This window comes from Mesorhizobium sp. L48C026A00 (genome assembly GCF_000502375.1).
Taxonomy (GTDB): domain Bacteria; phylum Pseudomonadota; class Alphaproteobacteria; order Rhizobiales; family Rhizobiaceae; genus Mesorhizobium; species Mesorhizobium muleiense.
The window spans coordinates 1-57671 of sequence record NZ_AYWU01000029.1 but is presented as its reverse complement, the minus strand read 5'-3'; the positions used below and the strand labels follow the sequence as shown (position 1 = coordinate 57671).

Genomic DNA, 57671 nt, shown 5'->3' with positions numbered 1-57671 from the left:
CGTCAGCTGCTTGCAGGGCCCGCACCATGGCGCCCAGAAATCGACCAGCACCGGCTGACGGCGCGATTCCTGGATGACGTCGGCGGCAAATGCTGCCGTCGTCGTCTCCTTGATGACGTCGACGGCGACAGGCGGGTCGCCAAGCGCGACTTTCGCGGGGCTGGCGTCAGTGCCGCCATACTGCACAGTGGTGGCATACTGTCCGCCATTGCCGCCAAATGGGCCGCCAAATTGATTGTTGTCGCTCATCTCGTGCCCTTTCGGTCGCCGCCCGGCCGCCAGCCCGGCGCAACATCCTTAATTCTCACTCAGAAGTCGGTTTATCGTCATCCATGTGGCGATCATGCCGTGACTTTCAAGATAACAGCATCATGCCCGGTTGCCTCGACGAATTTGACCAGGTCGGCGGCGGCGATCGATGTCGTCGCCTCGTTGGTTAGCGGATGGGCGTTGATGACGGCATGGCGCATCAACTCGTGGTCGAGAACGACCTTGACCCGTAACTGCGTATCGTTGATCAAGCCGAACACGGTGACCGCCCCCGGAACGACGCCGAGAAGCTCCATCAGCATCTCCGGCTTGCCGAAGGACACGCGCCCGGCGGCGCCGATGATTTGGTGGATCTGCTTGAGATCGACCACCGCCTCCTCATCGACGCTGACCAGGAAGAAATTGTCCTTCCTGTCCTTGAGGAACAGGTTCTTGGTGTGCCCGCCGGCGATTTCCCCGCGCAGCGCCTGCGAATCGGCGACCGTGAACAGCGGCGGATGGCGCAGGGTCGAGACCTCGATCCCGAGATCGGCAAGAAAGGCGAAAAGCTCGGCTTCGGTTTTCGGCATGTCGTTTCTGTCGGACTTTCTTGTTGTCGCGGTTTGGATCATGCCGTTTACGGCCAATGACGCCGCCGAGACAAGACCGTTGCGCAGCAAGGCTGCCGATTGCGTTGCTGTCCGGGCCAGGGAAGGCTCGTTTACGTCGCCGGGTGCGGCCCAAAAAACCTGCGATTTCCCTGTTGCAATCGCCGCGCCCTTCAGCCATATAGGCTCGGCTTGCGGCCCAAAAGCCGCGCGAGCGGGTGTAGCTCAGGGGTAGAGCACAACCTTGCCAAGGTTGGGGTCGAGCGTTCGAATCGCTTCACCCGCTCCAGTTTCCCAAACGGGAAACAAGCATCGAAAAGCCGCGGTTCGCCGCGGCTTTTTCGCGTTTGGGCTGCGCGGCATCAGCCGGCAGACGCCGAATAAAATTGCAAATCATGTGTGCGCGGCGGCGCATCGTAGCATCGAGATTCTTGGTCAGTTGGCGGGCTCCTTCATCTGTTCGGCCGATGCTGTGGGTCAAGAAAAGGCCGACATTCGAGTCCGATCCTAAGGGATCCCCTGGAACGGTCCTGCCCCTACAGACGGTCCAGAGAGCACCACCGGCCTCAGGGCCGGTGGTGCATTGTTGCGTGGGCGCCAAACCAAACCGTGACCGCCTTGGTGTTCGGCGCCGGGTCCCAGCCATATCCTGTGCATCGACTATCGGGCGCCCGCGCCTCTGCGAAAATCCGACGGCGACATGCCGGCCAGCTTGCGGAACGACTTGTTGAAGGCGCTGAGCGAGCCGAAGCCGGAGTCCATGGCGACGCGCAGCACGTTGGCGTCCTGGTGCATCAGCAGCGCCTGGGCGTAGCTGAGCCGCAACAAATTGACATACTCGTTGAGCGTCATGCCGGTCGACTTCTTGAAAACGCTCATGGCGTATTTGGGATGGATGTCGGCCGCCGCCGCGATGTCGACGCAGTCGATGTCGTAAAGGAAATTCTCGGCGATGAAGTCGCACATGCGCCCGACATTGCGCAGCGATTGCTGGTCGAAGGGGCTGCCTGCTTCCTGCTCGATCGGCGTTTCGGGTACCAGCCGGTAGGGTTCGAAGCGCACCCGCTCCAGCCGCAGCAAGAGTTCGTTGACGGCGTGCTCGGCCTTGCCCGCATCGCCCGAGCGGACGTAGCGGTTCCAGCGCTCGAAATTGTCGCTGTCGGACCGGTCGGTGGCATTGGTCACCAATGTCGCGCCGGTCATCAGCCGGTTGCGGACGTCGGCGGGCAGGTGCAGCCGGAAGAAGTGCACCAGCGGCAGATGCGCGCCGGCATAGACGGCATCGTCCGACGCATCGTCCATCTGGTGCGGCAGGCCGCCCCAGAACAGGCACATGTCGCCGGCCGAAAGCGCGATCTCGTGCTCGTCCATGCGGTAGTGCACGGCGCCGCGGACGATGAAATTCACCTCGACCTGGGCATGCCAATGCGGCTTCAGCATCACCAGGGGCTGGGTGTGAAACATCTGCAGCAGCAGCGGCAGACCCTCCACGCTGCTGGCGCCGGGCTGGTAAAACGGCCTTTCCAGCATCTTACTTTCCGCCCATTCTTTATTCCCTTTGTCGCGGACAAGCCTTCGCCAGCGCCTAGTCTAGCCATGCTCGCGAAGAGAGAGCAAATGAAATGGGAGGATTTCAATGCGCATCACACTGACCTGCGCCGCGTTCGCGCTTGCCCTGGGCTCAGCCCCGGCCTTTGCGCAATCCGGCGAAATCACGATCTGGAGCTGGAACGTCGCCGCTTCGTCGCTGAAGGCCACCATAGAAGGTTTTAACAAGCAGTTCCCCGACATCAAGGTCACGGTCCAGGATCTCGGCAACCAGCCGACCTATGACAAGTCGATCGCCGGCTGCGCCGCCGGCGGAGAGGGGCTGCCGGACATCGTGACGATCGAGAACGGTGAGGCCGAGAACTACTGGAGCCAGTTCCCGGACTGCTTCGTCGACCTCCATACGCTCGGCTATACCGCCGAAGACCAGGCAAAATTCCCCGATTTCAAGCGCACCGAGCTCGAAGTGGAAGACAAGGCCTATGCGATGCCGTGGGATTCCGGCCCGGTGGCGATGTACTATCGCCGCGACTTCTATGAGAAGGCCGGCGTCGACCCGACCTCGATCAAGACCTGGGACGATTTCATTGCCGCCGGCAAGAAGATCCAGGAGGCCAATCCCGGCGTGACCATGACCAACGCCGATTTCAACGGCGACTCCGAATTCTTCCGCATGATCGCCAACGAGCAGGGCTGCGCCTATTTCGCCGCCGACGGGCAGTCGATCACCGTCAACCAGCCGGGCTGCGTGGCGTCGATGACCAAGATCAAGGAGATGAAGGACGCCGGCATCATCACCTCGGCCGATTGGGGCACCAAGATCACCAACAACACCGCCGACAAGGTCGCCAGCCAGATGTATGGCGGCTGGTACGAGGGCACCATACGCACCGAGTCGCCCGACGGCAGCGGCAAATGGGGCGTCTACCTGATGCCGAGCCTCACCGCCGACGGCCCGCGCGCCGCCAATCTCGGCGGTTCCTCGCTCGCCATCACCTCGGTGTCGAACAACAAGGAAGCCGCCTACGCCTACCTGAAATATTCGCTCGCGAGCAATGAGGGCCAGATAGCGATGCTGAAGGGTTTTGGCCTGGTGCCGTCGCTGATCTCGGCGCTCGACGACCCCTATGTCTCCGAAGGCCAGCCCTATTGGGGCGGCCAGGCGGTGTGGAAGGACATTCTTGGCACCTTGCCGAAAGTCGTCCCCAGCCGCGGCACGCCGTTCCAGAGCGACGCGGAAATCATCGTCCGCGCAGTGCAGACCAAATATCTCGGCGGCGGCTACCCCGACGCCAAGGCGGCGCTCGACGATGCCGCAAGCCAGATCGCCTCGGCGACCGGCCTGCCGGTCGAAGAGTGATCTGAACGCGACTCCCCTTCTCCCCTTGTAGGAGAAGGTGGCCTCGCGAAGCGAGGTCGGATGAGGGGTGTTCCAGGGAACACCAACGTCTCATTCCGTCCAGCACCCCTCATCCGTCTTGGCGCTGCGCGCCAATCCACCTTCTCCCACAAGGGGAGAAGGCAAGGCAGGCCGGTAAACCTAGAAACGGGAAGCGAAGGAGGCAACGATGCGCTATCAGAACGCCACGGCGTACCGCTTCCTCGCGCCCTATCTGCTGATCTTCTCGATCTTCTGGCTGTGGCCGATCATCAACTCCTTCCTGATCTCCTTCCAGGCGACGCGCACCGTGCCGTGGCGGTTCGCGCCGACCTTCAACTGGGGCCGGCTGATCGGCGACCCGGCCTTTTTCAACGCCTTGAAGAACACGCTGCTCATCCTCGTCATCCAGGTGCCGGTGATGATCACTTTGGCGATCGTCATGGCGGTGCTGCTCAATTCGCCGCTGCTCAAGGCCCGTGGCCTGTTCCGCTTCGCCTTTTTCGCCCCGGTCGTGGTCGGCGAAGTCGCCTATTCGGCGGTGTTCCGGCTGATGTTCAATCTCGACTACGGCATCATCAACAAGCTGCTGAACAGCGTCGGCCTGCCGCGTATCGACTGGTTTTCCAACGTCACCCCGGCGATGGCGGTGATCATGATCGCGGTGACCTGGCGCTGGGCCGGCTACAACGCCATCATCCTGCTCGCCGGCTTGCAGTCCATCCCCCAGGATGTCTATGAGGCGGCGACGCTGGACCGCGTCAGCAAGCTCAAGCAGTTCTTCTACATCACCCTGCCGCTGCTCAAGCCGATCATCGTGTTCTGCGCCGTGCTGTCGATCATCGGCACCATGCAGCTGTTCACCGAACCCTTCCTGATCACCGAGCGCGGCGGGCCGGGCGGCGGCACCGAAACGCTCGGGCTGCTGCTTTACCGCCAGGGTTTCAGGTCGCTCAATTTCGGCTACGCCTCGGCCATCGCCTACACCATGGCCGGGCTGGCGATCGCCATCTCGCTGGTGCAACTGTGGCTGACGAGGGAGCCGAAATGAGCTCACGTTCCGCTTCGAGCCGTTCCTCCTCCAGCCGCTCCTCCTCCAGATTGGGACGCAGCATCGCGCTGCATCTCTTCCTGACGCCGCTGGCGCTGATCTGGCTGTTTCCGCTGTGGATGATGGTGATCTTCTCGACCATGCCCGACAGGGGCATTTTCAGCCCCAGCATCGAGCTTTTGCCGCACGGCAGCTTCCTCGACAACGTCAACAACCTGCAGCGCGACACCAATTTCATCGGCGCCATCGGCATCTCGGTCTCGGTGGCGGTGACCTATACGTTCCTGTCGGTGCTGCTCACCTCGATGGCCGGCTGGGCGCTGGCGCGCTACCAGTTCTTCGGCAAGGGCGTTGTCGTCGCCATCATCCTCGGCACCATCACGCTGCCCTATGCTGTCGTGCTGATCCCGCAATTCATCATGGTGGCGCGCGATTTCAAGCTCGCCAACACCTGGGTGGCGCTGATCGTGCCGCCGCTGTTCAATTCGCTCGGCGTGCTGTTCATGCGGCAGAGCTTCTCGATGATGCCGGGCGATCTGTTCGATGCCGCTCGCGTCGAGGGGGTCAAGGAATGGCGGATCTTCCTGTTCGTAGCGCTGCCGCTGGCGCGGCCGATGCTGGCGGCGCTCGCCATCATCCTGTTCCTTGCCTCCTGGAACAATTATCTCTGGCCGCTGCTGATCAATTCCAAGCCCGGCGCGATGACGGCGCCGGTGGCGCTCGGCACGCTGATCGGCCTCACCAAAGTGTCGTGGGGCGGCATCATGGCGGGCGCCGTGATGCTCACCGTGCCGATGCTCGTCGTGTTCGTGCTCTTGCAGCGCCATTTCGTCGCCGGCATTGCCGCCGGCGCCATCAAATAGGATCAGCATGGCAGCGGTCACACTCAAAAATGTCGTCAAGCGCTTCGGCGTCTTCGAGATCGTTCACGGCGCGAACATCGACGTCGAGGACGGCGAATTCGTCGTCTTCGTCGGCCCCTCCGGCTGCGGCAAGTCCACGCTGCTCAGGATGATCGCCGGGCTCGAGGACATCAGCGGCGGCGAGATCGCCATCGGCGGCAAGGTAGTGAACAATGTCGAGCCGGCCGACCGCGGCATCGCCATGGTGTTCCAGTCCTACGCGCTCTATCCGCACATGAGCGTCGAGCAGAATCTGAGTTTTGGGCTCAGGATGAACGGCAACCCGAAAGCTGACACCGAGCGGCGGGTGAAGCGGGCCGCCGAGATCCTGCGCATCGCCGAGCTGATGAAGCGGCGCCCGCGGCAATTGTCGGGCGGCCAGCGCCAGCGCGTCGCCATCGGCCGCGCCATCGTGCGCGAGCCGCAAGTGTTCCTGTTCGACGAGCCGCTGAGCAATCTCGACGCCGAGCTCAGGGTGCAGATGCGGGTCGAGATCTCGCGCCTGCACAAGGAGCTCGGCGTCACCATGATCTATGTGACGCATGACCAGACCGAAGCGATGACGCTGGCCGACAGGATTGTCGTGCTCAACGCCGGCAATATCGAGCAGATCGGCGCGCCGCTCGATCTCTATGACGACCCCGCCAACCGCTTCGTCGCCGGTTTCGTCGGCTCGCCGAAGATGAATTTTCTGGCGGCACAAGTGGTCGGCAACGACGGCAATGCAACGCTCCTCGAACTCGCCAACCATGGCGGCGCTCGGCTGCAGAAACCGCTGTCGGGCGCCCCGCCTGCGGTCGGCGCCGAGGTCGTGCTCGGTGTGCGGCCGGAGCATTTCTTCGAGGCCGGCGAAGGCGATTGCGACATCGCCGTCAAGGCCGATGTCGCCGAGCACCTCGGATCGGTGAGCTACATTTATGCCAATGCCGGACCAGAGGAACTGATCATGGAGCGCGAGGCGTCGCGGCAGCGGGCGACTGGCGACCACATGGTGGTGTCGATCAAGGCTGGCCAATCGCTTCTCTTCGACAAGTCAGGTGCTCGCATTCGCTAGTGCCCAAAAGCATGCCCTCGGGCGTGAACCGCGCAGCGGTTTGGGACAACGCCATGCACACCAAGACACGCAATTTTTCTTTCACCAACTCGCGACGCCGAGGCGACCCCAAGGAGATCCAGGAATGACGTCCGAACCACAAAAAATCCGCTGGGGCATTCTCGGGCCCGGCACCATCGCCAAGGCCTTTGCCGGCGGCGTCGCCCATTCGCGCACCGGCACATTGGTCGCCATTGGTGCGCGCAATCCCGGCAAATCAGGCCTCGCTGAAAACTTCCCCGGTGCCCGCATCCTCGACGGCTACGAGGCTCTGCTCACCGATCCGGACGTCGACGCAGTCTACATTTCGACGCCGCATCCCAGCCATGCCGAATGGGCGATCAAGGCGGCCGAGGCCGGAAAACATGTGCTTTGCGAAAAGCCGATGGGGCTCACCGCTTTCGAGGCCGACGCGATGATCCATGCAGCGCGCAGGGCCGGCACCTTTCTCGGCGAGGCCTTCATGTACCGGCTGCATCCGCAGACGGCAAAGCTGGTCGACCTCGTCAGGTCCGGCGCAATCGGCGAGGTACGCATGGTGAAATCGAGCTTCGGCTTCGCCATGCCTGGCTTCATGCCGGAGCACCGGCTTTATGCCAACGATCTCGCCGGCGGCGGCATTCTCGACGTCGGCGGCTACCCCGTTTCGATGGCGCGGCTGATTGCCGGGGCCGCATCGGGAAAGCCTTTCGCCGAGCCGGACAAGGTGGCGGGTGCGGCGCATCTCGGCCAGTCCGGCGTCGACGAATGGGCGTCGGCGCTGCTGCATTTTCCCAACGGCATCGTCGCCGAAGTCTCCTGCGGGATTTCGCTCGCCCAGGACAATGTCCTGCGCATCCTTGGTACCAAAGGCCGCATCGAGGTCGCGGATTTCTGGTATGCGAGCGGCAGGGAAGGCGGCACCGGCGAGATCCGCATCATCCGTTCAGGCGGTGAGGAGGTGGTCGAGGTCAGGGAAGACCGCTGGCTCTACGCTTTCGAGGTCGACGCCGCCGGCGAGGCGATCCTGGCCGGAAAGCAGGAGTTTGCCTGGCCGGGCATGGGCTGGGCCGACAGTCTCGGCAATCTGCGTGTGCTCGACAAATGGCGTGCCGCCATCGGGCTCGAATACGAGATCGAAAAACCCGAAAAACGCGTCGACACCATTTCTGGCCGGCGGCTGCGCTCCGGCGGCACCATCATTGCGAAGCGCGAAATTCCGGGCCTGCCGCGGCGGGCCTCGTGCCTGGCGCTCGGCTTCGAGGATTTTCGCACCTTCTCCTCCGGCATGATCCTGCTCGATGCCTATTTCGAAGCCGGCGGCAACGTCTTCGACACGGCCTTCATCTATGGCAGCGGCTACACCGAAACGCTGCTCGGCCAATGGTTGAAGAACCGCGGCGTGCGTGAGCACTCGGTGGTCATCGGCAAGGGCGCGCACACCCCGCTCTGCTATCCCGATGTGATCGGCAAGCAGCTCACCCAGTCGCTCGACCGGCTGCAGACCGATCATGTCGATGTCTATTTCATGCACCGCGACGATCCCGACGTGCCGGTCGACGAATTCGTCGACGCGATGGATCAAGAGGTCAGGACTGGCCGCATTCGCGGTCCGTTCGGCGGCTCGAACTGGACGAAGGAACGCATGGACGAGGCGATTGCCTATGCCGAACGGACCGGCAAGCAGAAGCCTGGCGCGCTTTCGAACAATTTTTCGCTGGCCGAGATGCTGGTGCCGATCTGGCCGGGTTGCGTCACCTCGTCCAGCGACGAATGGAAGGCCTGGCTGACCGCCCGGCAGATGCCCAATTTCGCCTGGTCGAGCCAGGGAAGGGGTTTCTTCACCGGCCGCGCCGGGCGCGACCAGCGTGACAATGAAGAGCTGGTCCGGGTCTGGTACTCGGAGAAAAATTTCGGCCGTCGCGACCGGGCGATCGAGCTCGCCAACAGGCTGGGCAAGAGCCCGATCCATGTCGCGCTCGCCTACGTCCTGGCCCAGCCGTTCCCGTCCGTCCCGCTGATCGGACCGCGCACGCTCGACGAACTGGAGGACAGTCTGCAGGCCCTCGACATTGCGCTTTCGCCCGACGACATCGCGTGGCTGGATGGCGGTTCGGATCAGCATCGACGCACGGGCTGAGGGGGCATCGCTGCCCTTTCCTTCTCCCACAGGGGGAGAAGGGGAGTCGCGCGTCCCGTAACTCTCCGACTTGCGGTCGAACGGCGACCACGGCTCTAATCATCGGGATCGTTCGCACTGCGCTTACATTGTTGTTTAAATTTGCTTTTCTATTTCTTGAAAAGCTTGTTGCTTTCCTACATACTTCGCAAACCGACCGCGCAAACATGGTAGAGATCGAGCTCCACAAACGGTGGGGATGAGTCATGACCGAAGCTGAAGGCCATGTACGATTGACCTCGGGCGACGACCCGGATGGACGCGATCATATCAGGCGCATCCCCGACATCATTTCGCTGGTGAAGGACTCTTACGGTGAATTGCGCCCGGCGGAGCGGCGCGTCGCCGATGTCGTGCTCGACGATGTCAAATTCGCGGTCGACGCTTCCAACGCTGCACTTGCCCAGCGCGCCCAGGTCAGCGAACCCACCGTGACCCGGTTCTGCCGCGCCATCGGCTGCGAGGGGGTGCGCGATTTCAAGCTGAAGCTGGCGCAGAGCCTGGTCGTCGGCGCGCTCTATCTGAGCAAGCCGCCGCCGGTGAGCAGCGACAATGGCATGCCGTTCTGGAATGCCGTGTTCGGCGAGGCCCGCCGGGCACTGCAGGAAGCCGAACGGCAGCTTGATCCGGCGCAGCTGGTGAAGGCCGCCGAGCTCATCGCCAAGGCGCGCCAGGTCACGGTGTTCGGCCTCGGCGGCAGCTCGTCGGCGCTGGCGCAGGAGACCCAGTGCCGGCTGTTCCGCTACGGCATCACCGTCGGCGCCCAATGCGACCCCTATCTGATGCGGATGACCGCCTCGACCCTGAAGCCCGGCGACCTGGTGATCGCCATTTCGGCGACCGGACGCACCCGCGAAGTGATCGAGGCCGTCGAACTGGCCAGGCATTACCGCGCCAACGCGATCTGCGTGACGGCGCCCGACACCGAGCTTGCCCGCGCCTGCGACGTCAGGCTGACGGTGGCGGTGCCCGAATATCCCGACACGCTGAAGCCGACCGCCTCGCGCTTCGCCTTTTTGGCCGCGATCGACCTGATGGCGGTGGCGGCAGCCTACAAGCTCGACGGCTCGGCCCGCGAAACGGTGCGCCGCATCAAATACAACGCCCAGATCCACAGGACGGGCAAGGATATGGAGCCGCTGGGGGATTGAGCAGCGCGGCTTCTTGCCTTCTCCCCTTGTGGGAGAAGGTGGCCGCGAAGCGGCCGGATGAGGGGTGCTCCAGCTTGGCACCAACGGCACTCCGGCCAACACCCCTCAACCGTCTCGGCGCTGCGCGCCAATCCACCTTCTCCCACAAGGGGAGAAGGACAGACCGGCGCCGACTCGAAGGAGAAAAAAATGCTCGACATGGCACCCTCAAAACAGGCGGCCAGCTGGCTTTCCTCTCTCTCCCGCGCCCTCGAGGCGGGCGACGCCGCGGCCGCGACCGATCTGTTCGTCGAGGATTGCTACTGGCGTGACCTGCTGACCTTCACCTGGAACATCAAGACGATGGAAGGCCGCGCGGCGATCCGCAACATGCTGGACGCCACTCCGGCGGCGACCAGGCCGACTGCCTGGCAGCTCACTGGCGAAGCAAGCTCGCACGAAGGCACGATAGAAGCCTGGTTCAGCTTCGAGACGTCATCAGCCTGGGGCCATGGCAACATGCGCCTGCAGGACGGCAGATGCCGGACGCTGTTCACGGCGATGAGCGACCTCAAGGGTTTTGAGGAGCGCAAGGGACCGGCGCGGCCGCTGGGTGTCCGCCACCAGGCCGATCCGGACCGCGAGACTTGGGCCGAGGCGAGGGCGCGCGAGGCGCGTGATCTTGGTGCCATTGAGCAGCCCTATTGCCTGGTCATCGGCGGCGGCCAGGGCGGCATCATGCTGGGCGCGCGGCTGCGGCAACTCGGCGTGCCGGCCATCGTCATCGAGAAGAATGCGCAGGCCGGCGATTCCTGGCGCAACCGCTATCGCTCGCTCGTGCTGCACGATCCGGTCTGGTACGACCATCTCCCCTACATCCCGTTTCCGGAAAACTGGCCGGTGTTCACGCCCAAGGACAAGATGGGCGACTGGCTGGAAATGTACACGCGCGTCATGGAGCTCAATTACTGGACCTCCACAGAATGCATCAGCGCGTCCTACGGCGAAGCCAAAAAAATCTGGACGGTCGAGGTCGACCGCGCCGGCGAGCGCATCACGCTGATGCCAAAGCACATCGTCTTCGCAACCGGCGCCTATGGCCCGCCGCGGCAGATCGACCTGCCCGGCGCCGCTGCGTTCCAGGGCGAGATCCTGCATTCCAGCCAGTATTTTAGCGGCGAGAAATTCCGCGGCAGGCGCGTCGCGGTCATAGGCGCGGCAAGCTCGGGGCACGATGTCGCCGTCGACCTCTGGGAGAGCGGCGCTGCGGTGACGATGATCCAGCGCTCGCCGACGACGGTGGTGAAGTCAGACACGCTGATGGAGGTCGGCTTCGAGATCTTTTCGGAAAAGGCGCTGGCCCGCGGCATCACCACCGAAAAGGCCGACATGATCGTCGCCTCGACGCCGTTCGCGCTGCTGCCGCAAAGCCAGCGGGCGCTGTACGACATCATCAAGGCGCGTGACGCGGCCTTCTACGACCGCTTGCGCGGTGCCGGCTTCGCCATCGATTTCGGCGACGACGAGACCGGGCTGCTGATGAAGGCCTACCGCACCGGCTCGGGCTACTATATCGACGTCGGCGCGTCCGATCTGATCATCGACGGCGAGATCGGCGTCCGCAGCGGCGTCGAGATCAAGTCGCTGACGCCAACCGGAATCCTGTTCGACGACGGCAGCGAACTGGCGGCCGACGCGATCATCTCCTGCACCGGCTAGCAGTCGATGAACGAGACCGTGGCGGCGATCGTCTCGCGCGACGTCGCCGACGAGGTCGGGCCGTGCTGGGGGATTGGCTCGGGCGTGAAAGGCGACCCGGGACCATGGCAAGGCGAATTGCGCAACATGTGGAAGCCGACGGCGCAGGAAGCGCTGTGGTTCCACGGCGGCAATCTGGCGCTGTCGCGCTTTTACTCGAAATATGTGGCGCTTCAGATCAAGGCGCGGATGGAAGGGATAGCGACGCCGGTCTATGGGTAGCAGCGCTCCTCTCCTTCTCCCTTTGTGGGAGAAGGTGGATTGGCGCGCAGCGCCAAGACGGATGAGGGGTGTTGGACGGAGTGAGGCGTTGGTGTTCTCTGGAGCACCCCTCATCCGACCGAGCTTCGCTCGGCCACCTTCTCCCACAAGGGGAGAAGGAAGAGCTGCCCAGCCTTCACCCACGCCCGAAATGCCGGCTCACCACATCGACATGCGTCTCATGCGCATGCGCTTCGTAGCGGTCGGTATCGCCAAAATCGTTAGCCGCTTCGTTCGGCCACCAGGTGCCGCCGATCACGATGCCGTCCGAGACCAGCCGCTGCTCGGCGACCAGCGACGCGCCGACCGCGTCGACAAAGGTAAAACAGCCCGGACGCAGCCGCAGCACTGCGATGTCGCCGACTGCACCGACCTTAAGCGTGCCAAGCTCGGGCCTTGCGATCGCCTCGGCCGGCCGTTGGGTCGCCGCGCGCAGCACCTCGACCAGCGGCATGCCGAGCGCCATCAATTTCGACATGCACACCAGAATGTCGAAGGCCGGACCGTCGACGCAGTAGAGATGCACGTCGCTGCTGATCACGTCAGGCGCCAGCCCTTCGCTGAGCATCGCCCTGGCAACCGAGAAATCAAACGAGCCCATGCCGTGGCCGATGTCGAAGATGACGCCGCGCTCGCGCGCCAGCCGCATGTCGGGCCGGACCGCGCCCGAGGCGAAGACCGGCGCGTTGGGAAACGGCCGGAAGCAGTGGGTGAGGATGTCGCCCTTGCGCAGCCGCGGCAGGACTTCCGAACGGCCTGGCGGCGGCTCGTCGATATGCGCCATCAGCGGCAGGCCGGCCTGGTCGGCAGCCTCGAGCGCCAGATCGACCGGCGCGATGCCGCTGCTGCCGCCGGCATGGCGACCCGAGCGTACTTTTACGCCGACGACCACGTCTGCGTGCTCGCGCACCGCCGCCACCGTCTCGCGCGGTTCGCAGAGCCGCAGATCGCTGCACTCGCCAACCGAAACGGTCTGCGAGAAGCCAAAAATGCCGGCAAAGGAAATGTTGACATAGGCCAGGATGCGGAGCTTCGAGCGCTCGATGACGTGGCGGCGAAAGCCGAGGAGGTTGCCGGCGCCAGCGCTTCCGGCGTCAATGAAGGTTGTGGTGCCGCTTTTTGCAGCGAGGCGGTCGGCATCGACGCCAAGCGAGGTGCCGCCCCAATAGACGTGGCTGTGCAGGTCGATGAGGCCGGGCGCGACGATGGACCCCGTCCCATCGATGACGCGCGCGGCGCGCTCGAAGGGAATGTCGGGATCGATCGCGGCGATGCGGCCGTTGGCGATGGCCAGATCGCGTTGCGCATCGAGGCCGGATGCCGGATCGATGAGGCGGCCGCCCTTCAGCAGGAGATCAAATTGCATCGGCGTCCGGCTCCTGTCTGTTCTCGTTCAACCGGCCTGTCCGCGCAATTCTCATACAGGCCATGTCGGAAAGCAACATTTTTTCGGACTTCATGTTGCTTTATTACAGGAGCGTCGCAAGTTAAGCGTAGCGCCAAAAATTGCCGATCCCCCCAAGTGGGGGAGATGCCAAGTTTTGGCAAAGAGGGCAGGACAGAGGGGGGCGCTGTCCCGCCGACTTCCGCAAGGTTCTGCCCGGCAGCAGCATTTTGGAAGGAGGGAAGCGGTGCCACGCTCCGCCAAGGCACTCACCGATCAATCCGCGTCGACAGGATGATCGACGACGATGTCCGCTCGACCCCGTCCATCGCGCCAATCTCATCAAGCAGCGTGTCGAGATCCTTGATCGAGGGCGCGTCGACGACGACGATCATGTCGAAATTGCCGCTCACCGAATGCAGCGTCCGCACCGGCGGCAACGCCTGCAGGCTGCGCACCACCTTGTCGGCAAGCTTGGGCGTGACGGTGAGCAGGACATGCGCCCGCACCAGTCCCTGTTCGTAGTCGGGTGAAAGCCTGACGCCATAGCCGGTGATGATGCCGCGCTGTTCCAGCCGCTCGATCCGGCTCTGCACCGTCGTCCGCGACACGGCGAGCCGCCGCGCCAGTTCGGCCGTAGAGGCGCGCGCATTCGCGCGCAGCAGGGAGAGCAGGGCCTGTTCGGCGTTGCTAAGCACTTTCGACGAACCTCATCAGCATACTGTCCAATTTGGCACTTCGTTTTGAACAGTTCAACACTTCCTTTCGACAGGCAAGCTGCGATTCTGTCCGCTCTGTGAAAGGCAAGGCGAGGGAACTGTCATGAAGGACATCATAATTGTCGGCGCCGGCAAGATCGGCTCGACCATCGCCGAGATGCTGGCTTCCACCGGCGACTATCACATAACCCTCGTCGACCGCTTGGCCGCACAGCTCGGCGCGGCCGAACTGCCTGAAACGGTCGAGACGCTGCAGCTCGACATCGAAGCCGCCGGCACACTCGAAGCGGCTCTGGCCGGCAAGTTCGCGGTGCTCAGCGCCGCGCCCTTCCACCTGACCACGCGCATCGCCGAAGCGGCGGCCAGCGCCGGTGTGCATTATCTCGACCTGACCGAGGACGTCGTCGCGACCCGGCGCGTCAGGCAATTGGCGCGTACAGCCAACAGCGCCTTCATCCCGCAATGCGGGCTGGCGCCGGGCTTCATCTCGATCGTCGCCAATGATCTCGCCAGCCGCTTCGACACGCTGGAGAGCGTGCGCATGCGGGTCGGCGCACTGCCGCAATACCCGTCGAATGCGCTGAACTACAATCTGACATGGAGCACGGACGGCGTCATCAACGAATATTGCGAGCCTTGCGAGGCGATCGTCGAAGGCGAGCTGATCGAGGTGCCGCCGCTGGAGGAGCGCGAGGAATTCTCGCTCGACGGCGTCACCTACGAGGCGTTCAACACCTCGGGTGGGCTCGGCACGCTGGCCGAAACGCTGAAGGGCAAGGTGCGCACGCTGAACTATCGCACCATCCGCTACCCCGGCCACGCCGCGATCATGAAGGCGCTGCTCAACGATCTTGGCCTGCGCCACCGCCGCGACGTGCTGAAGGACATTTTTGAGAGCGCCCTGCCGGCGACGCTGCAGGACGTGGTCATCGTCTTCGTCACCGTCAGCGGCCGCAAGAGCGGCCGCCTGCTGCAGGAGACCTACGCCAACAAGATCTACGCCAGGCGCGTCGGCGACAAGGTGCGCAGCGCCATCCAGATCACCACCGCCTCCGCCATCTGCGCGGTGCTCGACATGCTGGCCGACGGCAGCTTGCCGGCGAAGGGTTTTGTCAAGCAGGAAGACATCGCGCTCGACGCCTTCCTCGTCAACCGCTTCGGCCGCGCCCATGCGCAGCACGAGATGGTTAGCCGGCTTGCGGGTTAGGTGCTCGCTGACCAGAGATCGGTGGGACAGCGCCCCCCCTGCCCTACCGGGCATCTCCCCCACTTGGGGGGAGATTGGCCGGCATCTCCGCTTTCGCCAATCTCCAACGCTTAAAGTAGGGCGGGACGGCGAGGCTGCCGATCTCCCCCCAAGTGGGGGAGATGTCCGGCAGGACAGAGGGGGGCGCGAAGGAACTCGACCGAACGAGGTTCGAATCCGCCGTGAGGCCAGCCAGCCCTCAAACATGCAAGGCATGCCCCATCGCCTTCAGCGCCGCCTCCTGAAAACCCTCGCCTTGTGTCGGATGGGCATGGATGGTGCCGGCGATATCCTCCAGCCGCGCGCCCATTTCCAGCGCCAGGCCAAACGCCGTCGACAGTTCCGACACGCCCTGGCCGACCGCCTGGATGCCGAGCACCAAATGGTTGTCGGCGCGGGCGACAACTCGGACGAAGCCATACTCACTCATCTTGGTCATCGCGCGGCCGTTGGCGGCGAACGGAAACAGCCCGACCTTGATCTCGCCGCCGAGCCTCTTGGCCTCCTCCGGCGACAGGCCGGCGGTGATCAGCTCCGGATCGGTGAAGCAGATGGCGGGAATTGAGCGCTTGTCCCAGCTGCGCTTGTGGCCGGCGACGATCTCGGCGACCATTTCGCCTTGCGCCATCGCCCGGTGCGCCAGCATCGGCTCGCCGGTGACGTCGCCAATGGCAAAGATGCCGCGCATCGAGGTGCGGCACTGGTCGTCGATGCGGATGAATTTGCCCGCGATGTCGAGGTCGATCTGCTCCAGCCCCCAGTCTTCGACCACCGGCTTGCGCCCGACGGTGACCAGGATCCTGTCGGCGGCGATTTTGGCATTCTTGCCGGTCGTCGTTTCGACCAGCAAGGCATCGCCCTTGCCCGACAGGCCCTTGGCCTTAGCGTTCACGAGCACCTCGATGCCGAGCTCGGTGAGCCGCTTCACCACCGGCCGGGTCAGCTCGGCATCATATTGCGCCAGCACGCGCGGCAAGGACTCGACCACGCTCACCTTGGCGCCCAGCTTGGCGAAGGCGATGCCGAGCTCGAGCCCGATATAGCCGCCACCGACGACGGCAAGCCTTTCCGGCACTTCGCTCAGCTCCAGCGCTTCGGTGGACGAGATTACCGGCCCACCGAACGGCAGTGACGGCAGCTCGACCGCCGCCGAGCCGGTCGCGATCACCACCATCTCGGCGCGGACGACCTGCATGCCAGTCTCGGTCTGGACCTCGACGGTCTTGCCGTCACGGAATTTCGCCCAGCCATGCACGGTCTTGACCCCGGCCTTCTTGAGCAGGCCGGCAACGCCGCTGTTAAGCCGGCTAACAATACCGTCCTTCCAGGCGATGGTCGCTTCGAGATCAATCGACGGCGTGGCGATTGAAATGCCGAGCGGGCTCTTGCCGCTCGCCATGTGCGAGATTTTCTCGAACTCCTCGGCCGCATGGATCAGCGCCTTGGACGGAATGCAGCCGACATTGAGGCAGGTGCCGCCCGGCTTGCCGAACTCGACGATAACCGTGTCGATGCCGAGCTGGCCGGCGCGGATGGCGCAGACATAGCCGCCCGGACCGGCGCCGATGACGAGCAGCTTGCAGGATATTTCCTTCATCATGGCACCCTGGTTGGTCGAGCCGGCGGGAGATGTCCGGCAGGACAGAGGGGGGCGCGAAGGATCGCTACTGCTCTCATTCTGCGCCCCTGCGATCCCCTGTTCATCATCTCAATCCACAAAAATCAGCGCCGGGGTCTCCAGCAGCGTCTTGATCCGTTGAATAAACACCGCCGCGTCCCAGCCGTCGATGACGCGGTGGTCGAAGCTGGAGGACAGGTTCATCATCTTGCGCGGCATGAACTGGGTGCCGTCCCACACCGGCCGCACCATCATCTTGTTGACGCCGAGGATCGCCACTTCCGGATGATTGATCACCGGCGTCGTCGCCACCCCGCCCATGGCGCCGAGCGAGGTGATGGTGATCGTCGATCCCGACAGTTCGTCGCGCGCCGCCGTGCCTGACCTGGCCGCCTCGGCGAGCCTGAAAACCTCGGCGGCGCAGTCCCAGATGTCGCGTGCCTCGGCGTGCTTGACCACCGGCACCACCAGCCCCGAAGGCGTCTGCGCGGCAATGCCGATATGGACGCCGCCATGCTGGTGGACGATGCCGGCCTCGTCGTCGAACAGCGCGTTGATTTTGGGCTGGTCGGCGATCGCCTTGACCATCGCCCGCATCAGGAACGGCAGCAGCGTCAGCTTCGGCCGCTCCACGCCGCCGCGCTTCTCCTTGTTGAGCGCCGCGCGCAAATCCTCCAATGCCGTAACGTCGATCTCCTCGACATAGGTGATGTGCGGGATGCGCGACTTGGCCAGCGCCATCTTCTCGGCGATCTTGCGCCTGAGCCCGATGATCTTGATGTCCTCGACGGCCTCGTTGCGGGCGAGGCCGGAGACCTTCGCAAGCTGCGGTCCGCGCGCCAGGAAGGCGTCGATGTCCTCGTGGAGAATGCGGCCGGCCGGGCCGCTTCCCCTGACCTGTCGGAGATCGACGCCGGCCTCTTTTGCCCTGAGGCGGACGGCCGGCGACGCCAGCGGCCTTTCACCTTCGGGACGCGGCGCGGCGACGAGCGCAGCACCCCCACCCCTAACCCCTCCCCGCAAGGGGGAGGGGGATTCCGTCGCCGATGCAACCTCACGCTCAGTGATTTTTCCGGGCGGGGACGGGTGCGGTGCCGCTTTGGCACTGGCTTCGGCGGCCGAAGCGCGTCCCCCTCCCCCTTGTGCGGAGGGGCCAGGGGTGGGGGTACTGCGGTCGGTAATCTTGGCGCCCGCCTCGCCGCCCGGCTCCGCAGCTGCCTTCACATTGCCCTCGCCGGCCACCTTCAAGCGTACAATGGGCGAGCCGATCGCCACCGTGTCGCCGATCTCCGCACCCAGCCAGACGATCTCGCCGTCGACTGGCGAAGGAATCTCGACCGTCGCCTTGTCGGTCATGACGGCGGCAAGCACCGCGTCCTCGCGCACGAGATCGCCGACCTTGACCTGCCACTCGACCAGCTCGGCCTCGGCGACGCCTTCGCCGACATCGGGCAGCTTGATCACATACTCGCCCATCGTCAGGTCCCCCTTACCGAGGCGTTTGCGCTGCCCCTCACCCTTGCCCATTCCAGGGCGAGCCGCTTGTCTCGCCCGTCCTTCGGACCCCCGTGAACAACGGGGAGAGGGAGATCGCCGGCGTGGCGGCCAGTCCCTTCTCCCCGTTCTTCACGGGGAGAAGGTGCCGGCAGGCGGATGAGGGGCGGTGCCACCACTGGCAATTGGTCCGAGGCTCTACCTGCCATCGTCAAGCCTCCATCGTTTCGACGAGCGCGCGGCCGAGCCTGGCCGGACCGGGAAAATAGTCCCATTCCTGCGCATGCGGATAGGGGGTGTCCCAGCCGGCGACCCGCACCACGGGCGCTTCCAGATGGTAGAAGCAGTTTTCCTGCACCAGCGCCGACAGTTCGGCGCCGAAGCCGGATGTCAGCGTCGCCTCGTGCACGATCACGCAGCGGCCTGTCCTGTTGACCGAGTCGACGATCGTCTCGAGATCGAGCGGCAGCAGCGTCCTCAGATCGATGATCTCGGCGTCGATACCGGTCTCCTCGGCCGCCGCTTGCGCGACATAGACCATCGTGCCGTAGGCCAGCACGGTGACAGCAGCGCCCGGCCGACGGATCACCGCCTTGCCGAGCGGGACCGTGTAATGCCCGTCGGCGACCTCGCCGAGCTCATGCTTCGACCACGGCGTCACCGGGCGCTCGTGATGGCCATCGAACGGGCCGTTGTAGAGCCGCTTCGGCTCCAGGAAGATCACCGGATCGGGATCCTCTATCGCCGCGATAAGAAGACCCTTGGCGTCATGCGGATTGGACGGCACGACGACCTTCAGGCCGGAGACATGCGTGAACAGCGCCTCCGGGCTCTGGCTGTGGGTCTGGCCGCCAAAAATGCCGCCGCCGGTCGGCATCCTGACCACGATCGGGCAGGTGAAATCGCCGTTCGAGCGGTAGCGTAGCCGCGCCGCCTCCGAGACGATCTGGTCATAGGCCGGATAAACATAGTCGGCAAATTGCACCTCGACGCAGGGTTTCAGGCCGTAGGCGGCCATGCCGATGGCCGAGCCGACGATGCCGGCTTCGCTGATTGGCGTGTCGAAGCAGCGGCTCTTGCCGTATTTCGCCTGCAGGCCTTGCGTGCAGCGAAAGACGCCGCCGAAAAAGCCGACATCCTCGCCGAACACGATGACACGTTCGTCGCGCCCCATCGAGACGTCCATGGCGTCGCGGATCGCCTCGATCATGGTCCGTCTTGGCATGGTCAGACCCCCGCCTGCTGGCGCTGGCGTCTGAGATGCGGCGGCATCTCACCATAGACGCCTTCGAACATGTCGCGCGTCGAAGGCTTGCCGCCGGCATGCAGCGTGCCGTGGCGCTCGGCCTCCCTTTGCGCCGCGATCACCGTTTCGAGGATTTCCGCCTCGGCCTGGGTGTGGCGCTCGTCCGACCAGACGCCGCGCTGGATGAGATGGTTCTTCAGCCTGACGATCGGGTCGCCGAGCGGCCAGGCGTCCGATTCGGCCTTCGGCCGGTAGGCCGACGGATCGTCGGAGCTTGAATGCGCGCCGACGCGATAGGTGACATATTCGACCAGCGTCGGCCCAAGATTTTTCCGCGCCCGCTCCGCCGCCCATTTGGCCACCGCGTGGACGGCGAGATAATCGTTGCCGTCGACCCGAAGCGACGGAATGCCAAAGCCGAGGCCGCGGGCGGCAAATGTGCCGGAGCCGCCGCGGGCGATGCCCTGGAAGGTCGAGATCGCCCACTGGTTGTTGACGACGTTGAGCACGACCGGCGCCTTGTAGGTCGAGGCGAACACCAGCGCCGAATGGAAGTCGGACTCGGCCGTCGAGCCGTCGCCGATCCAGGCGGCGGCGATCTTCGAATCATTGCTGATCGCCGAAGCCATCGCCCAGCCGACCGCCTGGATATATTGCGTCGCCAGATTACCGGAGATCGAGAAGAAGCCGTGCTCCTTCGACGAATACATGATCGGCAGTTGCCGGCCCTTCAGCGGATCGGCCTGGTTCGAATAGATCTGGTTCATCATCGTGACCATCGGATAGCCGTCGGCGATGAGCAGGCCGGCCTGCCGATAGGTCGGGAAATTCATGTCGCCCGGCGCCAGCGCCTTGCGGAAGGCGCAGCTCACCGCCTCTTCGCCCAGATGCTGCATGTAGAACGAGGTCTTGCCCTGGCGCTGCGCCATCTGCATGCGCGCGTCGAAGCTGCGCAGCGTCATCATATGGCGCAGGCCTTCCAGCAACTCGTCGTCGGAAAGCAGGCCGGCCCACGGCCCGACGGCTTCGCCGGCGCGGTTGAGCACGCGGATGATCGAAAACGCCAGATCACGGATATCACGCGGATCGACATCGATCTCGGGACGCGGCACCGAGCCGGCCTTGGGGATGGTCACATCAGAAAAATCCGGCGTCCCGCCCGGTCGCACCTCGGGCTCCGGCACATGGAAGCGCAACATTCCCGCATCGGCCATGACCTTCGTCCTCCCATGTTGCCCGGCCAAGATACTTGCACACCGGCAGACCAGTGCCAATTCGTCGGGCAAGGCTTCCGGCCAACCACCGCGCCGCCAGCAGCACCTGTCAGGATGAAGATATGTCAGCGAAATTTCTTGTCGATCTTCCGGCTCTGCGCGCAATTTGGCGCATGATTGCGCCTGGTTTCCCGCCAGATTGGACAAGGCGACGGATCGAGCGGCTAGCGCTGCGGCCTTTCCTTCTCCCCTTGTGGGAGAAGGTGGCCGCGAAGCGGTCGGATGAGGGGTGTTCCAGCCTGGCACCGACGGCACTCCGTCCAACACCCCTCTTCCGTCTTGGCGCTGCGCGCCAATCCACCGCCCGGGGCGAGTCACGGGCCTCGCCCGCCCTTCGGGCCCCACAAGGGGAGAAGGNCGCTGCGCGCCAATCCACCGCCCGGGGCGAGTCACGGGCCTCGCCCGCCCTTCGGGCCCCACAAGGGGAGAAGGAAAGGGGCGACCGCCGTTCACCCCGCGCCCGCATCATGCTAACCCATAACCCATGGCACAGAAGAAAGGTTACGAGGTCGATTCGTGGTTGGCGCGGCCGGACCCGCGTGTCTCGATCGTCCTGCTCTACGGGCCCGACCGCGGGCTGGTCGCCGAGCGCGCCCGTGCCTTTGCCGGCAAGACCGGCCTGCCGCTCGACGATCCGTTCTCTGTGGTCAGGCTGGACGGTTCGGAAGTCGATCGCGACGAGGGCCGCCTGCTCGACGAGGCCCGCACCGTGCCGATGTTTTCGGCCCGGCGCCTGCTGTGGGTGCGCAATGCGTCCGGCCAGAAGGCGCTTGCCGACGACGTCAAGGCGCTGACCGCGGAGCCGCCGCGTGACGCCATCATCCTGATCGAGGCCGGCGACCTGAAGAAGGGCGTCGGGCTGCGCGCCATTGTCGAGGCGGCGGACATTGCCATGGCGCTGCCGTGCTACGCCGACGAGGCGCGGGACATCGATACGGTCATCGACGACGAATTGCGCAAGGCCGGCATGTCGATGACGCTGGAAGCCCGCCAGGCGCTGCGCCGCAACCTCGGTGGTGACCGGCTGGCCTCGCGCGGCGAGATCGAAAAGCTGGTGCTCTATGCCCACGGCCAGAGCGAAATCGGCCTCGATGACGTCAAGGCGACGTCGGGCGACGTCTCTGGCCTGTCCTTCGATGACGCCGTCGATGCCTTGCTCGACGGCAAGGTCGGCGACTTCGACATCGCCTTCACCCGTCACTGCCAGTCCGGCGGCCAGGCATTTCTGGTGCTGTCGTCGGCGATGCGGCAGCTGCAGGCGATCCAGGCAATGCGCGGCCTGATGGACGCCGGCGGCCGCAACGCGGCTTCGGTCGTCGCCGCGGCGCGCCCGCCGGTTTTTTTCGCGCGGCGCAAGCTGGTCGAAAGAGCCCTCGAACGCTGGAGCAGCGAGGCGCTCGCCCGCGCGCTCAACCGCCTGCAGACGGCGGTGCTGCAGACCCGGCGCCGGCCGGACCTCGCGGTCGCGCTGGCCCGACAGGCGCTGCTCGGCATCGCCGTGGAGAGCGCAAGAATGGCGCGCACCTGATCTCCCCCCTTGAGGGGGATGTCGCCGAAGGCGACAGGGCAGCGCGTGGAGCGCAGACATCTTCTTCGCTTCAGCAAGGTGCCGGCGCTTGATGTGAGACGACCCCTTCTGGCCTGCCGGCCATCTCCCCCTCAGGGAGGGAGATCAGCAGCCTCGACGATTTCGCCAATCACCGGCGCTAGAAAAGGGGAGGGCTGCCAATCGCCGCCCCTCCTTGCCCTGCCGGCCTCTTATCTGCAACGTTGGTGATTGGCGAAGCCGTCGATGACAGCCCCCTCTCCCCGTCACTATACGGGGAGAGGATGCCGGCAGGCAGGTGAGGGGCGGCGCAAACGCTGGAGCAGGTAGCCTATAAGGTCGCCGATCCTCGTCTAAAACAAGCGGGACCTGAGGCTCTTTGCCGGCTAACTACTACTCCTGCTTCAGCCGCCGGCAAAGCTCGTCGAGTTGCTCCAGCGTCCGATAGGCGACGCTGATCACGCCGCCGCGCTCGTTGTGCTCGATCGTGACGAACATGCCGAGCGTGTCGGTCATGAACTTTTCCAGCGCCCGCGTATCAGCATCCTTTTGCACCGGTGCTGCAGGCTGTCGCTTCACCGTCGGCGCACCCGCCGGCATCTGCGCCAGCGCTTCGGCCTGGCGCACCGAAAGCCCGTCCTCGACGATGCGCTTGGCCAGGCCCGCCGGATCCTGCGCCGTCACCAATGTACGGGCATGGCCGGCCGACAGCGCGCCGTCGACCAGCATGTCGCGGATCACGTCCGGCAGCTTCAACAGCCGCAGCGTGTTGGCGACATGGCTGCGGCTCTTGCCGATCACCTGGCCGAGATCGGCCTGGGTGTAGCCGTGATCGTCGATCAGCTGCTGGTAGCCCATCGCCTCCTCGACCGGATTGAGGTCGGTGCGCTGGACGTTTTCGATGATCGCCAGCTCGAGCGCGGTGCGATCGTTGACATCGCGCACGATGATCGGGATCTCGCTCAGCCCGGCGCGCTGCGCGGCGCGCCAGCGCCGCTCGCCGGCGATGATCTCGTAGCGGCCAGCTTGCGTCGGCGATGGCCGCGCCACCACCGGCTGCACCACGCCATGTTCGCGGATCGACTGGGCAAGATCGGTTAGGTCGGCGTCGCCGAAATGCCGGCGTGGATTCTTTGGGTTCGGGCTCAGGAACTCGATCGGCACCTTGCCGTCGGCATTCATGCCCGGCTTTTCCACTGCTGCCGGACGATCGATTTCGCCGATCAGCGCCGCCAGTCCCCGGCCCAGTCTTTTTCTCGAAAGGTCTTCGCTCATCGTCTGTCCAGATCGTTTTGGTATCAATTCGGCTTCTAAGCGGCGCGCAGTTTGCGCTCGCGGCGGATCACCTCGGAGGCAAGCTGCAGATAGGCCTGGCTGCCGGAGCATTTAAGGTCGTAGAGGATCGCCGGCTTGCCGTAGGACGGCGCCTCGGAGACGCGCACATTGCGCGGGATGACGGTTTCATAGACCTTGTCGCCCATATGCGCCCGCACGTCCTGCACCACCTGGTTGGCGAGGTTGTTGCGCCCGTCGAACATGGTCAGCACGATGCCCTGGATGGTCAGCTCGGGATTGATCGAGCGGCGGACCTGCTCGACCGTTTCCAGCAGCTGGCTCAGACCTTCGAGCGCGAAGAATTCGCATTGCAGCGGCACCAGCACCGAATCGGCTGCCGCCATCGAGTTGAGCGTCAGCAGATTGAGCGACGGCGGGCAATCGATCAGCACATAGCCAAAATTCGCCGAGCGCTCGGCCGAGGCACGCAAGGCGTTGCGCAGCCGCAGCACCCGGTCTGGCGCCGAGGCGATCTCCATTTCGATGCCGAGCAGGTCGAGCGTCGACGGCACGATCGACAGTCCCGGCACCGCCGTCGGGATCGCCGCCGCCTCCAGATCGAGCTCGCCGGTCAGCACGTCATAGGAGGAAACGGTGCGGTCGCGCCGGTCGATGCCGAGACCGGTGCTGGCGTTGCCTTGCGGGTCGAGATCGACGATCAGCACCCGCTCGCCGATCGCCGCCAGCGCCGTCGCCAGATTGATGGCCGTCGTCGTCTTGCCGACGCCGCCCTTCTGGTTGGCTACGGTGATGATTCGGGGGCCATTCTTCATCATGGGTCTATGCCAGAAATTCATGCCGAGGTCGCCGATCTAAGTCAGTTGGCGCAAATCAGACAGTTCGAGGATGACGCCATGAGCGTCGGTCGCGCTGGCATGTTCTACCAGATCGAATGACCATCGTTGAGCGCTTTCTGCCACCTCGCTGCGGTAATCCCGGCCTTTGTGGAACAGGCCATAGGCGCCAGCCGTCAGCCACGGCGCCGACAGTTCGAGCAACACAGGAAGCGACGCCAGCGCCCTGGCAGTGACGATTTGCGGTGTTGAAACAAACGCATAGGCGTCGTCGATGCGCCGCGCGAAGACCCTGGCGGGCAGGTTGAATTGGCCGACGACCGCTTGCAGGAACGATGCCTTTTTCCGATTGCTTTCAACCAGGTCGATGCTAGCGCCGTCGCGCTCGGCAAGCAGGAACGCCAGCACCAGGCCGGGAAAACCGCCACCGGAGCCGAGATCGAGCCAGCGCTTCGCCTCTGGTTTGATTCGCGCCAGCTGCGCGCTGTCGAGGATGTGGCGGCGCCAGACGTCGCCCTGCGTCGACTGCGCCGCCAGGTTTATCCGGCGGTTCCATTTCTGAAAGACCGTCTCGAACTCTACCAGGCGTTCGAATGTTTCACGTGAAACCGGACCGGCAGCCGATTGCAGGTCCGCCCATGAGGCAGCGCTCACGCAACATTCCTTCGCGTGGCAGCCTCGGCGTTGCGGACATGCGCGACAATGATTGCCAGTGCCGCCGGCGTCATGCCTTCCATACGCTGAGCGTCGGCGATCGAGCGCGGCTGGCGTGCCAGCATCTTTTGCTTCAATTCGTTGGACAGCCCCGGAACGGAAGCAAAATCGAGCGACGCCGGGATCAATCGGCTCTCTTCATGCCTGATCTGCGTGACGTCAGCTTGCTGGCGATTGAGATAGACCGAATATTTCGCTGCCGTTTCAAGGCGTTCAGCCGTTTTGCTGTCAATTCCCGCAAACTGCGGGGCGATTCTGGCCAGCCAGGCGACGTCGACTCCGGGATAGGCCAGCAACTCATAGGCCGAGCGGCGTACCCCGTCCCGGTTGATCACCAGCCCATGACGCGCCGCTTCATTCGGGGTCATGGTGAAGCCAAGCGCAAGGTCCCTCGCATTTTCAAGGTTCTGCACGATATCGCTAAACCGTTGCATCCGCTCCTGCGAGGCAATCCCGAGCTTCATCGCCAGCGGCGTCAGCCGCTCATCGGCATTGTCGGCGCGCAGCGACAGCCGGAACTCGGCCCGCGAAGTGAACATCCGATACGGTTCGGCGATGCCACGGCTGGTCAGGTCGTCGACCATCACCCCGATATAGGCCTCGGTGCGGCTGAGCACGATCTGGTCGCTTGCCGACGTTTTGCGCGCGGCGTTGAGGCCGGCCAACAACCCCTGCGCCCCGGCCTCCTCGTAACCGGTGGTGCCGTTGATCTGCCCGGCCAGAAAAAGACCGGCGATCCGCTTGGTTTCCAGCGTCGGCTTGAGCTCGCGCGGATCGACATGATCGTACTCGATGGCATAGCCGGGCTGCAGCATCGTTGCACGTTCCAGACCCGGGATGGTCTTCAAAATGTCGAGTTGCACGTCCTCGGGCACCGAGGTCGAAATGCCGTTCGGGTAGACGGTATCGTCGTCCAGCCCTTCCGGCTCGAGGAAAATCTGGTGGCCTTCGCGGTCGCCGAACTTGACGATCTTGTCCTCGATCGACGGGCAGTAACGCGGTCCCACCCCTTCGATCGAGCCGGAATACATCGCCGACCGGCCCAGATTGGCGCGGATCAGCTCATGTGTAGCCGCCGTCGTGCGCGTGATGCCGCAATGGATCTGCGGATTGTCGATGCGGTCGGTCATCAGCGAGAACGGCACCGGGTCGTCATCCGCCGCCTGGCTCTCCAGCGACGCCCAATCGATCGTGCGCCCGTCCAGCCGCGGCGGCGTGCCGGTCTTCAGCCGTCCGAGCTTGAAGCCGGCGCGGCTCATCGTCGCCGACAGGCCGAGGCTGGCCTGCTCGTTCATGCGGCCGGCAACGATCTTCTTCTCGCCGATATGGATCAACCCGCGCAGGAAAGTGCCGGTGGTCAGCACCACGGCGCCGCAGCCAAGCCGGCGGCCATCCGCCAGCAGCACCGCCCCCAGGCGCCCATTGGCGATTTCGAAATCCAGGACCTCGCCCTCGACCACGTCGAGACCCGCCTGTTCGCGAATCGCCGCTTGCATGGCAAGCCGATACAGTTTTCTGTCGGCTTGCGTGCGCGGCCCGCGCACCGCCGGGCCCTTGCGGCGATTGAGCAAACGGAACTGGATGCCGGCCGCATCGGCGACACGTCCCATCAGCCCGTCCATGGCGTCGATCTCGCGAACCAGATGGCCCTTGCCGAGCCCGCCGATCGCCGGATTGCACGACATGACGCCGATCGTCTCGAAGCGCAGCGTCACCAGGGCAGTCTTGGCGCCAGCGCGCGCGGCAGCACTGGCCGCCTCGCAACCAGCATGGCCGCCGCCCACCACAACCACATCATAGTGATCGGTCATTTTTAGTGTTCCAGATTCAGGTTGACCGACACATGTCCCCGTCAGGACGTGGTGTCAAGCCGGCACCTTCTCCCCGTAAAGTGACGGGAGAAGCGGGCTAGCCGCAGCAACGACGGGTCTTTTGCAACGCTGGTGATTGGGGAAACCGTCGACGGTTGTGTCTTTCTCCCCGTCACTATACGGGGAGAAATGCCGGCAGGGCAATGAGGGGCAGCGCTAAGTCTCAAATTCGATCCCGTCTCGGGGACCGTGGATCGTTTCACGTGAAACAATGCCTTCGAGCTAATCGCGTAGTGTTTCACGTGAATCACCCAGAGCTGGCCGGCCCGCAATGTTTCACGTGAGTCATTTGCCGATGCAGAACTGCGCAAAGATGACGTCGAGCATGTCCTCGACATCGACCGCCCCAACGATGCGGCCAAGCCGATCCGCCGCCAGCCGCAATTCCTCTGCCCGCAGTTCCTGCCCGCGTCCATCCTCTGCCGCTGCCGCCAGCAGGAAGCGCTTCGTCTCGTTGAGCAGTTCGACGTGCCGCAGCCGCGACGGCAGGATATCGCCGGCCTGGCCGACCTGCGCTGCGGCGCGACGGCCGATCTCGGCCAGCAATTCCGCCAGCCCGGTGCCGTCCTTGATCGAGATAACCGCGTCGTAGCGCGCCACAAGCGATTCATCCCGCAGCAAATCGGCCTTCGTCCCGATCCTCAAGGCCGCGACATCAGGTGGTATTGCGCCGATCGCCACCGGCTCCACCATATCCTCGAGCACCAGCAACAGATCGGCAGTGCCGGCCTTGCTCCTCGCCCTTTCGATACCGATCGCCTCAATCCTGCCGGGCGTTTCACGCAAGCCGGCGGTATCCGTCACTCTTACCCGCATCCCCTCCAGATCCAGCACCACTTCGAGCAGATCGCGGGTGGTGCCGGGCTCTTCAGTGACGATTGCCGCCTCGCGCCGGGCCAGAGCGTTGAACAGGCTCGATTTGCCGGCATTCGGCGCACCAAGAATGACGACCTCGAACCCGTCACGGATGATTTCTGCCGCCCGGAAGCCTTGGACATGGCGCTCGATCTCACCGATCATCGCGCGGACGTCCGACCAGACCGTCTCTGCAACGGAACCGGGCACATCGTCTTCGTCGGCAAAATCGATTTCTGCCTCGATCATCGCGCGCGCATGAATCAGCCGACGGCGCCAGGCGAGGTAGAGCTCGCTCTGCACGCCTTCGGCATTCTGGACGGCAAAGCGCCGCTGCGCCTCGGTCTCGGCATTGACGAGATCGGCCAGCGCCTCGGTCTCGACCAGATCGACCTTGCCATTGAGAAAGGCGCGGCGGGTGAACTCGCCCGGCTCGGCATGTCTGACGCCGTCGAAGCCGGCGATCACCTCCAGCATCTTCGCCACCACGGCCCGCCCGCCATGGACGTGGAATTCGGCGACATCCTCGCCGGTAAAGCTGTTTGGGCCGGCAAAGAAAACGGCCAGCCCGTTGTCGAGCACCGATCCGTCCGGCGCCCTGAACTGGCGATAGGCGGCAACACGGTTCTTGACCTTGGGGCCAGCAATCGTTTCTACGACGAATCGACTTTGCGGGCCGGAAATGCGGATCACGGCAACCCCGGCGGGCAGGCGGCCGCTCGACAGGGCAACAATGGAATTACCTGAAATCATTTGCCGACCCAGCACAACCGCCCTAGCTTCGCTTGTTCACCAACAGATTGCCGAGTTATCAACAGTGACGTTGCCCGCGAAAAACCTGCTTGCCGAAGAGGCCAGCCCCTATCTGCAGCAGCACAGCGACAACCCCGTGCATTGGCGGGCGTGGTCGCCGGCGTCGCTCGCCGAAGCAAGGGCGCTTGAGCGGCCGATCCTGCTCTCGGTCGGCTACGCCGCCTGCCACTGGTGCCATGTCATGGCGCACGAGAGTTTTGAGAACGCCGACGTCGCCGCCGTCATGAACCGTCTGTTCGTCAATATCAAGGTCGATCGCGAAGAGCGGCCGGACATCGACCAGATCTATATGGCGGCATTGTCGGCGATGGGCGAGCAGGGCGGATGGCCGCTGACAATGTTTTTGACACCGGACGGAAAACCTTTCTGGGGCGGCACCTATTTTCCGCGCGAAGCCCGTTACGGCCGCCCAGGCTTCGTACAGGTGCTGGAGGCGGTCGACAAGGCGTGGCGGGAGAAGAAAGAAAGCGTTAACCAAAGCGCCGCCGGCCTGACCACGCATGTCGAGGCGCGGCTGGCCGGCAGCCATGCCAAGGCGGTGCTCGACCGCGACACGCTCGCGACGCTCGCCAACGGCATCGACGGCATGATCGACAGGGATCTGGGCGGCCTGCGCGGCGCGCCCAAATTCCCCAATGCGCCGTTCATGCAGACGCTGTGGCTGTCCTGGCTGCGCGACGGCGCCACAGCCCATCGCGACGCTGTCCTGCTCAGCCTCGAAAAGATGCTGGCAGGCGGCATCTATGACCATGTCGGCGGCGGCCTCAGCCGCTATTCGACCGATGCCGAATGGCTGGTGCCGCATTTCGAAAAGATGCTTTACGACAACGCACAGCTCATCCGGCTGTGCAACTGGGCTTATGCGGCAACCGGCAATGAATTGTTCCGGATACGAATCGAAGACACGGTCGACTGGCTGTTGCGCGAGATGCGCGTCGATGGCGGTGCATTCGCCGCCAGCCTCGACGCCGACAGCGAGGGCGAGGAGGGGTTGTTCTACACCTGGAGCAAGGATGAGATCGAAACCGCTCTCGGCGACGAATCAGCCTTGTTTTTCCGATACTTCACGCTTTCCGGCCCGCATGGCTGGGAGGGCAAGCCGATCATCCACCAGACTGCGGCCCAGCAAAAACAAAGCGTCGCCGATCGCGACCGGCTCATTCCGCTCACAGAAAAACTGCTAGCAACCAGGGAGCAGCGCGTCAGGCCCGGGCGTGACGGCAAAATCCTGACCGACTGGAACGGCCTGGTGATCGCGGCTCTCGCCGAAGCCGGGCGCGCCGTGAAACGGATCGACTGGATCGAGGCGGCGGAACAGGCCTTTGCTGCCATTGCCAGCGCTGGCCGAGACGGCCGCCTGCCGCATTCGATGCTTGGCGCAAAGAAGCTGTTTCCGGCGCTGGCGAGCGATTACGGCGCCATGGCCAACGCCGCGATCTCGCTGTACGAGGCCACCGGCACGTCGAGTTATGCCGAACTGGCCGGCCAATTCATTGCGCAGCTCGATCAATGGCATAGTGATGAGAACAACACCGGCTACTATCTCACCGCGTCGGACAGCAGCGACGTGCCGATCCGCATCAGGGGCGATGCCGACGAGGCCATTCCTTCAGCCACCGGCCAGATCATCGAGGCCATGGTTCGATTGTCGTCGCTTTCCGGCGACCTCAAATTGCAGGAAAATACCTGGAAGGTCGCCGAACACGCGGCCGGCCGGGCGGCGCATCAGGCCTATGGCCAGGCGGGAATCGTCAACGCCTGTGCCCTGGCAATCGAGCCGTTGAAGCTGGTGCTGGTGGATAGCCCAGAGAATCCGGGGCTTGTTCCGGTTGCGAATCGAAATCCTGACCCGCGTCGGATCGACACGATCGTGCCGGTCGGCTCGGCGACAAACCTGCCGTTGCTGCCAGACGGCGTTCTGCCACCAACAAGCAAGCCCGGCGCTTGGCTGTGCACCGGGCAGGTCTGCTTGCCGGTGATAACGGACGCCGAGGAACTCGAGCGTCGGTTGCGGCGCGGATAGGAGAGGGGATGCTGCGCCGATCCACCTCCTCCCGGGGGGGAGAAGGCAAGGGGCGCCAGCCCCTTACGTATTCATCGAATCGAAGAAATCCGCGTTGGTCTTGGTCTGCTTGAGCTTGTCGATGAGGAACTCGATGGCGTCTGTGGTGCCCATCGGCGCCAGGATGCGGCGCAGCACGAAGATTTTTTGCAGGTCCTGGCGGGCCACCAAAAGATCTTCCTTGCGGGTGCCGGACTTGAGGATGTCCATGGCCGGATAGATGCGCTTGTCCGCCACCTTGCGGTCGAGCACGATTTCCGAGTTGCCGGTGCCCTTGAACTCTTCGAAGATGACCTCGTCCATGCGGCTGCCGGTGTCGATCAGCGCGGTGGCGATGATGGTCAGCGAGCCGCCTTCCTCGATGTTGCGGGCGGCGCCGAAGAAGCGCTTCGGCCGCTGCAGCGCATTGGCGTCGACACCGCCGGTCAGCACCTTGCCGGATGACGGCACCACGGTGTTGTAGGCGCGGCCGAGGCGGGTGATCGAATCCAGCAGGATGACGACGTCGCGCCCGTGCTCGACCAGGCGCTTGGCCTTCTCGATCACCATTTCGGCGACCTGGACGTGTCGCACCGCCGGCTCGTCGAAGGTCGAGGAGACGACCTCGCCCTTCACCGAGCGCTGCATGTCGGTGACTTCTTCCGGCCGCTCGTCGATCAACAGCACGATCAGGTAGCATTCGGGATGATTGGTGGTGATCGAATGGGCGATGTTCTGCAACAGCACCGTCTTGCCGGTGCGCGGCTGCGCCACGATCAGGGCGCGCTGGCCCTTGCCGAGCGGCGCCACCAGGTCGATGACGCGGGCCGAGATGTCCTTCGAGGTCGGAACGTCCATTTCCATCTTCAGCCGCGAGGTCGGGTAAAGCGGCGTCAGATTGTCGAAATGGATCTTGTGGCGGATCTTTTCCGGGTCGTCGAAATTGATCGTGTTGACCTTGAGCAGCGCGAAATAGCGCTCGCCCTCCTTCGGGCTGCGGATCGGGCCCTCGACCGTGTCGCCGGTCTTCAGCGAGAACCGGCGGATCTGCGACGGCGAGATATAGATATCGTCCGGGCCTGGCAGGTAATTGGCATTGGCCGAGCGCAGGAAGCCAAACCCGTCCTGCAGCACTTCGACGACCCCGTCACCGATGATCTCGATATCTTGGGTCGCCAGCCGNCAGGAAGCCAAACCCGTCCTGCAGCACTTCGACGACCCCGTCACCGATGATCTCGATATCTTGGGTCGCCAGCCGCTTCAGGATCGCGAACATCAGTTCCTGCTTGCGCATGACACTGGCGTTCTCGACTTCGAGCGATTCGGCATAAGCGATCAGCTCTGGCGGTTTCTTGTTCTTGAACTCTGTGAGTTTCATTTCTTGCATCATTAGACGGACTCTGAGTGAGTAAGTATGGGGAAAATATCGGCGGGATGCGACAAATGCCGGGCGCGGCCGAAGCGATGAATGGGGCGGCGCATGACGGGAAGGAAGACCCGTCTTTTATCGTTGGTCGACTGAAAGAGCAAGCCGCTTGAAAGCGATCAATTGCGAATCTCGGCACCGCCCCTCAACCCCCTGCCGGGACCTTCTCCCCGTATAGTGACGGGGAGAAGGGGCTTGGCCGCAATCTTGGCGCACATACTGCAACCCTGGATATTGGCGAAGCCATCAATCACAGCGCCCCTCTCCCCGTCACTATACGGGGAGAGGATGCCGGCAGGCAGGTGAGGGGCAGCGCAAACGCCCGAAACAGACACAAATCGTCAAAACGGCTTCACGATGACCAGCACGACGATGACGATCATCAGCAATGTGGGGATCTCATTGACGAGCCGCCAGTGCCGAGCCGGCTTTTCGTTGCGGTCCTCGGCGAATCTGCGTACCGCGCCGGCCAGATAGCCATGAACCGCCGAGAGCCCGAGCACCGCGGCGATCTTGGCATGCAGCCAGCCACCCTGAAAACCAAAGCCTTTCCAGGCCAGCCAGAGGCCGAACGCCCAGGTGATGATCATGGCTGGATTGATGATGCCGCGCAGCAGCCGGCGCTCCATCACCTTGAAGGTCTCCGACTGGACGGAGCCTTTTTCCGCATCGGCATGATAAACCAGCAGCCGCGGCAGATAGAGCATGCCCGCCATCCACGAGATGACGGCGATGACATGGATCGCCTTTGCCCAGGGATAGAAATCATCCGGCCCGAACAGGAACAGAAGCGCCGCCAGGACGAGGAAGATGATGATGGCGATCGCCGCTCGACCCATCGCTGCACCACCGCTGCTGCCCGCACCACTGTTGGCGTTGTTCATGTCGGTCATCGATGCGCCCGCACCATCTTCACCATCGCCTCGACATGCGCGATCGGCGTTTCCGGCGTGATGCCGTGGCCGAGATTGAAGACCAGCGGCCCATCGCCCAGTGCTTTCAGGATTGCGTCGACACCGTCAGAAAGCGCCTTGCCGCCGGCCACCAGCCGCAACGGATCGAGATTGCCCTGCACAGCACCATCGCGCTGCAGTTCCTTCGCCGTCGTCAACGGCACGGTCCAGTCGAGCCCCAGCCCGGTCACGCCGGTTTTTTGGCGATAGCTGCGGTAATGGGCGCCGGCGCCCTTGGGAAAGCCGATGATCGGAATGTCGGGATGGACGGCCCGGACCTGCCTGACGATCTCCGCCACCGGCCTGACGCAAAACGCCTCGAAAGAAACTTCGTCGAGCACGCCGGACCACGAGTCAAATATCTGCACCACATCGGCGCCGGCTTCGATCTGTCGGATCAGATAGGCAGCCGAGTGATCGGCAAGCACTTTCAGCAATTGCAGGAAAGCCGCCGGCTCGCGATAGGCAAACAGCCGTGCTGGCGCCTGGTCCGAGGTGCCGTGGCCGGCGATCATATAGGTCGCCACCGTCCACGGCGCGCCGCAGAAGCCGATCAGCGTCGTTTGATCCGGCAGTTTTGTCCGCAATCGCCTGACCGTCTCGTAGACCGGTTCGAGATTCACGTGAAACGTTTCGCCGTCGAGAACCGCAATCTCCGTCGCCGAGATCGGCGTCAACAGCGGCCCACGGCCCTCCTCGAAGCGCACGTCGCGGCCCAGCGCATGCGGCACGACAAGGATATCGGAAAATAGGATCGAAGCATCGAAGCCGAAACGTTCGATCGGCTGCAGCGTCACTTCCACGGCAAGATCGGGATTATAGCAAAGGTCGAGGAACGATCCGGCCCGCCTGCGTGTCTCGCGATACTCCGGCAGATAGCGGCCGGCCTGACGCATCATCCAGAGCGGCGGCGGAGACAGAGCCTTGCCCTTCAACACGTCCAGCATGATGCGGTTTTCAGGCATTCAGCGCTCGCCTCTCCAGGCTTCTCTATAATTAAATATTCTATTTCTAGGAATCTTATGATTCTAAGAGTCTGTTGGTATCGGTGGTTGTCTCCTGTCCCGCCTTGCCCCGGAAAAGGCCAGCCAGCATATTGTCGCGTGCTTCTTTTGCCGGATAGGAGGAGTTTGGGGACAGTTGGAAATTCCCGACTGGGAACAATGCGTTACCGCCCGCCTGGAGAAAATGACCCTGTGGATGAGACCGAGTCGAAAAAGCCCGTCCCCGAACTTGTCCCCAGCCCCCCGACGAAGCCGGCAGCGCATCGAATTGTGGACAAACCGGCATCTGATACAGTCGCCCCGAACCGGCCGATCTTTCCGACCGACCTTATCCACATCGGCCCACAGCTTGGAACGTACCCCTGTGAACAAACCCCAGAGCTTCTTTCACCTTCACCTGATTTCCGATGCCACCGGTGAGACGCTGCTGGCGGCCGGGCGCGCGGCTTCGGCGCAATACAAGGATGCGCGCGCCATCGAGCATATCTACCCGCTGATCCGCACCGAAAAGCAGGTGACGAAAGTGTTCGAGGACATCGAGGAGGAGCCGGGCATCATCCTTTATACGGTCGTCGACCAGAAGCTCGCCCGCGGCATCGACGAGCGCTGCGCCGCCATGGGCCTGCCTTGCGTCTCGGTGCTGGAACCGGTGCTGACCGTGTTCCAGTCCTATCTCGGCACGCCGGCCGGCCGCCGCGTCGGCGCCCAGCATGTGCTGGACGCCGAATATTTCCGCCGCATCGACGCGCTCAACTTCACCATGGAGCATGATGACGGCCAGCTGCCTGCCAATATGGACGACGCCGACATTGTGCTGGTCGGCATTTCGCGCACCTCGAAGACGCCGACCAGCATCTATCTCGCCAATCGCGGCATCAAGACCGCCAACATCCCGATTGTGATCGGCGTGCCGGTGCCGGAAAGCCTGGTCAACGCCACGAAGCCGCTGATCGTCGGGCTGATCGCCACCGCCGAGCGCATCTCGCAGGTGCGCCAGAACCGCATCCTCGGCAACACCAGCGCCTACGAGCCGACCGACTATGTCGACCGCGCGGCGATCAGCGAGGAACTTGCCTACGCCCGCCAGATCTGCACCCGGCACGGCTGGCCGATGATCGACGTCAGCCGCCGCTCGATCGAGGAGACGGCGGCGGCGATCGTTGCCCTGCGGGGAAAGACACGCTAGGTTCGGGCGCTTGTGCTGTGGGCGGCCCTTTCCTTCTCCCCTTTGTGGGAGAAGGTGGCCTCGCGAAGCGAGGTCGGATGAGGGGTGTTCCAGCCTGGCACCGACGGCGATCCTTCCAACACCCCTCAACCGTATTGGCGCTGCGCGCCAATCCACCTTCTCCCACAAGGGGAGAAGGAAAGATCAGGCGAAAACCATGGCCGAAAAAATCATCCTTGCCTCCGGCAGCCCGTTCCGCAAGGCGTTGCTTGTCCATGCCGGCGTGGCGGTCGAGGCGGTTCCGGCGGAAGTCGACGAGCGCGCGCTCGAAGCGCCCTTGCAGGGCAGCGGTGCCTCGCCCGAGGACGTCGCCCTGGTGCTGGCCGAGGCCAAGGCCACCGAGGTCAGCGAGCGAAAGCCGGGCGCCCTGGTGCTCGGCTGCGACCAGACGCTGTCGCTCGGCGACGAAGTGTTTCATAAGCCGGCCGACATGGAAGCCGCCCGCCGCCATCTCCTGGCGCTGTCGGGCAGGACCCATCAACTCAACAGCGCCGTAGTGCTGGCCCGCGACGGCGCAGTTCTGTGGCGGCATGTCGGCGTCGCCAGCCTGACCATGCGAAAGCTCGATCCGGCCTTCATCGGCCGCCATCTGGCGCGGGTCGGCGCCAAGGCGCTGTCCAGCGTCGGCGCGTACCAAATCGAAGGCGAGGGCATCCAGCTGTTCGAAACAGTAGAGGGCGACTATTTCACCATTGTCGGCCTGCCGCTTCTGCCTGTCCTGGCCAAGCTGCGCGAGTTCGGAGCCATCGATGGCTGAGGCCGCGAAAAAGGCCTTCGTCACCGGTCATCCGGTCGCGCATTCGCGGTCGCCGAAGATCCACGGCTACTGGCTGGCGAAATACGGCATCGACGGTAGCTACCGGGCGATCGACGTTGCGCCGGAGGCTTTTGCCGAATTCGTCGAAACACTCGAGGCGAATGGCTATCGTGGCGGCAACGTCACCATCCCGCACAAGGAGGCCGCCTTCGCGCTGGCGGCGCGCCGCGACGACGCGGCCGAACAGATCGGCGCCGTCAACACGCTTTGGCTCGAGGGCGGAATTTTGTGCGGCGGCAACACCGACGCCCATGGCTTTTCCGCCAATCTCGACGAGCATGCGACGGGCTGGGCCGCAAACGGCCCAGCGGTGGTGCTCGGCGCCGGCGGCGCCGCCCGCGCGGTCATCCATGCGCTCAAGCAGCGCGGCATCAGTGACATCCGCATCGTCAACCGGACGCTCGCCCGAGCCGAGGAGCTGCGCCACCGCTTCGGCGCCGGGGTCTCGGCCCACGGAACGGCGGCGACCGGCGAGCTGCTTGCCGATGCCGGCCTGCTGGTCAACACGTCAGCGCTTGGCATGCATGGCAATGAAGGCCTGTCGGCCGATCCGACCAGACTGCCGGACCATGCCATCGTCACCGACATTGTCTATGTGCCGCTGGAAACGCCGTTGCTGGCCGCCGCCAAGGCGCGCGGCCTGAAAGCCGTCGACGGGCTCGGCATGCTGCTGCACCAGGCGGTGCCCGGCTTCGAGTGCTGGTTCGGCATCAGGCCTGAGGTCACTGCCGAATTGCGGCAGATGATCGTCGCCGATCTCGCGCCAGGGAGTAAAAAAACATGATCGTGCTCGGCCTCACCGGATCGATCGGCATGGGCAAGTCGGCGACGGCCAGGATGTTTGCCGAGGCCGGCGTGCCTGTCCACGATTCGGACGAGGCGGTGCATCGCCTCTACGCCGGCAAGGCGGCTCCGCTGGTCGAGGCGGCGTTTCCCGGAACGGCGAAATCCGGCTCCGTCGATCGCACGAGGCTGGCCGAGCGGGTGCTCGGTGATGCAGCTGCACTGAAACGGCTGGAAGCGATCATCCACCCACTGGTCCGCGCCGACGCCAACGCTTTCCTGGCCAGACACCGGGCCGCCGGCGCGCCGCTTGTCGTTCTCGACATCCCGCTGCTGTTCGAAACCGGCGGCCGCGACCGTGTCGACAAGGTCGTGGTGGTCACCGCGTCGCCCGACATCCAGCGCGCCCGCGTGCTGGCGCGGCCGGGCATGAGCGAGGAGAAACTGGCGTCGATCCTGGCCAGGCAGGTTCCCGACGCCGAGAAGCGTGAGCGCGCCGATTTCATCATCGACACCGGACAAGGTTTTGATGCGGCGCGCGCGGCGGTCAATGCGATCGTCGCGAAACTGGTCGGGGATAAAGCCGGCAAGCCTGCTTAACGGCGCTTGCGCCCGGCGTAATATGTTGCCAATTTGTTCCCATCATGATTCGGCTGGACTAACGCCGGACCCAACGGACTGATTCGATGCGCGAGATCATCTTCGATACGGAAACCACCGGCCTCGATTTCCGCGACGACCGCGTCATCGAGCTTGGCTGCATCGAGCTGGTCAACCGTTTCCCGACCGGCCGCACCTTCCACCACTATATCAATCCGCAGGGACGATCGATCCATGCCGAGGCACAGGCCGTTCATGGCATCAGCGCCGCCGACCTGATGGGCAAGCCGACCTTCAGCGACATCGCCGAGGAGTTCCTTGCCTTCATCGACGGCGCCAAGCTGGTCGCCCACAATGCGACTTTCGACATCGCTTTCCTCAATGTCGAATTCGGCCGGCTTGGCCACCCGGTCGTTGACCCCGGACTTGTCGTCGACACGCTGGCGCTGGCGCGCCGCAAGCATCCGATGGGGCCCAATTCGCTGGACGCGCTGTGCCGGCGCTACGGCATCGACAATGCCCGCCGCACCAAGCACGGCGCGTTGCTCGATTCGGAATTGCTGGCCGAGGTCTATATCGAGCTCATCGGCGGCAAGCAGGCGGCGCTCATCCTCGACAGCGCCACGGCGCCGGCCGGCGGCAGGAGAAACGTCGACGACATCGACATCAGCATCGGTGCGCGGCCGATAGCGCTGCCGTCTCGCCTGACCGAAGCAGAGCGCGCCGCGCACGCGAGCATGGTCGGCACATTAGGCGAAAAGGCGCTCTGGCTGCGCGTCGCCCGGGAAGCGAGTTCTGCGGCATAGCGATTTTGGCGGAGCGGCAGGGGCGTTCAGGATCAGCCGACCCGTACGATCCTTCGCTGTCCCGCCGCATCCCAAAGAAAAACCCGGCGCGAGGCCGGGTTTTTCAAACGTCACCGAGCACTCGCCTCAGCTCGCCTTGACCTTGCTGGCGGCCTGGTCCTCGGCCAGCTTCTGCTGGAACATCTGCGCGAAATCGATCGGATCGAGCATCAGCGGCGGGAAACCGCCATTGCGCGTCGCCTCGGCGATGATCTGCCTGGCGAACGGGAACAGCAGCCGCGGGCATTCGATGAACAGCAACGGCAGCATGTGCTCCTGCGGGAAGCCGCTGATGGCGAACACACCGCCATAGACCAGCTCGACGTTGAACAGCACTTCCTTGTCGAAGGACGCCTTGGCGTTCAGCGTCAGATTGACGTCGAACTGCTTATCCGAAAGCGGGTTGGCGTTGACATTGACGTTGATGGCGATGCCGGGAGCCTTGTCGCGGCCGCGCAGCGAATTCGGCGCGCCGGGGCTTTCGAAGGAAAGGTCCTTCACATATTGGGCAAGCACGTTGAGCGAAGGCTGCGTCGCGTCGCCGTTGCCACTGGCCGCGCCGGTCGGCGCGTCGTCTTTGCTGGCCATAAGCCTTTGTCCTTTTGCCTCGGCAGCGTTGCTGACCGGATTGAAATCGGGCGTTCGCTACCATGGCCGGCATGACAAGACAAGGTTTGCGCGGCTTTGCTTTCCCTTCTCCCCTTGTGGGAGAAGGTGGATTGGCGCGCAGCGCCAAGACGGTTGAGGGGTGTTGGAAGCATCGCCGTCGGTGCCAAGCTGGAACACCCCTCATCCGACCTCGCTTCGCGAGGCCACCTTCTCCCACAAGGGGACAAGGAAAGAGCCGCGCCGGGCTACTCGTCCTCGAGGCGATCTACTCGTCCTTGAGGCGGCGCCAGGGGGAATTGGGATCGGGGCCGTGCTCGTCGCCGCGCGAATAGTCGCTGTCGTCGAGGTCGATGGTCTTGTCGCGTTGCCGGGTCCGGAATCCGCCGGTGCCGAAACTGGTGGCCATCACGATGCGGCCTTTCAGACGGCGCCAGGCGAGGTCGCGGACCGGCGGCAGCAGCAGCAGAATGCCCAAAATGTCAGTGATGAAGCCGGGAATGATGAGCAGGATCGCCGCCAGCACGATCATGGCGCCATGCGCGAGCTGACGGCTTGGATCACGTCCGGCGTCCATTTCGGCACGGACCCGGGACATGACGCCGAACCCCTGGTATCGCAACAACAGCGCGCCGGCGATGCTCGAAGCCAGCACCAGGCCGACCGTCGCCAGGGCGCCGACCTGGCGGCCGACAACGACGAAACCGGCGATCTCCAGCAGCGGAAGCGCGAGGATGAACAGGGGAAGCAGCGAAATGCGCAAATCTTGACCGATCGTTTCGATGTTTTGCCGGCAGGCGGGCAATCGCCGCTGGCACTGAACCTTTTAGATAGGTATGGCTGCCTTTAATTTGAATGATTGCAGCTTGCGTTCTATATGCTTTGGATGTTGAACGCTATGCGACCGCAGCCATTGCCTGGCCGGGCGGTCCGGCCGGAGTAGGGATTGATTGGCGGAAGATATGGGATTCTTCGACTTCGGCACGATTTTCTTTCTGGTTGCGGCGGTTGTGATCTTTTTCCAGCTGCGCAATGTGCTCGGCCGCCGCACCGGCAGCGAGCGCCCGCCGTTCGATCCCTATACGGCGGGCCGCACCCGCGACGACGCCCAAAAACCCGAGAATGTGGTCTCGCTGCCGCGCAAGCGAGCGCCGGGAGAGCCGGCAATCGACGCCTATGCGGCGATCGACGCCTTCGCCAAGCCTGACACCGATCTCAACAAGGGCCTGCGCGCGATCAAGGACAATGATCCGGCATTCGACCCCAAGACCTTCGTCGACGGCGCCAAGATGGCCTATGAGATGATCGTCATGGCCTATGCCGATGGCGATCGCAAGACGCTGAAGAACCTGCTGTCGCGCGAGGTCTATGACGGCTTTGTCGCGGCGATCGGCGACCGCGAGGCGAAGTCGGAAAAGATCCAGTCCTCCTTCGTCGGCATCGACAAGGCCGACATCGTTTCCGCCGAGATGAAGGGCAGCGAGGCGCATATCACGCTGCGCATCGTCAGCGAACTGATTTCGGCAACGCGCGACAAGGCCGGCGCCGTCATCGACGGCGATCCCGAAACCGTCGCCGAGGTCAAGGACGTCTGGACCTTCGCCCGCGATACGCGCTCGCGCGACCCGAACTGGAAGCTCGTCGCCACCGAAGAAGAAGACTGAGCCCGGACCACGGCGGGGTCTGTCGTGTCGCTTTCTCAGGCTTTCCGCGAAAAGTCGTTTGACGATCTGCCCGGCTGGGACGAGGACGACCATCTGGCTGCGTTCGCCGCTTTCCGGCGTTCGGCTTTTCACATCCTGGCGAAACCCTATCGCTCCGGCGGGCTCGGTGTCGACTTCAATGCCTTCACCGAGGCCTATGCTGCAGCCCGCACCGTGTCGCCAACCGACCGGCGCGAAGCCCGCGCCTTCTTCGAGCGGCATTTCATCCCGGCGCACATAGCGGCGGAAAGCGGCGGCGCCGGCCTCGTCACCGGCTTCTATGAACCGGTGGTCGACGCTTCGCCGGTGCGAACCGAACGATTTACGGTGCCGCTGCTGTCGCGTCCGGCCGATCTCGTCGACATCGACGACGGCAACCGGCCCGTCGGCATGGATCCCTATCTCGCCTTCGGGCGCGCCACGCCGGACGGACCGGTCGAGTATTTCGACCGCGGCGAGATCGAGCGCGGCGCGCTCGCTGGCAAGGATTTGGCGGACAAGGGTTTGGAAATCGCCTGGCTCGCCGACAAGGTCGATGCCTTCTTCATCCACGTACAGGGTTCTGCGCGGCTCACCATGACCGACGGCCGGCTTTGCCGCGTCACCTATGCCGCCAAATCCGGCCAGCGCTTTACCGGACCGGGCAAGATCCTGAGTGAGCTAGGCGAAATCCCGCTGGAAGCGGTGACCATGCAGTCGGTCCGCGCCTGGTTCAAGGCGCATCCGCAACGCATCGACGAGATCCTGTGGCGCAACCGCTCCTATATTTTTTTCCGCGAGATTTCCGCCAGCGAGGCGGCGGCGGCCGACGACCCGGAACTCGGGCCGATCGCTGCCGCAAAGGTGCCGCTGACGCCGGGCCGCTCCGTCGCTGTCGACCGTCTGCTGCATACATTCGGCACGCCGTTCTACATCGATGGGCCGTCGCTGGCCGCTTTCGACAACAAGCCGTTCCGGCGGCTGATGATCGCGCAGGACACCGGCTCGGCGATCACCGGCCAGGCGCGTGGCGATTTGTTCACTGGTACGGGAGATGCGGCCGGCGAGATCGCCGGCGTTGTCCGCAACCCCGCCGATTTCTACGCGCTGATCCCGCGTCGGCTTGTGTCGGGAGCGGGGCGATGACCCGGCGCATCGACAGGCTGAGCGAGGACGATCGGGTCCTGTGGAACCTGGTGGCGCGTACTGCCAAGCCGCTGATGGGCAAGTCCGCCGTCGACATCCCGGATATTGGCCCGGACATCGCTGATGACACCAAGCCAATGCTGCGTGACCAGGCGATGGCTCCTGCTGCGGCCACGAAAGCCAGGACACAGCATGTCTCGCATGCGCTCGACGAGCCGACGCTGGAAAAACTGTCGAAGGGCCGGCTGCCGATCGAAGGCCGCGTCGATCTGCACGGCCTGAGCCAGGACGAAGCCTATTCGCTTTTGTTCTCCTTCCTGCGCCGGGCGCATGCCGGCGGCATCCGCTATGTGCTGGTGATCACCGGCAAGGGCTCCTCGTCCGGCGGCGACGGCATCTTGCGGCGCGCCGTGCCGGCCTGGCTGTCGACACCCGCATTCAGGCCGCTGGTCTCCAGCCACGACCACGCCGCCCGCAAGCATGGCGGCTCAGGCGCGCTCTATGTCCGCCTGCGGCGCGCGCGCTGATGCGGATGCGCGCATGAGAATGCACCCGACGAGGATGGACTTGTGACCCCGTTCGGCGAAAAGCTTCGCGCCCTGCGGAGCGAACGCGGCGTCAGCCAAAAGGCCATGGCCAGGGCGATCGGCGTCAGCGCCGCCTATCTGTCGGCGTTGGAGCACGGCCGCCGCGGCGCGCCCACCTGGACGCTGATCCAGAAGATCATCGGCTATTTCAATGTCATCTGGGACGATGCCGAAGAACTTGCGCGGTTGGCCGAGACCTCGCACCCGCGGGTAAAACTCGACACGTCGGGCCTCAGCCCCGCCGCCACCGAGCTTGCCAATGTCTTGGCCGAAAACATCGAAAAACTAGACGAGGCGGAGCTTCGCCGCATCACCGCATCGATCCGCGCCGCGCTGGGGCGGACGTAGGGTTTGCCCGACTCGTGTGGAGGCGATCAATTGTCGATGTTGGCGCCGCCCCTCATTGCCCTGCCGGGCATTTCTCCCCGTAAACGGGGAGAAAGCGGCTGATCGCGAACGTGGCCTGCAACGCCGGCGATTGGCGAAATCGTCAATGACAGCACCCCTCTCCCTATACGGGGAGAGGATGCCGGCAGGCAGGTGAGGGGCAGCACAAACGCCTGGAGCAGGTAACGCGAAACGCAGCGATCCTGGTGGTCGCTTGCAAAAACCTTACTGGACCGCGCCGACCAGAACCTGCTGGCCATCACGGATCGACACCCAGCGACCGGTATTGTCGATCGCCTGCCGCTTGAGGAAGCGGTAGCCGGTCCGGTTCCATGAGCGGACCTTTCCGTCCAGATTGTCGAGGACGTAGTCGCCCTTGCTCGTGCGCACGGTCAGCACGGCATGGCCCTCGCCGTCAGGCTTGCGCACGACGGTCATCAGAAGATTGGCGTAGGACACGCCCAAGCGGTTCAATTCGCGGCGCTTTTCCAGGACATAGTCCTCACAGTCGCCAACGCCCCTGACGGGGTAGGCCCAGACCTCGTCCTTGCCGTAAATATCGATGTCGCTTATCGGCTTGACGGCGTTGTTGACCCTGGCGTTGACGCTGAGAATCTTGCGCCAGAGCGCGCCGGTCATGGTGGCGGGGGCGAGATTGCCCGGGTGGATCGAGCATTCGGCCGGACTGGTCTTGCAGAAATCGTAATGGCCGATCGGCTGCGATGTTGGGCCGCCGGTTGCCATTGGTCCGGCTGCCGAAGCCGCTGTAGACCAGCCTGTCGCAAGTGCCAGCCCTAACAGGGCGCACACGCGCAGCCCTCTCGCCATTGGTGAGGAAATCATTGTCCCCCTCGTCCCTTGTTGTTAATGAAACGTTAAGGGCGATCTACAGTCCCTGTCAATTATACCAACGGCCAGTTTTGCGATATGGTTACCCGCGCGGCCGAAAGCGCGGCTATTGTGCAACAGGTCGACTTGAACGGCGGCTGCCATCCGGGACATCTTTACTTTTTGGCGGTCCGAACCAGCTTCGGCCTCACCGCAACGCGGGTCTGGCGTCCATAGCTGGTGATGAAGTCGACAATGCGCGGCACGATTTCGGAGCGGAAGCGCGAGCCGTTGAAGACGCCGTAATGGCCGACCGCCGGCTGCATGTAGTGAGCGTGCCTGTCCGCGGGGATGTTGATGCAGAGGTCGTGCGCGGCCTGGGTCTGGCCGAGGCCGGAAATGTCGTCGTTCTCGCCCTCGACCGTGAACAGCGCGACATTGCGGATATCGGCGGGATCGATGGCGACGCCGCGATGCATCATTTCGCCCTTGGGCAGAGCATGGCGGACGAACACGGTGTCGACCGTCTGCAGGTAGAACTCCGCTGTCAGATCCATCACCGCCATATACTCGTCGTAGAAGTCGCGGTGCTTCTCGGCACTGTCGCCGTCATGCTTCACCAGATGCATGAAGAAGTCCTTGTGGGCGATGATGTGGCGGTCGAGGTTCATGCTCATGAAGCCCGAAAGTTGCAGGAAGCCGGGATAGACCTCGCGGCCGAAGCCCGGCACCGGCCATGGCGCCTGCATGGTGACGTTGTCGCGGAACCAGTCGGTGCCCTTTTCCTCGGCCAGAAGGTTGACCGCGGTCGGATTGCGGCGGGTGTCGATCGGCCCACCCATCAGCGTCATCGTCGAGGGAACGAACGGGTCGCCCCGCGTTTCCATCAGCGCCACCGCCGCCAGCACCGGGACTGAAGGCTGGCACACCGCCATGACATGGGTGTCGGGGCCCAGCGCATGCAGCATGTCGACGATGTAGTCGATATAGTCGTCGAGATCGAAGCTGCCCTCGCTTATCGGCACCATGCGGGCGTCGACCCAGTCGGTGATATGAACGTCGGCATGCGGCAGCATCGCCTCGACCGTGCCGCGCAGCAGCGTCGCGTAGTGGCCGGACATCGGCGCCACGATCAGCAGCTTCGGATCCGGCCGGCGGCCGGCGGGAACCGCCCGCTCGAAACGGAGCAGATTGCAGAACGGCCGCGACCACACCGTCTTTTCGGTGACAGCGACGCTTTTCCAGTTGACGACGGTCTTGGTCAGGCCGAACTGCGGCTTGCTGTAGCGGCGCGTCGTGCGCTCGAACAATTCGGCCGTCGCCGCGACCGAGCGGCCCCAGGACGTGTGCGCAAACGGATTGAGCGGATTGGTGTAGAACATCCGCACCGCATCGGCATAGACCCGGGCCGGCTGCACGGCGGCGTGGTTCAATTCGTAGAGCTGGTAGAACATCGAGAACTCCGCTGCTGCGACCGAAGGGACGACAGCAGTGCCGAGCCTTGAATCTCTCGCGCAAAGGTTAACAACAAACTGCTGCGATGCAATACGTCAATTGAATTGATTTATGCTTATACTTTTGTCTAAGGCGTTGAAAATCGGTTTTGAACGGCGGCAGCCGGCTTATTGTGCAGCTGCGAAAGATGCCGGAGAGAGCAAGGGCAATCGCTTCAGTTTTGCGCTGCCCCTCATCCGCCTGGCCGCAAAGCGGCGCGGCCATTCACACGCGGTCGGTGCACACAGCAGCATGGCCTGAGCTGATGAAGCCGAGCCGCCCCGCGGCGCCCTTCGACAGGTCGATCACGCGACCCTTGATAAACGGGCCGCGGTCGTTGATGCGCACGACGACGCTGCGGCCGTTTTTGCGGTTGGTGACCTTCAGCCTGGTGCCAAACGGCAAGGTGCGGTGCGCGGCGGTCAGCGCCGACGGGTTCATCCGTTCGCCGGAAGCGGTCTTCGAGGTCAGCGCGTACCAGGAGGCGCGGCCGCATTGTGCGGCGGCAGGGGAGGTGGATGCGCCGACCATCAGGCCAGCCGCTATTGCCGCCGCGACAAGCGCGGTCCGGTTGGGTTTCTTCATCTGCGGCAAGGGGCTCCGTTTGACAGACCCGGCCGTTACGGATGGAATGTGGCACCAAATGCGGCAGTCGTCTGGCGGTTCCATGACAATAGTACACGTTTGGAGTCGGCGCGAAACAGTCTGTCATGGAATATCGGGATTGCGCCGATGTATGCTGGTGGTCTTCGCACCAGCACCGGGGCGTTTCCGGCAAGACCCCGGCTTTATTATGCAAGTAGATGTGAGAGCGATCGGGTCGCTTCCTTTCGCCTTGCCATCGCGGTCATGGCGGACTTGACGATCGACTTGGGAAGGGAATTCCGACGATGAGATTGATCAAAAATCTGCTGGCGCTGATTGTGCTCGCCATCGGTGCGCTGTGGTCGCTGCAGGGCATCGGCCTCGTCGGCGGCAGCTTCATGACCGGCCAGTCGCAATGGCTCTATATCGGCATCGTCACCGCGCTGGTTGGCCTGGGCGGGCTGGTGTGGGCGAACCGTTCGCTCCCCTGACACTCGAACGGCCCTGGCGGCGTTTCGGTCGACCGGCGAATGCGCGGCCCGCCGCAAACACGCATTTCCTGTTTTGCGCGCAGCTTCGGCAAATGAATGCTGCGAATGGCCGACGATTTGAAAACCGGTTCCTGTATCGCGGCTAAGTATAGTAGTCTTATCGACATTACAGGAATTGGAGAACGATGAGGATGTCCATATCGCGGCGATCACCCGCATGAGTGCCGAGCGCCGGCTGTCGCCATTGGCGTGCCTTGCGGCTTCAGGAGGAAAGAACGTCCGGCAAGTCGTCGCAGCGGCTTGAAAATCAAGCAAAATCAATGGTGCCCGTCTTGTAATCATGTCACTAGAATTTATGTGTCTTGAAAGCCTGGACGCGGACGCGGTGGGGACGCACGCCAGGCGTTTCGCAACCGGTGGCCCTTCGCCATCGCATGACAGAGAAACGTTCGGTCTATGCTCACAAAAAAGGGCAAGTACGGCCTCAAGGCGCTCGTCCATCTGGCGCGGCTGCCGGTTGGTCAGCTCGCCTTCGTCGGCGATATCGCCGCCGGAAACAACATCCCGAAGAAATTTCTCGACGCCATCCTCGGCGAACTGCGCAATGCCGGTTTTGTCCAGAGCCGCAAGGGCAAGGAGGGCGGTTACCGCCTGGCGCGGCCGGCGGATGAAATCAAGATCGGCCACGTCGTGCGCGTGCTCGACGGGCCGCTTGCCCCAATTCCCTGCGCCAGCCGCACCCGGTATCAGCGCTGTGAAGACTGCAACGAGGCGACATGCCAAGTCCGACATCTGATGCTGGAGGTCCGGCAAGCGATCGCCGAGGTGCTGGATCAGCGCAGCCTCGCCGAGATGCGCGATATCGCCGGCGACGACGACCTTTCGGCTGCGTTGAAAATCCAGGCCTGAGCCGGAACGGACGGCTCCTCAGGCACTTGGTGCGCGCATGACCGGCCGCGCAAATTCGATTGTCCCAAGTTCGATCATTATCGTCGGCGGCGGCGCCAGCGGCGTCGTCCTTGCCGCGCATCTGTTGAAGTCGCCCAATCCCGATCTGCGTGTCACGCTGATTGAAAAGCGCCCGCATTTCGGCCAGGGCATCGCCTATTCCACGCTGCTGTCGGCGCATGTGCTGAATGTCAGCGCGGCCGGCATGAGCGCCCATGCCGACGACCCCGGCAATTTCTGGCGCTGGCTGCTTGAGCGCGGCCTGGCAACGCCAGAGCAGGCGCCGGTCTACGCACCGCGCAGCGTCTACGCCCGCTATCTGAAGGAACTGCTGGACGAGCTCGAGGCCCGCGAGACGGGGCGTCTTCGCCTGATCCGCGAGGAGAGCCTGTCGATCTCGCCGACCGGGTCCGGGGTCGAGGTGGCGCTGGCCAACGGTACCAGCGTCGTCGCCCACCTTGCCGTGCTGGCGACCGGACATGACGAGGAGCCAGGTGCCGGCCACGGCCATGCGATCAGGATGGGATCGGAGGCCGACACCGTGCTCGACGGGGAAGCCCGGGTCCTGGTGCTGGGCACGGGGTTGAGCATGGTCGATGCCTTCCTGTCGCTCGAACAACGCGGCCATCGCGGCGAGATTATCGCGGTGTCGCGGCGCGGCCTGCTGCCTTCGCCACACCGCAAGGGCAATCCGATCAAGCTCGACGTCGCCGACATTCCGCTCGGCACCCAGCTCTCCTATTTCGTCGGCTGGTTTCGCGACCTGATCCGGGAAAACCAGAAGGCCGGCATCGACTGGCGCGACGTCGTCGACGGTCTCAGGCCGTTCAACCAGAAGATCTGGCAGAACTGGCCGTCTTCGGCCAAGCGCCGCTTTGTCGAGCACACCAAGGCGTGGTGGGACATCCACCGCCATCGGATGGCGCCGGAAGTCTATGCCCGTGTCACCGAGGCGGTGCAGTCGGGCCGCATCCGGCTTGTCGCCGGGCGCGTCTTCGGCATCACGGCGGGCGACGAATTCAGCGTGCAGGTCCAGTCGCGCCACACGCAAAACATCGAGACGTTCGACGTCGCCCGTATCTACGATTGCACCGGCATCGCCAGGGACATCTCGACAACGTCGAACAGCGTGGTGCGGTCGCTGGTCGACCGCGGGCTGGCCCGGCCGGATCCGCTGCGGCTTGGCCTCGACGTATCGGACAATTGCGAGGTCACCGCCAGCGATGGCACCGTCTCGGCCAAGATCCTGGCGGTCGGACCACTGACGCGCGGCACCTTCTTCGAGATCGACGCCATACCGGATATTCGCGTGCAATGTGCAAGGCTGGGGAAGCGGTTGCTTGGGTGAGGTCGGCGCTCTACGGGGTGCTGTCCCGCGACCTTATCGTGATTGGCGTGACGGAGCGGCCCCACCGGAATCCCATTCCCCGTCTGGCCAATGGATTGGCACGATCTATCTTCTTTCAGACTGCAAACGGCTGGAAAAGAAGATAGGCTGACAGCCTGCCCAAGGCGGTCGCTTGACCATGGAGCATCAGCATGAGCGTGCACAAGATCGCCCTCCCGGACAGGGCAATGTCCCGCCTGCGTCCGCCCTATGCATCGGTTCTCGACCTGATCGGGCAAACGCCGGTTGTCGAGCTGACCAAATTCGACATCGGCAAGTGCCGGCTGTTCATCAAGCTCGAAAGCCAGAACCCCGGCGGCTCGATCAAGGACCGCATTGCGCTGTCGATGATCGCCGACGCCGAAAAACAGGGCAAGCTGACGCGCGGCGGCACCATCGTCGAGGCGACCGCCGGCAACACCGGCCTTGGCCTCGCCCAGGTCGGCATCCCCAAGGGCTACCGCATTATCCTGGTCGTGCCCGACAAGATGTCACGCGAAAAGATCCAGCATTTGCGGGCACTCGGCGCGGAAGTGCGCATGACCCGTTCCGATGTCGGCAAGGGCCACGCCGAATACTATCAGGACATGGCCGAAAAGATCGCCGCCGAGCTGCCCGGCGCCTTCTATGCCAACCAGTTCGCCAATCCGGCCAACCCGGACGCCCATGAAACCACGACCGGTCCGGAGATCTATTCGCAACTCGACGGTGACGTCGATGCAGTGGTCGTCGGCGTCCGCTCGGGCGGCACGCTGACCGGGCTTGGCCGCTATTTCGCAAAAATCTCGCCGAAGACCGAGATGATTCTCGCCGATCCGGTCGGTTCGGTGCTGGCGCCCCTGATCAAGACCGGCAAGATGCAAGAGGCCGGCAGCTGGACGGTGGAGGGCATCGGCGAGGATTTCGTCCCGCCCAATGCCGATCTGTCGTTAGTCAAGAAGGCCTACTCGATCACCGACAAGCAGAGCATGCTGGCGGTGCGCGACCTGCTTTCCAAGGAGGGCATTCTCGCCGGCTCGTCGTCCGGCACGCTGCTTTCGGCAGCGCTGCGCTATTGCCGCGAGCAGACCGTGCCGAAGCGGGTCGTCACCTTCGTCTGCGACAGCGGCAACAAATATCTGTCGAAAGTGTTCGACGATTTCTGGCTGATCGAGCAGGGCCTCGCCGAGCACGAGCAGCATGGCGATCTGCGCGACCTGGTGATGCGCACGCACCGCACCGGCGACATCGTGTCTGTCGGCCCGGACGAAAGCCTGCTCAACGCCTATGGCCGCATGCGCCGTTCGGACGTCTCGCAACTGCCGGTGCTGGACGACGGCAAGCTCGTCGGCATCGTCGACGAAAGCGATATCCTCGCCCACGTCGAAGGCCCTTATGACAGCCGCTGGGACCGTTTCAAGGCCCCGGTGCGCACGGCGATGACTTCCAATCTGCACACGCTGCAGGCCAGCCAGACGCTGGACGCGCTGCTGCCGGTGTTCGACCGCAACGAGGTCGCCATCGTCTTCGACGGCGACGAATTCATCGGCCTGATTACCCGCATCGACCTGATCAACCATCTGAGGCGCCGCGCAAGATGACCATCAAAGCCACCGTATCGGGCAGCAACCGCCTGGCCTTCTCGACGCGCACCATCCATGGCGGCCAGAGCCACGACCCGACGACCGGCGCGGTGATGGTGCCGATCTATGCGACCTCGACCTACGGCCAGCAGAGCCCGGGCGTGCACAAGGGTTTTGAATATGCCCGCAGCCAGAACCCGACCCGCTTTGCCTTCGAGCGCGCGGTGGCCGATCTCGAAAGCGGCGCAGCCGCCTTCGCTTTCGCCTCGGGGCTGGCGGCGATCGCCACGATCTTCGAACTGCTCGATTCCGGAGCCCATGTCGTTGCCACCGATGATATCTATGGCGGCACGTTCCGGCTGCTGGAGCGGGTGCGCAAGCGCTCGGCCAATTTGCAGGTCGACTTCGTCGACTTCACCGATCTGGCCGCGGTCGAAGCGGCGATCCGCCCGGAAACCAAGCTGCTCTGGGTCGAGACGCCGACAAATCCGCTGCTGCGCGTCGTCGATCTCGAAGCGGTCGCAGCCCTGGCCAGGCGCAAAGGCGTGCTCTCGGTCGCCGACAACACCTTTTGCAGCCCCTACCTGCAGCGGCCGCTGGAGCTCGGCATCGACATATCGGTGCATTCGACGACGAAATACCTCAACGGCCATTCCGACATGGTCGGCGGCGTCGCCGTGGTCGGCGACAACAAGGATCTCGCCGACCGGCTGAAATTCCTGCAGAACGCCATCGGCGCCATTTCCGGACCGTTCGACAGTTTTCTGGCGCTACGCGGCCTCAAGACGCTGGCGCTGAGGATGGAGCGCCATTCGTCGAACGGCCAGAAGATCGCGCACTGGCTGGAGCGCCGTACCGACATCCGCCGCGTTATCTATCCCGGTCTCCCCAGCCATCCGCAGCACGCCATCGCCAGAAAGCAGATGCACGCCTTCGGCGGCATGATCACGGTCGAGCTCGACCGCGACCTCGCCGGCACCAAACGCTTCCTCGAGCACACGCAACTGTTCACGCTGGCCGAAAGCCTCGGCGGCGTCGAAAGCCTGATCGAGCACCCGGCGCTGATGACCCACGGCTCGATCCCGGCGCAAAAACGCGCGGAAATCGGGATTTCCGATTCGCTGGTGCGGCTGTCGGCGGGTATCGAGGATGGCGACGATCTGATCACGGATCTGGATCAGGCGCTGGCGAGTTGAAGGGGGGTCCGTGCCCTGTTGGATAGTGGCGTCAGTTTGAAATTTCCCGGCTGACTGGCGCATCCAACTGTGAATTGACAAAGGCGACGTACCCTCGCTTTGCTATCGGGGCAACCTGGAGGGAAAGTCATGGCTTACTCGTATCGTTGCAGGGATTATCCGGGAAACGAGGCCTGTCCAGCGATGTTCACGGCAGAGACCGAGGCGGAAGTGATGAAGCACGTCGAGCTTCACGGCGCGATCGCTCACGGGGAAGACCCGAAGCAATGGTCGCCGGAAGACCGTAAACAGGTCAAGAAGCTAATTTTAGCGACCTAAACTCGCTTCTTATACGGGCCGCGCAGTGCGACCGTCACTATCTCCAATGCTACGGCAAGCATTTAGGAGTTCGGCCGATAGGCGACAACGCCTAGTCGCGATGGAATTTTCAAACTGACCCAACCGCCCGTTGACCTGAGTGGCATCCGGCGGAATTGTGGCCTTCCCTGCAATTGCCCACAGGCACGGTTGAAGTCATGACTACTCGAGAGCGAGACCAGCCGACGGCAAACGACGCCCCGCTCACCTTCGCGGTGCTGGTCTTCCCCGGCTTTCCGATGATGGCGTTCAGTTCGGTCATCGAGCCGTTGCGCGCGGCCAACGTGCTGGCCAAGAAAGAATGCTACCGCTGGATCATCGTCGGCGCCGCTGAAGGCCCGGTCGCGGCCTCGAACGGGGTCGTCATCCAGCCCGGCTTTTTCGCCGGCGATGCGCCGAAGGTCGACCGCATCGTCGTCTGCTCGGGCGGCGATGCCGATCATCTCGTGGCTGAGGACGCGGTGAGCTGGATCCGCAGGAGCCTGCGCGGCGGCGCCCATATCGGCGCGGTGGCGGATGCTGCCTTCTTCCTGGCGCGGGCCGGCCTGCTCGACGGCCATGCCTGCACCTTGCACTGGACCAGCCAGGCGGCGTTCACCGAGGCGTTTCCGGACATCGAGCTGAGGCGCGATCTCTATGTCATCGACCGCAAGCGCTTCACTTCGGCCGGCGGCGTCGGCAGCCTCGACATGATGCTGGAGATCATCACATCAGATTATGGCGCCGAGCTCGCGGCCGGCGTCGCCGAATGGTTCGTGCACAGCCCGCTGCGCTCCAGCGTCGACCGCAAGCTGATGCCGCTGCGGCTGCGCACCGGCGTCCAGAACGAGCTGGTGCTGGCGGCCATCGCCATCATGGAGGACGCGGTCGAGGAGCGGCTCGGCATGGCGGCGCTGGCGGAAAAGCTCGGCGTCTCCTCCGACAAGCTCGAACGAAACTTTCGCTCCGAGCTCAGCGTCTCGCCCAACGGCTATTACCGCCGCCTGCGACTGAAGCGCGCCGCCGACCTTTTGGCGCATTCGACACTGATGGTGCGCGACGTGGCGCTGGCCTGCGGTTTTGCTTCGATGTCGAGCTTTGCGCGGGCGTTCAGGGAAGAGCATGGGCATGCGCCGAAGGTGGCGCGCAGGCATTAGGTCTTTTTGGACGTTGGCGGGACAGCGCCCCCCTCTGGCCTGCCGGCCATCTCCCCCACTTGGGGGGAGATCGGCTGTCACCGCTGATTTCGCCGATCGCCAACGTTGCAGGAATGAGCGGAACGCCGAAGCTGCCAATCTCCCCCCCTCGTGGGGGAGATGTCCGGCAGGACAGAGGGGGGCGCCGTAGAGCGCCGCGGAACGACTTCAAGCGGTATTTCGCACAACATCTGCGGTATCCCGCACAGCCTCTTCGCGGTGCATGGCTCATCTTCCCCGCTTCCAGGAGGCACCCCATGAGCATCGTCGTGTTCGACCCCGACAGCACTGAGGACGTCGACTTCAAGGACCGTATGCGCCACCCGGCGGCGGCCGATCCGGCCGGCGGCATGTGGCTGTCCGACACCGAGCCGTCCTTCATCGATGCGGACGCGTTGCGCAAGGGCCGGCTGGCCAAGCTGCGCGCCTGGATGCGCGAGTCCGGTTATGGCGGCGTCGTGCTGTTCGATCCCTATAACCAGCGCTACGCCACCGGCTCGCGCAACATGTTCGGTTATTTCCTGCGCAATTCGACCCGCTACTTCTTCATCCCGACCGAAGGGCCGATCGTGCTGTTCGAATATCCGCAGAGCTATCATGTCTCGATGGTGCTCGACACGATCGATGAGGCGCGGCCGTCCAGGCTGGTGTGGTCTTCGGTGTCGGGCCGCGACGACGAGACCGCCGGCCCCTTCGCCGACGAGATCACTGAGCTGCTCAAGGTACATGGCGGCGGCTCGATGAAGCTCGGCCTCGACCGCTGCGGCCATCTGCAGGCGCTGGCGCTGGAAAAGCGCGGCTGCGAGGCCCGGGATTGCCAGGGCGAGATCCTCGCCGTGCGGGCGGTCAAGACGCCCGAAGAGGTAAAATGCCTGCAGGTATCGATGGCCGGCGCCGAGGCGGCCGTCTATGCGGTGCGCGAGGCGATCAAGCCCGGCGTGTCCGAGAACGACCTGTTCGCCATCATGTATCACGAGGTGATCCGCCAGGGCGGTGAGTTCATCGAAACCCGGCTCTTGACCTCGGGCCAGCGTACCAACCCGTGGTTCAACGAAGCCAGCGGCCGCAAGATCAGGCCGGGCGAACTTTTGGCGCTGGATACCGATACGATCGGCTGCTACGGCTATTATTCGGACTTCTCGCGCACCTTCCGCTGCGGGCCGGGCAAGCCGACGGATTATCAGAAATCGCTCTACCGCATGGCCCACGACCAGGTTCAGCACAACATCTCGATCGTCAGGCCGGGCATGGCGTTTCGCGAAATTGCCGAAAAGGCCTGGAAGATCCCGGACCGCTTCGTCGACCAGCGCTACACGTCTGTCATGCACGGCGTCGGCATGCATGGCGAGACGCCGTTCATCGCGCACGCCATGGACTACGAGACTTATGGCCGCGACGGTTTTGTCGTGCCCGGCATGGTGGTCAGCGTCGAGAGCTATATCGGCGAGAAAGGCGGACGCGAGGGCGTCAAGCTCGAGGACGAGATCCTGGTCACCGAAACCGGCACCGAGCTTCTGTCGCGCTTTCCCTATGAGGACGACTTTCTGGAGAAAGAAGTTTGATCCCAGCATCCACCACCAATCGAGGTGCGGTATCGCAAATCGTCGGGACTAACCGCAGCGCTCATGCTTTCGTTCAGGTGTCCGCATGAAGGGCCCGGTCTCGATCAGACGCGGCACGGTGGCCGCGGTGTTCGTCGACCTCCAGGAGGAGCACCGGCAGGACAAGCGCTATCTGGTCGAGGGTTTTGCCGACATCCTCGCCAACGTCCAGCGCCTGCAGGCGGCGGCACGGGCCAACGATGTGCTGCTCTACCATTCGGCCTATATCGTCGATCTCACCAGGGAGGCGCGGCGGTTCCATCCGGTCGATGCCAATGGCAGGTCGGCCTTCTCCGACAAGGACGATCCGCTGACGGCGATCTGTCCGGAAGTGGCGCCGGTCGACGGCGAGATGATGCTGGTCAAGACCGAGGCCAGCGCCTTCGGTTCGGGCCCTGCCGCGGGCCGGCTCAGGGCCAAAGGCATCGAGTGGCTGGTCGTTGCCGGCGTGTGGACCGAGGCCTGCATCGACGCCACCGTCAGGGATGCGGTATCATCGGGCTTTCGCGTGCTGCTGGTCAAGGATGCCTGCGGCAGCGGCAGCACGGCGATGCACCAGACCGCCATCCTCAACCTTGCCAACCGGCTCTATGGCGGCGCCGTCACCACAACCGAGGGCGCCTGCCGATTGATGGCAGGGGAGACGGTCGATGCGTGGCAGGTCGTGGGCTCGGTGCCTTTGCGCTTCACCTATGAAAACGCCGCCCGGCTCTACGACGAACTCTGAACCAGGAAGGCTGGCGATCCTTGGCGCCCCCCTCTGTCCTGCCCTCCCTGCCAAAACTTGGCATCTCCCCCACGAGGGGGGAGATTGGCAGTTTCGGCGCTGCGCTCCTGCTGCGATGTTGGAAATTGGCGAAAGCCGGGACGACAGCCGATCTCCCCCCAAGTGGGGGAGATGCCCGGTAGGGCAGAGGGGGGCGCTGTCCCGCCGGCGTCTCGAAAGGTTCTGCGCCGCAGTAGCGCAAGCTTCTGCGGAACAGCGCACAACGCCTGCGGAAACCCGAACACTTCCCCGCTGAATCCCGCACTATCATCGCCTATGGCCAAGGGCGCCCGGCGACCGCATCCGCCCCCGCGAAGCGGTCGACCGGGCGCCGACAGGGAGGATTCGACGATGAAGTTGATGCTGACCGAAAGAGCGCTGCATCCGCAGGCCGAGCCCGTCGCCGACGGTTTTAAAAAAGGCAGCATGAACCGGCGCGAATATCTCGCCACCATGGCAGCACTTGGCGTCAGCGTCGCCGGCGCGCTGGCGCTTGTCGGTCTCGCGCCTTCCCCGGCCAGGGCGCAGGAGCCGAAGCGCGGCGGCGTCTTGCGCGTCGCCATGAACGTCAAGGGCTGGAAGGACCCGCGCACCTTCGACGGCGTCGAAATGTCCAATGTCGCCCGCCACTGCAACGAATATCTGGTGCGCTGGAACCGCGATTTCACCTTCGAGCCGTGGCTGCTCGAGAGTTGGGAGACCAGCGACGACGCCCGCGTGCTGACGCTGCACGTCCGCAAGGGCATCACCTGGTCGAACGGCGACACTTTCAACGCCGACGATGTCGTCCACAATCTGACGCGCTGGTGCGACGCCGGCGTCGCCGGCAATTCGGTCGCCGAGCGGATGGGGGCGCTGGTCGACGCCGCCACCAAGAAGCCGATCGACGGCGGCATCGAGCGTGTCGACGACTTTACCGTCCGGCTCAATCTGCCGAAGCCCGACATTTCGCTGATTGCCGGCATGACCGACTATCCGGCGCTGATCATGCACCGCAGCTACGACGGCGACGGCGATCCGCTGAAGGCCTTGGCGATCACCACTGGACCTTGCGAACTGGTGGCATGGGACGCCGAGGTCGGCGCCGAGGTCCGCCGCAAGGACAAGCCGTGGTGGAAGGGCGATTTCTGGCTCGACGGCATCCAATGGGTCGACTACGGCTCCGATCCCAATGCGATGTTTTCGGCCTTCGAATCGGGCGAGATCGACACCAACCACGAAACCGCCGCCGATACCGTCTCGCAGACCGACGCCATGGGTCTGAGCAATTCCGAGCTTGCCACCGGCTCGACCATCGTCGCGCGCTTCAACGTCGGCAATCCGCCCTATGACGACATCAGGGTGCGACGCGCCGCCCAGCTCTCCGTCGACAATGCCGCAATCCTGAAGATCGGCATGGACGACCGCGGCAAGCCGGCCGAGAACCATCATGTCGGCCCGATGCATGCCGAATACGCCGATATCGGCCCGGCCGTCCGCAATGTCGACGAAGCCAAGACGCTGCTTGCCGAGGCCGGCAAGTCCGATCACGAATACGAGCTCATCTCTGTCGATGTCGACTGGCAGAAGAACACCGGCGACGCCATCGCCGCGCAGATGCGCGACGCCGGGCTGAAGGTCAAACGGACCGTGCTGCCGGCGGCGACGTTCTGGAACGACTGGAGCAAATATCCTTTCTCCTGCACCGAGTGGCTCGGCCGGCCGCTGGGCGTCCAGGTGCTGGCGCTGGCCTACAGATCGGGCGCTGCCTGGAACGAGACCGCCTACGCCAATCCGGAGTTCGACGCCTTGCTCGACAAGGCGCTGGCCACACCCGACGCCAGCGCGCGCAAGGAGATCATGGCCAAGATCGAGCAGAATCTGCGCGATTCCGGCATCATCATGCAGCCCTACTGGCGCTCGGTCTACCGGACGTTCCGCAAGGGCGTGCACGGCTGCGAGCAGCATCAGTCTCTGGAGCAGCATTTCGAGAAGGTCTGGCTCGAGGCGTGATCCTCGTTGCGGGGCACAGGGGCAATCGTTTCAGGTTTGCGCTGCCCCTCATCGCCCTGCCGGGCACTTCTCCCCGTATAGTGACGGGGAGAAGGGGCTGGTGTCCGAACCGGATAGATAGGTAACAGAATGGACTGATTGC

Annotated in this window: 50 protein-coding genes, 1 tRNA gene and 2 pseudogenes (1 of these 53 running past the window's edge); 30 read left to right on the top strand and 23 right to left on the bottom strand. The window is 64.0% G+C overall.

Annotated elements, in window-relative coordinates; translation table 11 throughout:
• Together trxA and X738_RS73935 are read right to left on the bottom strand one after the other, a co-directional pair.
• A protein-coding gene (trxA, locus tag X738_RS73940; RefSeq protein ID WP_023802713.1) for a thioredoxin crosses the window boundary here: on the bottom strand, positions 1-249 show its 5' portion. The gene continues 750 nt to the left of window position 1, outside the view; 249 of the gene's 999 nt are visible here — the first part of the coding sequence; it begins with the start codon at positions 247-249; its stop codon lies off the left edge, out of view.
• Between the two features lie 92 nt (positions 250-341).
• A complete protein-coding gene (locus X738_RS73935; RefSeq protein ID WP_023802712.1) occupies positions 342-839 on the bottom strand; it encodes a prolyl-tRNA synthetase associated domain-containing protein in 498 nt (165 codons plus the stop codon).
• Between the two features lie 232 nt (positions 840-1071).
• Between X738_RS73935 and X738_RS73930 the strand changes: the two genes are divergently transcribed.
• A tRNA-Gly gene (locus X738_RS73930) sits at positions 1072-1146 on the top strand.
• Here X738_RS73930 and X738_RS81845 read toward each other — a convergent pair.
• Both X738_RS81845 and X738_RS73920 read right to left on the bottom strand, forming a co-directional pair.
• Positions 1135-1338: a hypothetical protein gene (locus X738_RS81845; RefSeq protein WP_031256443.1), complete on the bottom strand. Its 204-nt coding sequence runs from the start codon at positions 1336-1338 to the stop codon at positions 1135-1137. The genes X738_RS73930 and X738_RS81845 overlap by 12 nt on opposite strands.
• A 179-nt stretch (positions 1339-1517) precedes the next feature.
• Positions 1518-2387 carry a helix-turn-helix domain-containing protein gene (locus X738_RS73920; RefSeq protein WP_023802711.1) on the bottom strand — a complete coding sequence of 290 codons (870 nt, stop codon included), beginning with the start codon at positions 2385-2387 and terminating at the stop codon, positions 1518-1520.
• A gap of 106 nt (positions 2388-2493) precedes the next feature.
• Here X738_RS73920 and X738_RS73915 point away from each other — a divergent pair, with 106 nt between their 5' ends.
• The 7 genes and pseudogenes from X738_RS73915 (at position 2494) to X738_RS73885 (ending at position 12097) form a co-directional block, all read left to right on the top strand.
• On the top strand, positions 2494-3765 hold the full coding sequence (locus X738_RS73915) for an ABC transporter substrate-binding protein (RefSeq protein ID WP_023802710.1): 1272 nt from the start codon (positions 2494-2496) through the stop codon (positions 3763-3765).
• A 208-nt stretch (positions 3766-3973) separates the two neighbouring features.
• Positions 3974-4834, top strand: a complete 861-nt coding sequence (locus X738_RS73910; RefSeq protein WP_023802709.1) for a carbohydrate ABC transporter permease — start codon at positions 3974-3976, stop codon at positions 4832-4834.
• Positions 4831-5697 carry a carbohydrate ABC transporter permease gene (locus X738_RS73905; protein WP_023802708.1) on the top strand — a complete coding sequence of 289 codons (867 nt, stop codon included), beginning with the start codon at positions 4831-4833 and terminating at the stop codon, positions 5695-5697. The genes X738_RS73910 and X738_RS73905 overlap by 4 nt, the downstream gene beginning before the upstream one ends.
• Before the next feature lie 7 nt (positions 5698-5704).
• Positions 5705-6790, top strand: coding sequence for an ABC transporter ATP-binding protein (locus X738_RS73900; RefSeq protein WP_023802707.1), 1086 nt, complete (start codon positions 5705-5707; stop codon positions 6788-6790).
• Positions 6791-6914: 124 nt separating this feature from the next.
• Positions 6915-8948 carry an aldo/keto reductase gene (locus tag X738_RS73895; RefSeq protein ID WP_023802705.1) on the top strand — a complete coding sequence of 678 codons (2034 nt, stop codon included), beginning with the start codon at positions 6915-6917 and terminating at the stop codon, positions 8946-8948.
• Positions 8949-9193: 245 nt separating this feature from the next.
• Positions 9194-10138, top strand: a complete 945-nt coding sequence (locus X738_RS73890; protein WP_023802704.1) for a MurR/RpiR family transcriptional regulator — start codon at positions 9194-9196, stop codon at positions 10136-10138.
• A 189-nt stretch (positions 10139-10327) separates the two neighbouring features.
• Positions 10328-12097: pseudogene (locus tag X738_RS73885) on the top strand (flavin-containing monooxygenase).
• 175 nt (positions 12098-12272) lie between these two features.
• On the opposite strand, the gene X738_RS73880 reads toward X738_RS73885, so the two are convergent.
• Both X738_RS73880 and X738_RS73875 read right to left on the bottom strand, forming a co-directional pair.
• Positions 12273-13502 carry an amidohydrolase/deacetylase family metallohydrolase gene (locus tag X738_RS73880; protein WP_023802703.1) on the bottom strand — a complete coding sequence of 410 codons (1230 nt, stop codon included), beginning with the start codon at positions 13500-13502 and terminating at the stop codon, positions 12273-12275.
• Between the two features lie 287 nt (positions 13503-13789).
• Positions 13790-14218 (bottom strand): Lrp/AsnC family transcriptional regulator, encoded by a 429-nt coding sequence (locus X738_RS73875; protein ID WP_023802702.1) that lies wholly within the window; start codon positions 14216-14218, stop codon positions 13790-13792.
• A 124-nt stretch (positions 14219-14342) separates the two neighbouring features.
• Here X738_RS73875 and X738_RS73870 point away from each other — a divergent pair, with 124 nt between their 5' ends.
• Positions 14343-15446 carry a saccharopine dehydrogenase family protein gene (locus tag X738_RS73870; protein WP_023802701.1) on the top strand — a complete coding sequence of 368 codons (1104 nt, stop codon included), beginning with the start codon at positions 14343-14345 and terminating at the stop codon, positions 15444-15446.
• Between the two features lie 238 nt (positions 15447-15684).
• On the opposite strand, the gene lpdA is transcribed toward X738_RS73870, so the two are convergent.
• The 4 genes from lpdA to X738_RS73850 all read right to left on the bottom strand — a co-directional run bounded on the left by lpdA (position 15685) and on the right by X738_RS73850 (position 21057).
• Complete coding sequence (gene lpdA, locus X738_RS73865; RefSeq protein WP_023802700.1) at positions 15685-17082, bottom strand: dihydrolipoyl dehydrogenase; 1398 nt, start codon at positions 17080-17082, stop codon at positions 15685-15687.
• Between the two features lie 111 nt (positions 17083-17193).
• Positions 17194-18579 carry a dihydrolipoamide acetyltransferase family protein gene (locus X738_RS73860; protein WP_023802699.1) on the bottom strand — a complete coding sequence of 462 codons (1386 nt, stop codon included), beginning with the start codon at positions 18577-18579 and terminating at the stop codon, positions 17194-17196.
• Positions 18580-18808: 229 nt separating this feature from the next.
• Complete coding sequence (locus tag X738_RS73855) at positions 18809-19822, bottom strand: alpha-ketoacid dehydrogenase subunit beta (protein ID WP_023802698.1); 1014 nt, start codon at positions 19820-19822, stop codon at positions 18809-18811.
• 2 nt (positions 19823-19824) lie between these two features.
• Entirely contained in the window at positions 19825-21057 is a 1233-nt protein-coding gene (locus X738_RS73850; RefSeq protein ID WP_023802697.1) for a 3-methyl-2-oxobutanoate dehydrogenase (2-methylpropanoyl-transferring) subunit alpha, read from the bottom strand.
• Between the two features lie 544 nt (positions 21058-21601).
• Here X738_RS73850 and holA point away from each other — a divergent pair.
• Entirely contained in the window at positions 21602-22645 is a 1044-nt protein-coding gene (gene holA, locus X738_RS73845; protein WP_023802696.1) for a DNA polymerase III subunit delta, read from the top strand.
• 411 nt (positions 22646-23056) lie between these two features.
• Here the strand turns inward: holA and X738_RS73840 are convergent, their stop codons facing one another.
• From X738_RS73840 to mnmE, 5 genes are all read right to left on the bottom strand, one after another.
• Positions 23057-23938, bottom strand: coding sequence for a ParB/RepB/Spo0J family partition protein (locus X738_RS73840; protein ID WP_023802695.1), 882 nt, complete (start codon positions 23936-23938; stop codon positions 23057-23059).
• Between the two features lie 35 nt (positions 23939-23973).
• The gene (locus tag X738_RS73835; protein WP_084646769.1) at positions 23974-24774 is read right to left on the bottom strand and encodes a ParA family protein; all 801 of its coding nucleotides are present in this window, start codon (positions 24772-24774) and stop codon (positions 23974-23976) included.
• Between the two features lie 36 nt (positions 24775-24810).
• Entirely contained in the window at positions 24811-25446 is a 636-nt protein-coding gene (gene rsmG, locus X738_RS73830; protein ID WP_023802693.1) for a 16S rRNA (guanine(527)-N(7))-methyltransferase RsmG, read from the bottom strand.
• The gene (gene mnmG, locus X738_RS73825; RefSeq protein ID WP_023802692.1) at positions 25443-27317 is read right to left on the bottom strand and encodes a tRNA uridine-5-carboxymethylaminomethyl(34) synthesis enzyme MnmG; all 1875 of its coding nucleotides are present in this window, start codon (positions 27315-27317) and stop codon (positions 25443-25445) included. The genes rsmG and mnmG overlap by 4 nt, the downstream gene beginning before the upstream one ends.
• A 345-nt stretch (positions 27318-27662) precedes the next feature.
• On the bottom strand, positions 27663-28985 hold the full coding sequence (gene mnmE, locus X738_RS73820) for a tRNA uridine-5-carboxymethylaminomethyl(34) synthesis GTPase MnmE (RefSeq protein ID WP_023802691.1): 1323 nt from the start codon (positions 28983-28985) through the stop codon (positions 27663-27665).
• Positions 28986-29049: 64 nt separating this feature from the next.
• Between mnmE and X738_RS73815 the strand changes: the two genes are divergently transcribed.
• A complete protein-coding gene (locus X738_RS73815; RefSeq protein WP_023802690.1) occupies positions 29050-31068 on the top strand; it encodes a thioredoxin domain-containing protein in 2019 nt (672 codons plus the stop codon).
• A 63-nt stretch (positions 31069-31131) separates the two neighbouring features.
• Here X738_RS73815 and rho read toward each other — a convergent pair.
• From rho to hemE, 3 genes and pseudogenes are all read right to left on the bottom strand, one after another.
• Positions 31132-32473: pseudogene (gene rho / locus X738_RS73810) on the bottom strand (transcription termination factor Rho).
• A 380-nt stretch (positions 32474-32853) separates the two neighbouring features.
• Positions 32854-33405: a protoporphyrinogen oxidase HemJ gene (gene hemJ / locus X738_RS73805; RefSeq protein ID WP_023802688.1), complete on the bottom strand. Its 552-nt coding sequence runs from the start codon at positions 33403-33405 to the stop codon at positions 32854-32856.
• The gene (gene hemE, locus X738_RS73800; protein WP_023802687.1) at positions 33402-34430 is read right to left on the bottom strand and encodes a uroporphyrinogen decarboxylase; all 1029 of its coding nucleotides are present in this window, start codon (positions 34428-34430) and stop codon (positions 33402-33404) included. Before hemE ends, hemJ begins: the two co-directional genes overlap by 4 nt.
• Positions 34431-34833: 403 nt before the next feature.
• Here hemE and X738_RS73795 point away from each other — a divergent pair, with 403 nt between their 5' ends.
• The 5 genes from X738_RS73795 (at position 34834) to dnaQ (ending at position 38700) form a co-directional block, all read left to right on the top strand.
• Entirely contained in the window at positions 34834-35655 is an 822-nt protein-coding gene (locus X738_RS73795; protein ID WP_023802686.1) for a pyruvate, water dikinase regulatory protein, read from the top strand.
• Positions 35656-35851: 196 nt separating this feature from the next.
• Positions 35852-36451, top strand: coding sequence for a Maf-like protein (locus X738_RS73790; protein WP_023802685.1), 600 nt, complete (start codon positions 35852-35854; stop codon positions 36449-36451).
• Positions 36444-37295 carry a shikimate dehydrogenase gene (locus tag X738_RS73785; RefSeq protein WP_023802684.1) on the top strand — a complete coding sequence of 284 codons (852 nt, stop codon included), beginning with the start codon at positions 36444-36446 and terminating at the stop codon, positions 37293-37295. The genes X738_RS73790 and X738_RS73785 overlap by 8 nt, the downstream gene beginning before the upstream one ends.
• Positions 37292-37894, top strand: coding sequence for a dephospho-CoA kinase (coaE, locus tag X738_RS73780; protein ID WP_023802683.1), 603 nt, complete (start codon positions 37292-37294; stop codon positions 37892-37894). Before X738_RS73785 ends, coaE begins: the two co-directional genes overlap by 4 nt.
• A gap of 86 nt (positions 37895-37980) precedes the next feature.
• Entirely contained in the window at positions 37981-38700 is a 720-nt protein-coding gene (gene dnaQ, locus X738_RS73775) for a DNA polymerase III subunit epsilon (RefSeq protein WP_023802682.1), read from the top strand.
• A 126-nt stretch (positions 38701-38826) separates the two neighbouring features.
• Here the strand turns inward: dnaQ and secB are convergent, their stop codons facing one another.
• Together secB and X738_RS73765 are read right to left on the bottom strand one after the other, a co-directional pair.
• The gene (gene secB, locus X738_RS73770) at positions 38827-39327 is read right to left on the bottom strand and encodes a protein-export chaperone SecB (protein ID WP_023802681.1); all 501 of its coding nucleotides are present in this window, start codon (positions 39325-39327) and stop codon (positions 38827-38829) included.
• 286 nt (positions 39328-39613) lie between these two features.
• Positions 39614-40108: an FxsA family protein gene (locus X738_RS73765; protein WP_023802680.1), complete on the bottom strand. Its 495-nt coding sequence runs from the start codon at positions 40106-40108 to the stop codon at positions 39614-39616.
• Positions 40109-40307: 199 nt separating this feature from the next.
• Between X738_RS73765 and X738_RS73760 the strand changes: the two genes are divergently transcribed.
• Genes X738_RS73760 through X738_RS73745 form a run of 4 tightly spaced genes read left to right on the top strand, consistent with a single transcriptional unit; the run spans position 40308 to position 43108 of the window.
• A complete protein-coding gene (locus X738_RS73760; protein WP_023802679.1) occupies positions 40308-41009 on the top strand; it encodes a Tim44/TimA family putative adaptor protein in 702 nt (233 codons plus the stop codon).
• A 24-nt stretch (positions 41010-41033) separates the two neighbouring features.
• Positions 41034-42173 (top strand): murein transglycosylase A, encoded by a 1140-nt coding sequence (mltA, locus tag X738_RS73755; protein ID WP_023802678.1) that lies wholly within the window; start codon positions 41034-41036, stop codon positions 42171-42173.
• Complete coding sequence (locus tag X738_RS73750) at positions 42170-42700, top strand: Smr/MutS family protein (RefSeq protein WP_023802677.1); 531 nt, start codon at positions 42170-42172, stop codon at positions 42698-42700. The genes mltA and X738_RS73750 overlap by 4 nt, the downstream gene beginning before the upstream one ends.
• A gap of 42 nt (positions 42701-42742) precedes the next feature.
• Complete coding sequence (locus tag X738_RS73745; RefSeq protein ID WP_023802676.1) at positions 42743-43108, top strand: helix-turn-helix domain-containing protein; 366 nt, start codon at positions 42743-42745, stop codon at positions 43106-43108.
• A 264-nt stretch (positions 43109-43372) separates the two neighbouring features.
• Here X738_RS73745 and X738_RS73740 read toward each other — a convergent pair whose 3' ends face one another.
• The 3 genes from X738_RS73740 to X738_RS73730 form a co-directional block, all read right to left on the bottom strand.
• A complete protein-coding gene (locus X738_RS73740) occupies positions 43373-43990 on the bottom strand; it encodes a transglutaminase-like cysteine peptidase (protein WP_023802675.1) in 618 nt (205 codons plus the stop codon).
• 161 nt (positions 43991-44151) lie between these two features.
• Complete coding sequence (locus X738_RS73735; RefSeq protein WP_023802674.1) at positions 44152-45429, bottom strand: polyhydroxyalkanoate depolymerase; 1278 nt, start codon at positions 45427-45429, stop codon at positions 44152-44154.
• A 265-nt stretch (positions 45430-45694) separates the two neighbouring features.
• Positions 45695-46054 (bottom strand): septal ring lytic transglycosylase RlpA family protein, encoded by a 360-nt coding sequence (locus X738_RS73730; RefSeq protein ID WP_023802673.1) that lies wholly within the window; start codon positions 46052-46054, stop codon positions 45695-45697.
• 305 nt (positions 46055-46359) lie between these two features.
• Between X738_RS73730 and X738_RS73725 the strand changes: the two genes are divergently transcribed.
• The 10 genes from X738_RS73725 (at position 46360) to X738_RS73680 (ending at position 57529) form a co-directional block, all read left to right on the top strand.
• Entirely contained in the window at positions 46360-46545 is a 186-nt protein-coding gene (locus tag X738_RS73725; protein WP_023802672.1) for a hypothetical protein, read from the top strand.
• Between the two features lie 456 nt (positions 46546-47001).
• Positions 47002-47454 (top strand): RrF2 family transcriptional regulator, encoded by a 453-nt coding sequence (locus X738_RS73720; RefSeq protein WP_023802671.1) that lies wholly within the window; start codon positions 47002-47004, stop codon positions 47452-47454.
• A 37-nt stretch (positions 47455-47491) separates the two neighbouring features.
• Positions 47492-48841 (top strand): FAD/NAD(P)-binding protein, encoded by a 1350-nt coding sequence (locus X738_RS73715; RefSeq protein WP_023802670.1) that lies wholly within the window; start codon positions 47492-47494, stop codon positions 48839-48841.
• A 191-nt stretch (positions 48842-49032) separates the two neighbouring features.
• Positions 49033-50460 (top strand): pyridoxal-phosphate dependent enzyme, encoded by a 1428-nt coding sequence (locus tag X738_RS73710; RefSeq protein ID WP_023802669.1) that lies wholly within the window; start codon positions 49033-49035, stop codon positions 50458-50460.
• Positions 50457-51638, top strand: a complete 1182-nt coding sequence (locus tag X738_RS73705; protein ID WP_023802668.1) for a trans-sulfuration enzyme family protein — start codon at positions 50457-50459, stop codon at positions 51636-51638. The genes X738_RS73710 and X738_RS73705 overlap by 4 nt, the downstream gene beginning before the upstream one ends.
• Before the next feature lie 129 nt (positions 51639-51767).
• Complete coding sequence (locus tag X738_RS73700) at positions 51768-51956, top strand: DUF1059 domain-containing protein (protein ID WP_023802667.1); 189 nt, start codon at positions 51768-51770, stop codon at positions 51954-51956.
• 197 nt (positions 51957-52153) lie between these two features.
• A complete protein-coding gene (locus tag X738_RS73695; RefSeq protein WP_023802666.1) occupies positions 52154-53131 on the top strand; it encodes a GlxA family transcriptional regulator in 978 nt (325 codons plus the stop codon).
• 296 nt (positions 53132-53427) lie between these two features.
• The gene (locus X738_RS73690) at positions 53428-54732 is read left to right on the top strand and encodes a M24 family metallopeptidase (RefSeq protein WP_023802665.1); all 1305 of its coding nucleotides are present in this window, start codon (positions 53428-53430) and stop codon (positions 54730-54732) included.
• Positions 54733-54817: 85 nt separating this feature from the next.
• On the top strand, positions 54818-55498 hold the full coding sequence (locus X738_RS73685) for an isochorismatase family protein (RefSeq protein ID WP_023802664.1): 681 nt from the start codon (positions 54818-54820) through the stop codon (positions 55496-55498).
• Positions 55499-55888: 390 nt separating this feature from the next.
• The gene (locus X738_RS73680) at positions 55889-57529 is read left to right on the top strand and encodes an ABC transporter substrate-binding protein (RefSeq protein ID WP_023802663.1); all 1641 of its coding nucleotides are present in this window, start codon (positions 55889-55891) and stop codon (positions 57527-57529) included.
• The last annotated feature ends 142 nt before the right edge of the window (positions 57530-57671 follow it).

Coding starts and splice junctions, on each gene's coding strand:
- X738_RS73700 (WP_023802667.1), top strand. CDS start 51,768: ATGGCTTACTCGTATCGTTGCAGGGATTATCCGGGAAACGAGGCCTGT.
- X738_RS73835 (WP_084646769.1), bottom strand. CDS start 24,774: ATGATGAAGAATGGCCCCCGAATCATCACCGTAGCCAACCAGAAGGGC.
- hemE (WP_023802687.1), bottom strand. CDS start 34,430: ATGCCTGAAAACCGCATCATGCTGGACGTGTTGAAGGGCAAGGCTCTG.
- lpdA (WP_023802700.1), bottom strand. CDS start 17,082: ATGAAGGAAATATCCTGCAAGCTGCTCGTCATCGGCGCCGGTCCGGGC.
- secB (WP_023802681.1), bottom strand. CDS start 39,327: ATGGCCAGCAAAGACGACGCGCCGACCGGCGCGGCCAGTGGCAACGGC.
- X738_RS73750 (WP_023802677.1), top strand. CDS start 42,170: ATGACCCGGCGCATCGACAGGCTGAGCGAGGACGATCGGGTCCTGTGG.
- X738_RS73870 (WP_023802701.1), top strand. CDS start 14,343: ATGAAGGACATCATAATTGTCGGCGCCGGCAAGATCGGCTCGACCATC.
- X738_RS73685 (WP_023802664.1), top strand. CDS start 54,818: ATGAAGGGCCCGGTCTCGATCAGACGCGGCACGGTGGCCGCGGTGTTC.
- X738_RS73910 (WP_023802709.1), top strand. CDS start 3,974: ATGCGCTATCAGAACGCCACGGCGTACCGCTTCCTCGCGCCCTATCTG.
- coaE (WP_023802683.1), top strand. CDS start 37,292: ATGATCGTGCTCGGCCTCACCGGATCGATCGGCATGGGCAAGTCGGCG.
- X738_RS73895 (WP_023802705.1), top strand. CDS start 6,915: ATGACGTCCGAACCACAAAAAATCCGCTGGGGCATTCTCGGGCCCGGC.
- mnmG (WP_023802692.1), bottom strand. CDS start 27,317: ATGACCGATCACTATGATGTGGTTGTGGTGGGCGGCGGCCATGCTGGT.
- mnmE (WP_023802691.1), bottom strand. CDS start 28,985: ATGATTTCAGGTAATTCCATTGTTGCCCTGTCGAGCGGCCGCCTGCCC.
- X738_RS73680 (WP_023802663.1), top strand. CDS start 55,889: ATGAAGTTGATGCTGACCGAAAGAGCGCTGCATCCGCAGGCCGAGCCC.
- dnaQ (WP_023802682.1), top strand. CDS start 37,981: ATGCGCGAGATCATCTTCGATACGGAAACCACCGGCCTCGATTTCCGC.
- X738_RS73935 (WP_023802712.1), bottom strand. CDS start 839: ATGCCGAAAACCGAAGCCGAGCTTTTCGCCTTTCTTGCCGATCTCGGG.
- X738_RS73920 (WP_023802711.1), bottom strand. CDS start 2,387: ATGCTGGAAAGGCCGTTTTACCAGCCCGGCGCCAGCAGCGTGGAGGGT.
- X738_RS73695 (WP_023802666.1), top strand. CDS start 52,154: ATGACTACTCGAGAGCGAGACCAGCCGACGGCAAACGACGCCCCGCTC.
- X738_RS73790 (WP_023802685.1), top strand. CDS start 35,852: ATGGCCGAAAAAATCATCCTTGCCTCCGGCAGCCCGTTCCGCAAGGCG.
- X738_RS73725 (WP_023802672.1), top strand. CDS start 46,360: ATGAGATTGATCAAAAATCTGCTGGCGCTGATTGTGCTCGCCATCGGT.
- X738_RS73855 (WP_023802698.1), bottom strand. CDS start 19,822: ATGCCAAGACGGACCATGATCGAGGCGATCCGCGACGCCATGGACGTC.
- X738_RS73785 (WP_023802684.1), top strand. CDS start 36,444: ATGGCTGAGGCCGCGAAAAAGGCCTTCGTCACCGGTCATCCGGTCGCG.
- X738_RS73900 (WP_023802707.1), top strand. CDS start 5,705: ATGGCAGCGGTCACACTCAAAAATGTCGTCAAGCGCTTCGGCGTCTTC.
- X738_RS73740 (WP_023802675.1), bottom strand. CDS start 43,990: ATGATTTCCTCACCAATGGCGAGAGGGCTGCGCGTGTGCGCCCTGTTA.
- X738_RS73710 (WP_023802669.1), top strand. CDS start 49,033: ATGAGCGTGCACAAGATCGCCCTCCCGGACAGGGCAATGTCCCGCCTG.
- X738_RS73840 (WP_023802695.1), bottom strand. CDS start 23,938: ATGAGCGAAGACCTTTCGAGAAAAAGACTGGGCCGGGGACTGGCGGCG.
- X738_RS73880 (WP_023802703.1), bottom strand. CDS start 13,502: ATGCAATTTGATCTCCTGCTGAAGGGCGGCCGCCTCATCGATCCGGCA.
- hemJ (WP_023802688.1), bottom strand. CDS start 33,405: ATGACCGACATGAACAACGCCAACAGTGGTGCGGGCAGCAGCGGTGGT.
- X738_RS73735 (WP_023802674.1), bottom strand. CDS start 45,429: ATGTTCTACCAGCTCTACGAATTGAACCACGCCGCCGTGCAGCCGGCC.
- X738_RS73715 (WP_023802670.1), top strand. CDS start 47,492: ATGACCGGCCGCGCAAATTCGATTGTCCCAAGTTCGATCATTATCGTC.
- X738_RS73915 (WP_023802710.1), top strand. CDS start 2,494: ATGCGCATCACACTGACCTGCGCCGCGTTCGCGCTTGCCCTGGGCTCA.
- X738_RS73860 (WP_023802699.1), bottom strand. CDS start 18,579: ATGGGCGAGTATGTGATCAAGCTGCCCGATGTCGGCGAAGGCGTCGCC.
- X738_RS73850 (WP_023802697.1), bottom strand. CDS start 21,057: ATGGCCGATGCGGGAATGTTGCGCTTCCATGTGCCGGAGCCCGAGGTG.
- X738_RS73720 (WP_023802671.1), top strand. CDS start 47,002: ATGCTCACAAAAAAGGGCAAGTACGGCCTCAAGGCGCTCGTCCATCTG.
- X738_RS73730 (WP_023802673.1), bottom strand. CDS start 46,054: ATGAAGAAACCCAACCGGACCGCGCTTGTCGCGGCGGCAATAGCGGCT.
- X738_RS73905 (WP_023802708.1), top strand. CDS start 4,831: ATGAGCTCACGTTCCGCTTCGAGCCGTTCCTCCTCCAGCCGCTCCTCC.
- holA (WP_023802696.1), top strand. CDS start 21,602: ATGGCACAGAAGAAAGGTTACGAGGTCGATTCGTGGTTGGCGCGGCCG.
- X738_RS73705 (WP_023802668.1), top strand. CDS start 50,457: ATGACCATCAAAGCCACCGTATCGGGCAGCAACCGCCTGGCCTTCTCG.
- X738_RS73690 (WP_023802665.1), top strand. CDS start 53,428: ATGAGCATCGTCGTGTTCGACCCCGACAGCACTGAGGACGTCGACTTC.
- X738_RS73760 (WP_023802679.1), top strand. CDS start 40,308: ATGGGATTCTTCGACTTCGGCACGATTTTCTTTCTGGTTGCGGCGGTT.
- X738_RS73890 (WP_023802704.1), top strand. CDS start 9,194: ATGACCGAAGCTGAAGGCCATGTACGATTGACCTCGGGCGACGACCCG.